Genomic DNA, 54421 nt, shown 5'->3' with positions numbered 1-54421 from the left:
TTGTACAGAATTTTTCCATCCGCCTGTACTTTCAAGTAATACAAACTAGCAAGCAGAATCTTCCTCATTTGAGCGCAATATATCCGCAAGTCAGTGAGGCGGACCCGTAGCTCCTTTTGTGGCAGCACCGAGCCAGAATTGGTGAAAATAGCAGCTTCCAGTTGGGTTAATTTCTGCTCAATCAGCGATTCATGCAGAGGGTTGAATGAAGTTAGCGGCAATGCGCCAACAGGAATTAAGCCTAAAGCTGTGAAGTGGTATGTTTTACGTCCAGTCCCTAAATTAATAGTTTGACGTAACTCTAATAAATTCTCCTGAGTAAATGCAGGTATCACTTCTAAGCGATCGATCCCGCCATTATCAGATTTGCACCTGTGCCACAGTTTTTTTAGCTGCTCTAGCTGCTTGCCCGTCAGATAGATATTAAAGGCATCGTACAACGGTAGATGCGGTACTTCGCGTTGCTCTCTTTTCACAACTATATTGCAAGTTTCGCCGCTATGGGAGAAATGGTGCTGTTTGACTTTTCCCTTCTTTGCTACTAACTCGCCGCCGCAATATGGGCATCTTAAATTAGTTTTGCCACTGGCAACGTCTTCAACCTCAACCAGCTTATTTTCTATGTCAATGCCATAACGCAGCCACATACAATTCGCGCTTCTTACTCCACAGCAGCTTCCAAAACTATTGCTAGCTCATATTTAGTATCTTTCCTGCTACCGATTCTAGGACGCGATCGCGCTAATATTAACCCCAAGCACTGCGATCGCATCTTCTCCCTAATGGCTTACCAAATTTCCGCTACAAAGCTGCAAACCTATTATCGTTGTCCGCAATCCTACTATTTTCGTTACGAGTTGGGTTTGAAAACTCCTGGATTCTTTGGTAATGCTGCATTGGGTACAGCCCTACATCAAACGCTTGCTAAAGCCTACCGCGACTGGGACTACCTCGAACCTATACCACCTAACACATGGTTTAATTCTTGTTGGCAACAGTTCTCTAATAAATTGAGTCCGAGTCAAGCTGAAGAAGGGCAAGAAATTTTAGCTAACTATTATCATCAGTTCAGCGTTTGCGTCCATGCTCCGCAAACGCTTTGCGACCATCGCATCTTTCGCAAAGACATCAACTAGCTTACTTGTCTAGGACTACCGATAAATTATGGCTAACCCAATTAGAACGGCAGTAATTCGCCTATTCCATCCGCCTCAGCCAACAGTTCCTCAACTTACTATCATTACTGAGATTGTAAATGCCGTTCGCGAACTATCACAGACACGCCTTGGCGCATTGTTAGTTATAGAAACGAATGCACCGCTCGACGAACAGAATTTTCCATTTCCTGGTGTAAAGCTTGATGCTTTAGTTTCTTGTGAGCTAATACAAACCATCTTTCAACCAAAAAGCTCTTTGGGTGACGGGGCTGTTTTGATTCGGGGTGAGCGTGTTGTCATCGCTAATGCAATCTTGCCTTATAGTCACAAAACAGCTTCACGGCGGTTGGGCGCACGTCACCGAGCCGCTCTGGGAATTACAGAGCAAACTGAGAATTGCTTATGTATTGCTGTATCTGGAGAAACAGGTTCTATTGCATTAGCCGAAAGGGGAATTTTGAATCGACCTTTGACTGGTAAGATATTGCGCGAGTTATTAATAGATCGATTACCCAAACCTTAGATCAAATTTAATTCAGATGAGAAAATCTACTTATCTCACGCCGCTAGAGGATAAGATTTTGCAGGTAATCGAGCAGGAATATCGGATTAAGGATGTTAAGCCAGAAGTGGAAAGTGAATTTATGGGCTAATCGCTCTAATCACAATTTATAAGGCATGGCATGGGAGAGGGCAGAAGTTGTTGAATATAGTGTCAGGAGGCGGTCGCACTATACGCTTCAAGCCTAAGCTTACAAATCCCCTCTTTTGATCCCACTATGAATCTCTAACGCTACAGGCGCGATCGCCTCCATAGCAAAGAAGTTGTAGCTTCGGAAAGACATCAACTATGTTAAAAAACACTAACTCTTAGGAGATAGTTTTTCAAGTGCATCAACAATTTTTTGATGTCTACTTTCTTGGCTATCTTTTACAGAAAGAACTGTAACATCATTACGCGAACTTGCTAGTTCTGCAACAATCTCTTTCATAGGTCTGCCTTTGGCACTCTCACCTCTGACCCAATCTCGAATCTGCTCAAACTCGATTTCTGTAACACTACTCATAGTAAGTTTCCTTCCCCATCAAAGATAAATATACATTTTTGCTGCTCGTTGTCGCAGCTTTTCGCTTCTAGATATAGATATTCTCCTTCTACATATATGTTATACAAACAGTATCTCAGTTGAGCAAGCGATCGCACAGCATCAGTCAGAGCAACAAACTGTAATTCAGTTATCATCTTAAAGAGGGGATTGAAAAATAATTATAGCAGCGCTTACTTTTTAGCCTTTAAATCGACTGTTCCATTTTAATAGTGCTTCATCCTCTGTTTTTGCAGCAGGACCTTGTGCGCCACAACTACAATAAACTGTCAGTCCGTAATCCAACTCAGTATCTTCAAACAGTGATTCAATAATTTCCAAGTCTGAGTCACCGCAAAACGGACAAGGCAAAAAATAATCTTTAACTTCTATTCTTTTTTCACTCATTTGTATGCAACAAAAACTGCCAATTAGATCCATTCAAACTATCTAATAATTCAGACGTTTTTGTTTAAAATCTTTAAAAAAATACAAATGCCGTTGCAGGTTTAGCTCAACTGCTGAATTTCTCAAAACCTTCTGCCCAAGGCGTGAATGCGATCGCTTCTAAAACATCATCGCGGATAAAACCAGCGATCGCTTCCATAGCTTTAGAGTTGCGGCTGGTAAATACATCGACTAAGTTAGAAAACACCTCATAAATGACAGCTTCGCTTATCTCAACATTTTGAGAATGCAGGCTATTGTAAGCAGTTATTCGTTCATTGATTGCTAGCCGATCTCTTTCACAAATAGCAGTCACGCAAACAAAATTATATAAACCCAAGGTAATTAAATTTTGCAGAATCGGTTGGTGTTTCTTCGCCACCAAACAATCCACAACTTCGTTATATATTGCAACGTGCATTTTTTTATCAATCGTCTGCCGCCATGTAGCTAGTAAGGATTGCAAGCTTCCTGTTGGCACAAATCGCTCGTCTTGAGTTTTTTCGAGCAACTTTTCTAAGTGACATTCAGATTCCTTGTGAATGCGCGGAACTTCACTAATAAAAATTGTTGTAAGTAGCTCGTTGAATGCTTGAGAAATAACTTGTCCTTGAGTATCGTTTTGGGCTACTAGATTGAAGCCCGATCTAAGAAAGCTAATGGATTCATCGAAGTCATTTAGTTTGTAACAGAGCCTCAATAAATTCCATAAATGGCGATTAAATAGCCTCAATCGTTGATTTCTGCTAGCATTTTCACTTTTGATAATGTCTGCTGTCGTAATCTGGGCTATTCGTAATTTGCAGCGCTCTACTTCTTTTTTGTCTTTATCAGGGCGGTGTGAAAAGTGGGGGACTACCTTAGTTTTTTTGTTGGAAGCATTGTAGTAGCGCTCATGTCCAGCCGTCAGAAAAACTGACTCATGGCATGATGGACAGACCAAGCCTAAATTCTGGTAAGCTGTGTGGTTGCAATCACAAGCATCTATAAGCAAGCCACCATATTTAATTGAAGATGCGTACTGCATTTTTCAATTCCCAGGAGCGAAACATAACTGTTATATACAAATTTCTAGGGAATGAGTAATTTTTCTAGAGTTATTGGTTGAAACAACTCTACAATACTTTTTTTGCAATTACTCAAGCAGTTGCCTACCTAACAATGGGCATTGCATGACAGCAAGTGGATAAAGCAGCTTTGCGGCGGAGGCGATCGCACTACCGCCTCAATTCTAAGTTGGCTTCGGTTCCAACTAGGGATTTTCAACGCTACAGGAGAGCGAAGCAGGAATAACAGTGATAAAATTAGGTTACGGAAACACTCATTATCGTAACCATACCACCAATGCTTGCTACCACCGCGATACACGAGCCAGGTTTTCAGCCCCTCGCCAAGGAGATAGATGTAGTCCAGGAACTCCTATGCGATAAGCGCAGCCTTAATACTCGCCTTGCCTACGAAAAAGATTTGCGAGATTTCTTTAGGTATGTAGCAGGTGTTGCGCCCAGCAGGGAGATCGTGCAGAGTTTTTTGCTGCTTTCTCGCTTTGAAGCGATCGCTTTGGTGCTGAGGTACAAAGCTAGTCTAGTGGAGCGGGGATTAAAGGAAGCTACGGTTAATAGAAGATTGGCAGCAATCAAGGCACTGGTCAATCATGCTCGAAAGCTGGGAATAATAGAGTGGAGTTTGGCAGATATCAAAAGTGAGAAAGTAAAACCATACCGCGATACGACTGGGATTACTCCAGCTTCTTTTAAAGGAATGTTAGCTACAAGTATGCAGAACACCCTCAAGGGCAAGAGAGATTACGCCTTGTTGCGCCTGCTTTGGGATAACGTTCTGCGGCGCGAGGAAGTTGCCTTGACTGACATTAAAGACTTGGATCTTGAAGGAAGAAAGCTCTGGATTTTAGGAAAAGGTAGAGGTAGCCAGAAGGAAGCAGTTGCGCTGTCAGTCTCCACAGTCAAAGCACTGCAAGAATGGTTGCTGGCAAGAAAGGAATTAAATATCAACCAGCCGTTATTTATTGCCCTAGACCGAGCTAGCTACGGGCATCGGCTTACGGGGACTGCAATCTATAAAATTGTGCAAGCAGCAGCGAAATCGGCTGGCATTAGCAAGAATATCAGCCCCCACCGGATTAGGCACTCTGGCATTACGGCAGCACTGGAAGCAACAGGTGGTGATGTCAGGCGGGTACAAAAACTCTCGCGCCACGCTAACTTGAATACATTGATGATTTATGACGATAACAGGCTAAATCATCAGGCAGAGATTACAGATTTGCTTGCAGATTTAGTTTGAGGTGTAAGTCAGTTGCTTATAGGTTTGGCGTTGTATAGTTTGCCTTAGATCGAGAGTTTTGCCATCAAAGGGAAAGGGGGATTGTACTTGCTACTCATCCGAATATGCACCTATCTCGGCTCAATGCCTAACGTCCAATTTTTAAACTTTTATTTCTGAATAGATAGCTATAGGATCTATAGTCACATCTACTTGCCCTACAAGCCCTTCCCATACTTCGCCCATATTTATCAATCCTGCTAGTCCTGGAAATTGAATACCTCTATTTGGTCGTTTAGGGGAAAATCCCACAATGGTAAGTTCCACATCTCCAGGCATAATGTAGCCTGCCCGTAATTGTTCTAGTGTCATACATAAGTATTCTGTATTTAGGGAAGTTGTAATTGTTGAACTCTCGGTTTGTATATGAATTGTTATATTACCAACAGAAAAAGTTCTTAATAGTTGAGAAAAGCTTTTGAGCTTCTTTTTGAACTCATTGGTTTCATTTTTATTAGCTCCAAAACCCTGAGATTTAACTTGGTCTTCAGCTATATTCCATATATCTTCAGGTCTTTCATATAATTTAGCTAGCATTTCCCAGTCGAAAAATCTTGCTACTCCTTTAGCTTTTATCAAAGTTGCATTTTTGATTTGTGAAAGCTCTTTGTTTAAATTTACTAACAAACCAGCGTTTATTAAGTCTTCTTCTAGTAATAAATATAGATTGTCATGTTCAACTTTGACTTCTGAAAGAGCTTGTAAAGCTTCGTACTTTGCTGTAGCACCAGCATCTTTTGTACTTCGTTTTTGAGTCTTCTTTTCCTCTTTTGTACCTGTCACAGAGCCAACAATTGATTTAGCCCCTACACTTCCTTCTACTTCGTTGGAAATTTCTCTAACTTCTTCGTTGTATTGCTCAAGTCCACTATTTATATCTTCCTTGTTCACGCTCTCAAGTAGATGTCGTAATTGTGGAAGTCCGTCTGAAAACTGTGCTGTATAGGAGAATAATCGACTGCGATCTAGATAAATGAAATGTTTGGGATTAATACCGTTTCCACCTTTTAATAAGTCTTTGTTTGTTTTGCTCATACTCATCTTCTAAAATTTCTCTACGTTCAGCTTGTAATTTCTCAGCTTTATCTAGTTCGTCATCTAGTTTTTCAGCATCCGGCTGGCAACCTTCTGTATCCATCGCTTTCAAGACCTCATTAGTGATTTTTGCAATGTGTTTAGCTAGGTTGTCAGTTCCTTTATCTGAATTTTCAGGATTTGGAGTATTAGAGTTGGTCATTATCAGCCTCCTCAGAATTACCCCTAGTTTATCGCCTTATCTTCATACAGGTTGTATTGCTATATTTGTATAAGTTTTTTGGATTAGCGTATTAACTATTTTTTTAGTAAAAGTGTACTACCTTAGAGTAGCAAATTTGTACTATGTGGGATCGAGCCGAGATAGCTGTAAAAAAGTAGTTAATCAGTGTATGGTTATACATTGCTGAACTATTGCTAATTCAAAAGATTAGGTGTTTAAGTACCCAAGTTTTTAAGTATTTGAAATTTTAAGTACGCGCTTTTAACCACTGCTCCAGCAACTCTTGAACTAACTCGCTAAATTCCCGCCCTTCGCTCTCAGATAGCAGTGCAATCTTAGCCGCTCGATGGGTATCTTTGCGAATGTATGCTGTTACCTGCTCGTAGTCAGGATGCGATCGCTTGCCTTTAGGTCTTCCTCGTTTGGGGGGCTGCTCCGGTTCTGCAACTAACTGGGGTTGGTTTACTTCTAGTTCATGTTTTTCCGGCTCTGGCTCTTTGCCCTTTGCTGCATCCAAAAGACTTTTAAACTTACTCACTTAATTATCTCCTGCCCGATGTGTTGGTAATCGCGCCATGCGATACGTGCGCGTGGATCTGAAACTGCATTGACTGGGACACCAGCAAGCGCGGCTTTTTGAAAAGCTACTCCTTCGCGGACACCCCCTTTAAATAGCGGTAATCCAGCATCGCTCAACATCTCTCTTGCTTCTGCTCCATCCCGTCGGGGCTTGGGAGGAATGCGAGTAATTAGAATGCGGTATTTTTCCGTTCCCAATGACTTAAGGGCATCAACAGTTTGCATCAGGGCATCAAGCGATAGGGCATCGGGAGTAGTGGGCAATACTAGCAAATCGCACCCCTCAGCTAGTGCTTCTAAATCTTCCTGCTCTGGTCGTGCTTGAGTGTCAATGACAATGTGTTGATATTTCGGAGCGTGTTTAGCAGCCTGTCTCTCATCAATTACTTTGAACGGTAGATTCCCGCGTTTCGCCCAACCCGTTGCCGAGCGGTTTGGATCGCCATCAATCAGGAGCGTTTCGCCTTTGGGTTGTAAGTAGGCGGCTAAGTGAACTGCGGTTGTAGTTTTGCCAACGCCACCTTTGAACGATGCAACAGTAATAATCATATTGGTGGTCTGAACTCTTAAGTTTTTACAATGCCAAAAACTTGAATCATCAGGTATTTGAAATTTTGAGTACGCAAATCTCTAAAAATATAAAAGGGTCAAGATTAGTATAATTGAGTTTGCAAAACCTTGAATCTTTAAACTGATAAGTTTTTAATTACGCAAGTTTTTAAAAGTATGGAATTTTAACTTTTTGAATTTTTGAGTACGCGGAAAGTTAAAATTGCAATGGATCTGCAAACAGTCCACAGATACTATGAGCAAATAGCTACTTGTAGGGCTAAAAGTCTAAAACGCCAAAATGTTGAAAAGACAACTACTTGAATACGCAAAAACTTAAATACTTGAATTGCTGAACAACTAAAATATGGCAAATGACCAGCATTCAATAGCTGAGGGTTACGATGACTTCCTCCGCGATTTAAAAGAACGCATCCGCAGCGCTCAAGTACGGGCGGTACTTGCTGTTAACCGCGAGTTGGTATTGCTTTACTGGCAGATTGGGCGGGATATCCTGACAAGACAACAACAGCAAGGCTGGGGAGCCAAGGTAATTGAGCGCTTATCTGCGGACTTGCGCTCCTCGTTTCCAGAGATGAAAGGCTTTTCACCACGTAATCTCAAGTACATGAGGGCATTTGCCGAAGCATATGAGGAATCATTTGTGCAACAGGTTGTTGCACAAATTCCTTGGGGTCATAACGTCCGCATTTTAGACCTCATAAAAGACCCAACAGAACGCTCATGGTACGCACAGCAAACCATCCAATACGGTTGGAGCCGCAACGTTTTAGTTCATCAGATTGAAAGCGGACTGTACCGCCGCCAGGGAAAAGCAACTACTAACTTTGATCGCACTCTGCCTAAGCCCCAATCAGAACTAGCGCAGCAGTTGTTGAAAGATCCTTATAACTTTAGTTTTCTCAGTTTAGGAAAGGAGGTACTAGAGCGAGACTTAGAACGGTCTTTGATAGACCACATCCGCGATTTCTTGCTGGAGCTAGGAGTAGGCTTTGCCTTTGTCGGTAGTCAGTACCATCTTGAGGTTGGAGGACAAGACTTTTACATCGATTTGTTGTTCTATCATCTACGCTTGCGCTGCTACGTGGTTGTTGACCTGAAAATGTCTGATTTTCAGCCAGAGTTTTCGGGCAAAATGAACTTCTATCTTTCAGCCGCCGACGACTTACTACGTCACCCAGACGACCAGCCCAGCATTGGGATCATATTGTGTAAAAGCAAAAATCAGGCGATCGCCGAGTATGCTTTGCGCGACCTCAATAAACCGATTGGCGTTTCTGCTTACCAGCTTCAAAATGCATTGCCAGAACAACTAAAGAGCAGTTTGCCAACAATCGAAGAATTAGAAGATGTATTAGGGACGGTTTCTATAAAAACCACTGATGCAGAATGAAACGTACAAGAAAATCATAATAGAAAAGCTGTTACTCTTACAGCAACATAGATCGCGGCTCAATTCCGTTTGGTTTTCCTATAATCCCAAGGCTTGGTGTAGTTCCCGCTCCAAACCCCTACTCTGCTAGCTTGGGCGGAGTTTTGCGCCTGCTTCACTGCCGCCGCATCTGGGCAGTTATTCAAATAGCGGTCATACACATACGCCATCCCACCTTTAACCTGTTCAGCCTGCAAAAACTTACTACCAGCAAACACTTCAGCAACCTTTCTGCCGTAGCGGTCGGTGTCCACAATCTTGAGAGCAACGAGATCGCCATTTTGAGCTATCAGACTCTTAAGATAATCGCGTGATTCTTTACCCAATGGCTGCGCCAACTCTGGTGCATCGATGCAAGCAAAACGAACCCGCTCTATCTTCTGCCCCTGCCGCACCTTAAGAGTATCGCCATCATGTACGTTCAGCACTTCCCATGTAGGCGCAAAGCCCTTCCCAGGACTATTACTGGCAGCGGTAGAGTTCTGAACTACTTTGTTCTGCGGCTTTATAGTCGCTTTTTGTGGAGATGGTTTAGTTCTAGGGGATAACTTTGTAGAGTTTTGATCTACTTGCGCGATCGCTCCTACAGGTTCAGTTCTAGGGGATGACGCTATAGGGGTTGGGACAACTTTCGCCGTCGCTGGGGCAATCGCAGTTCTAGGGGATGGTCCCGTAGTTCTAGGGGATGGTTCTGCAACTGGAGTTTCGGGAGTGTTGTCACTGACAGCGATCGTTAACTCTGCAACCAGTTCAGCATCAGTTTGACCAACCCACTTGATTTTCTTAATACTTCCCGTGTAAGGGGATTTCACGACCCCGAAACGCTCTAGTTCGCTCTCGATTGAATTTAACTGTGCTAGTAATTGCGCTTGCTCTAATGAAGTATCTTCCTGCTGCTGCGCCTCTTTACTGACTTCTTTATTAACTTCTTCCCGATGCCTCTCCTTAGCTGATTGCAACCCCGCGATCGCCAAATTCAAACTCGCTTTTTTCTGCGCGAGGATGTTGTTAAGCCCCACTAGCTTCTCTTTTTCCGAAGGTTGATACCCCTGTTCGCGGGCATACTCAGTCCAGGGCGAGTTTGCAAGAAACTGGAAAATCGCTTTTTGTGCCTGATCTACTTCAAGCTTCGCCTGGGCAATCTTAGCCCGTTCCTCTGCGTAGCTTGATTCAGGATTAGGGGACTTGGCACTTAGAGAAGATTGCGGCTTTTTTAATTGCTCCAGTTTTAGCAGCAACACCTGGCGTTGAGCCATGAGGCGTTCCCGCGCCAAAGTGCGATCGCTCAATATCTGCTCTTTGACAACTTGCTGCCCTTGCACCACCTTTAGATCCGCCGGAGTGTCTAATGTCAGTTTTAACTTCAACGTCCGAGGTAAGGTGTTAGTTCTAGGGGAAATCGAAGTAGTCGGTGTTGGCAATGGGACTTGAGCGATCGCCCCAGTTGCAATGCGATCGCTCTGAATATTCGCTGCGCCAGTAGAACAGCCACCTAATAGTAATAGCGTTACCGCAATCCACGCTCTAGTTTCCATTTACTTATCAACTTCCTTGAACAACCTTTGCCTGTAGCTTCGCGGACGCAATTAATTAAGGTGGGATAAGATACCATCCCGTCTTTAGTAGCTTCGTCAAGAATTTGAAACACCTGAGTAATGCGCCGCCAGTGCGGTCTTCCCCGCAGCGAAGAATCTGCAACAGGTGGTAGTAGCTTCGGTTCAGGAGAGAACAGGGCAGTAAAGTTTTTTAATAAATCTCTATTGATTTCTACATTCAAATACGCTGGCGAACAGCGCTTAAGGAAGCTCCTCGCGGATCTAATAGCTATCCTAAAATTACTCATGAATTTGAACTCGCTGGTAGTAAGGCAAAATTGAAACTTGTTCGGCATGAGCGCCAAATCGACACAGTGCATTGAGTGGAGCAAGCCCAGCGACTTTGCCCTCAGCAAAGCGAAACTTGTTGGACACTCGTTTAACCTCGGTTTGATCCACAGGCAAAACAATCTTGCTGGCAGAGTTACCAATCACATCCAAACTAAGGTGGCGTTCGGACTGAGAAGCCAAAGCTAGAGCTAGCCCATATTTGCGCCCATCCGCGATGATGCGATCGCAAGCACTACCCGAAACCTTGGGCATCTCCTTCGCCTCATCTATAAATAGATAAGTACGCGGCAACTTACCCTCGATTTCACCCATTAAGCGGTGACTGTCCATCAACTGCCGTGCCAAAGACTCCGCCGCGATCGCTCCCAATGCTGGGGGAAGTTTGCATAAATCTATTCTGATTAGCTTTTGTTCTAGCGGAAAAGTCGGACGAGAGAAGATGCCGTATTGAAACGTCGCGGCTAACTTGAGCTTAAGCTTTTGGCTATCCTTACATCCGTAAGTAATCCGGCTTTCTATAGCCTGCTGCACGTCGTCGAAGTTGGGCGGATCGTTCCTCCAAGTTTCAGGAGCCTCTTGAAAAACACTGCGCCGCTTGTAGCACTCTGCCAGAATATCTAGCATCAACCCTTCTTGAATAGGACCAAGTTGCAAGGCTTTTTTGAGTACGGCGGCTACAGCGATCGCTTGCAAGTTCGGTCCACCGCCCTCTGGATCGAGGTTGACTAGAAGCGGGTTGATGCCATAAGGTGAAGCCATGTGCAGGGGATAGATAGTTTCCCCTAGAACTTTTTGGTCGCCGTGAAAGTCAATCAGAATCACCTGCATATCTGGGTAAGTCCGGCTGAGTCCATAGGCGATCGCTTTAAGAGTCTGAGTTTTGCCACTACCACTAGCCCCGATGGCAACGATATGACCATTGGGCAAAGCTTCGGGGTTCCAGTAACAGCCATTACCCAAATGAATACCGTCTCCGCTCTCAATCTGCTTTGAGAGTGTAGTTGTGTCAACGGGCTTGAGGACTGCTTGTGGCAACGGCTTTTCTTTACGGCTAAACATAAATGCTCCTTACAATTAGAGTTCCAGTAGCAAAGTAGTCGCCAAGCTTTGAGATAATTTCTTGTGGGCTGGCAGATTCTAAGTGGATGATCGCTACTCCCGCCCCTGGCTGTAACGTCAGCGCATTAAATCGGTCTGGGCGGGTAGCGATCGCTAAATCCTCCGCATCCTCCAGAGTAATTACGCCGCTGATATAAGTCCTGGGTGATAAAGGCAATACAGCAAACGCCGTCGATATATCGTCACTTTCTAGCTGAATTTCCTGTGCAACTGCCCTAACTCTAGCGCCGCGATAAATCCTGACTTGGTTAGTTGCTATTTGGCACTCCTGACTACTGCCTGCTCTGTAAAGCCTGCCCTGATTATCTTTCACTAATAGATCGGTCTGGGTCAACGACTTCACTACCTCATAATCGCCTTCAATACTTTCTTGAGTCAGCGCATTTCTGCCTTTGATATGAGCAACAATTAAGTAGTTGTTGATTTCCTCGTTGGTTACTTCCACCGCGCCACTAGGCATTGCTAAGACTTGATTGAACGCCTTGAGAATACCGCCAGAACTGCTGATATTAATTGAAGTAATTGCGATCGCTACAAGGATTATTAAAATAAAATACTCCGCGCCGCTGCCAGTTGATAGCCTCAGCCGAGGATTGCCAGGAATCACTAGCCGCGCCTTAGAGGGATAAAAAGCAGTAACGCCTGATTTGGTAAAGCAGTCTGATATAAACCCAAATAGATACCCTAAACTAATTGCCAACCAATATTGATGGCTTACAAAGCTAATAGGTATTGTCACAGCACTAATCACAGCCCATGCTAAGAAGCTATGGCTAATACTGCGGTGAGGATAACGCTTCTCAAGATAATGACTAAGTGGGAATAGTATTCGCCCTGGGACACTCTTGCTCGTATCTGCGTCTGGTAACTGAGACGAGATCGCAGAGATGCCCAGAATTATTGGGTCGGCAGTGCCAAGTGTCAAGCTGGTCATGGCAACGGCGGCTACTGCATGGGTAATGGACATCATCTGCAATCACCTCTTAAAACAAGGGTATCTGGTTATAACTAACCTCTGACTTTCCTAAAGCAGTCAAGATTTTCTTCCAGCGACGGCTTGAATAGAATGGTTGCCGCTCATACCATTCTTTAGGATCGGCAGCAGATTTAGACGAGTTACATAAGCCGCAAGCAGGAATTAAATTACCAAAACAGTCCGCTCCGCCCCTTGATAATGGGAGAAAGTGATCGAGACTTAAGTTTTTCTTGCTGCCACAGTAGGCACAGCAATTGTTGAAGTCAAGGAAAAGTTGCTTTACTTGCTCTGCTGTGTAGTTGACGTGATGGTTAGTCTTCTTAATAGCTCTGCGCTTACAATTACTGACACGCACAACCATTCGACCCTGTGGAGTTTGAAGACGCTGACGCTTCCGTTCGAGATAGTAATCACGGTTAGCATAGTAGTATTCTCGCTTCTGTTTTAATAGGCGATCGCGGTTTCTAAAAGCCCATTGCTGTTTGTAATCCCGACGATTAAGGTTGCTCTTAGTAGACCACTCTTTACGCTTTTCAGGATGTTGCTTTTGATATGCTCTTGCCTTTGCTTTGTACTCTTGAGGGTTCTTCCTGTACCGATTAAGGCAATGCTGTCTGCTGCACTCCTTACAAATGCCCGTCTTTTTGAACCTTAAACTCTTCCCTGTGTCTTGATAATCATGACCATACTTACAGAGAGAGCCAAGATAAACTTTCTCTGGGTCAAATGTTAAATTGTCCATTGTCAGCTTAGAAACGATAAGTTGACCACGCTCCAGGGTGTTCCCGCACCGCTGGGGCATTTGACTTATTATCCCATTAAATGGCTGAACCTTTTGATAAGTAAGCGTTTCAGTCTTTATCATTGCCCTAACCTCCCCGACTTGCGCGGCAGACTGAACACAATCAACCGAAATACCCCAACAGCAACAGTGAGAATCCCACCTATTAAATAGAGACTGGTAGAATTTACCCCTAATCCAATTAACCGGACTACTGTAAAAACCATTAGTCCAGCGATTAAGAAAGGCGTACCATCGATCCACTGAGTATGATCGGGTGCAGTATCTTCCAAGCCTAAATATTCTTCCCTTACCACCCGCCTTGCTAGCATTGGATTCCCGCCTACTCGCTGCTGTAAATTCGCTAATTGTCCTGGCTTCAAACTTAATCCCAACTCGGCGGCTGACTCCTGCATAATTTCCCGAATAGCGCGATCGCCCAAGGGCTGCAATTCAATTCGGGGCAGTTTCAAGAAAATGTCCCGCGCTGGGGGAAAGGTCGCAATCAACAGCAATGGTTGCCCTTGCGAGTGCAATTCCTCAAGCCAGCAGCGCAGAGAAACTTGAAGGCGATGGGCATTATCAAAGATTAGAAACGCGGTATTATCCCCTAGAAATTCTGCGATCGCTTCTTGAAGCCCCTGCACAGTTAACGCTTTACCTTCTAAAGACTCACTCTCCACGCCAATTTGTTCGGCAATCGAAAGCAAAGTTTGCTTAACCGTCATCGGATAAGCGATTGCCACAGTGTAACCAAGCTGCTCTAATTCTTCTGCAACAGATTCCCCTAAAACTGACTTTCCCGAACCAGCTTCCCCAACTACAAGCAAGCTAGAGTTTGCAGTAAGTGCTGCCACAACTCTGCGTTTTTCTTTGCTTCTATAGAGCTTTAGCGAAACGGAACTATCAGCGATGCCAAGACTTCGCCGTTCTTCGCCGTCTTCTGAGACGGCATAGATGTAAGTGCGTTCCTCACCGTTCACCAATCGGCGGCGGTGGCGCTTGATCTGCATCGGTGTCTGTAACGATCTCCTTTGGATCTGCTGAAGGGTTTGAATCAGCTTTTAATATCTGAAGCTTGATATTGCTGAAGTTGATGGCGGCAATTATGGCAGCTATAGCGATCGCAATTGAAACGATCGCTAATTGCTTTTGCCGTTTTCGCTCTTGACAGACTCGCTGGACGGACTGCTGCTGCCAGGAAGCGATCGCATCGAACCATTCTCCCCAGGTGCGATCTGCGCTAGGGGGGTTTGAGCTAAAAAAGCTTCAGGATCGTATGTTAAGGCAACTCCAGCCAACATCTGCTTTAGCCGCGATTGAGATTCGTCTACGGCATTTTGTAAGTTGGGGTCGGTGAATTGTCGAGTAGCACAGTGCAACATCGTTAACGAGTCCAACGCTACCAAAAGTCCCGCTGCTCTATTTTCTGCTGCTTGCTTGATGCTTTTTAAATCTTCCTCTGCACCAGCGGCGGTCTGTTGCTCTGCGGATTCTTGTGCTTTCGCGCTCACTGAACGCTTCTTATTAGTAGTGGTGGAGCGCTTCTTTACCTCTTCCAAAACTTCATCAGGATATTCAACTGCCTTTGGATAGCCCATTTCAGCCGCAATCCCTTCTACCTTGCGCCTTGTGCCATACTCCATTAATTCTTCAATTTTTACCATCTTGAATTTTCCTTATTTTTTTAAGTAATTCTTGCCGACTTCCCCCATTGGCATAGTGCCTGTTAACCGCTCTCAACTGCTGAAATTGCTGTTCGCTAAAGTACCGCAGCCGCAAACCAAATCCAAGATCGGCGCACCACCTGCTAATCAAGCTAGGATCGAGGGGGTGTTCTGGCGATCGCCCCCGCTCCTCAGATAAAAGCAGTACCGCCATTCTTCGGGGAACTTCCCTTTGATGAATAGATGAATGATTCATGCTAATTGTGTTTCCGTGAATCAATCACGAATGGACTCAATCAAGAATGGCTAATTTTAATGCAGGTTAATAATGGTGAAATTACTGATTATTCAATTTTTTAGATGAAGATTTATTATGATTAAGTATTTTTAAGTAAATAACTTCTAAAACTTTTGTTTTCTACACAATCTACTAGCTAAAAAGGTTTTGCATAAATAGTCATATCCCCTAGAAACACTCTTTAGTTCTAGGGGATAGCAGTCAATTGGTAGGCGATCGCTCTCTAACTTAGATAGGTGAAATCTACCTCTATGAGCATTGCCAGTTAGTTGAACGAGAGAATTAGCAATAATCAAAAAATGCTGCTTACTCTTAACTAGGGTTGGTGGCAGTTTTAGAGAAAGTTGCTGTCTAATAGTACAAAAGCGTTATATTTATAACGTTCTTGTTATTTATTTTGTACTATGAGACTGTCCGATGCTTTTGCAGAGACATTATTCCGTTACCGAGACGTTTTTAAGGCTATAGATATTGCTGAATTATCGGGATTAACCCCTAATCAAATCAGTTCCTTTCAAAGAGGAGGCAATTTGAGAAGTGACAGCATCGACAAAATTTTAGATGCGCTTGAATCGTTCGATCCTACAGCAAAGACCTATATGCTTTCTTTGGTAGCTAAAAAGGTAGATGTTGAAGAGGGAAAAAAGCCTACACTACAACCTGAATAGTTAAAGCGTCTCAAGGGCTAGTCATTAACAGGCTTTGCTGTTTATATTGTTCCAGTCGAATTAGCCATAGATACCAAGCAGCGGCGATCTCGTCCTGGTCGATTATAAATAGTTGACTTTGCTTCGGGGAAATTACAACCACCAATGCCTGCTCGATAGGAAGCTCTTGCATTGATTCGTATGCACCCTTATAAGCAACCACTTGTAGGATAGCTTCGCTCATCCAAGCTAGTTTTTTGATGCGGCTGCTAGTTTTCCAATCAATAATCGTCCTTTTCCCCTGCCAATCAGCGATTAAATCTAGTGTGCCTGCGTACTTGAGAGTATGGTGATAAATGATGTGTTCTACGGCACAAGGGTTTTTAATTGCCTTAACGATCGGTTTAACTGAGTTCCAGTAGGCTTTTGATTCTGGTGTGATTAGTGTCTGTGCATCGGACAAATCCTTTAAAGTTGCCGCGATTACTTCATGAATAGTATTACCTCGGTTTCTAGCGTTGCTACTTTCCCGATCTGCTGTGTCTGCACCATGAACTTTATCAATTTTATGCTGCCACTTACGGAGGCGATTGCAGTCCTCTGGGGTTCTAGTAGCTTTGATAATGGTAGTCACTGAGGGTAATAAGTCGCCGTTGACTTTGTAAAATCGTCCGTTTCGTGTGTTTATTTGGGTAATCATGAGGGGATTTATTAGGGAGAATTATTAGCTCTCCCTTAGTGATGGTTAATTAGATACAGCTAAAAATGTAAACGCTAGTGTTAGAAGCATTTACTGAGTAGTAAGAATTGATAAACAGGTCACGGGCGATCGCTTCCCAGTCGATCCAGTGGTCGCTAATTCCGAGCTTTTCTAGTTCCTTTAGTTGCCCGCTCTCTTCCCACTGGTCGCGGATAAAAGCCTCCTCGCTCTCGCTCTCACACTGGTAGGAAATTTCAAAAGTTTCCTCGGTGGCTTCAGTACCATAATGGTTATAATGTGCCGCGAAAGCTTTGCCATGCTTGATTATTAGCGCTGCAAGAAAAGCAACCTTATCTATATATTCGTATTCATTAATCTGGATTCCTTGCCAGTCATCGAAATCGTGGATCGCAAATTCTTCCGCGTCTTCTTCCTCTGATTGAGAGAGCATCGCCTTTATTTCTTTGTTAATGTCCTCCGCGTCCTGGTCGCAGTCGATCCAAGTGCCGTGTAGGTTGCCGTTATTGTAGGAAGCTAGACAAGCTACATAGATGCGGGGTGTCGCTGTTTTTGTCATGATAGATTTAGCCTCTCTTTGGGGTGAAAACCGCCGCTTGCTCTTGGTCGGGTTCGGCGGCGGTAAACATATTTACTTTGAACTGATAACTGGTAGTTCTGGACTGAACGCTTTTGTGGGATTTGTCTGTTGCTTTTGCTCCAATTTCAATCCGCACAAACTCACTATTGAATCAATTAAGTCCTCTATTTCCGCTACAGAGTCGAGGTTATCTGGATCGATTTTGAGATAGTGCAAGAAGATATCCACAACATATTTTTTATTTGCTTCTATCTCACGCTCTAACATTGCTTTTTGCTTTGTCTGCTCTGTTATTTTCATTGGTTTATCTACTCTCAACGCCGTTAGCTATAGCCTTTGCAAGCTCCTTAATCTGTTCGCAACATTCAATAACTTCATCGCCGTCGAAGTCTTCATCATTGAGCATTTCACTTAGCTTTGTAATCTCATCGTTGAGTAAGTTAAAATCACTTTCAACTGTGTCATTGAGTTGTTTGTAAAGCTGTACCGTTTTGAGTTTCATCTGTTTGTTTTACCCGTTAGTTTGAATTTGGTGATTGAGCGATCGCATTTATTCAGATGCGATCGCACAGTTGGTTAGTATTCCGATGGAAGCATCAAGACTTTTTCTACTAGATAGAGTTTGATTTCGCTCAGGGGGAAATCAGTAAAGGGGATTTCTTGAGTTAGTGCCGTGTCGCCCTCATCGCGATCGCATCGGAGCAACGCGCTGTTATCGGGGTTAACGGTCAGCGTCCAGAATTGAATTGCTTTTAACATTGGGTCAGATAGCAATTTTTTGGTTTGATGCGATGCGATCGCATCGACCAGCCAAGCCGCGCCATTCTCTTGTAAATAAAATGCGCCGTCGGTGAGCTTAATTCCTAGCCAATGGCTGTAGTACCTCTCTGTGCCGTGAAACCGATCGAGATTGGCAAAAGTTGATGTAGTCATGGTGATTTTTCTCTGGTTGAATTATTACTTATCAGCGTTAAAGTTTTCAGAGATCGCACATTGCAGGCTTGGCGCAGTTGGGAGGTAAATCAACCCCCAATCTGAACGCGCTTAAACTACTTACGAGCTAACTTGCCACCATTAGTTTTAGGTTTGATTTCCTCCTCTGCTTCAGCACGAGCAGAGTTAACCAACATCTGAATCTCCTCTGATGTCATGCCGTCAGTACAGAGAAGGGCGCTGTTACTGATGTCAATTAAGCTAGGCTTTGCTTGCAAAAACTGGGCAATTTTTTCTAACTGTGCTTTCTCAGCGTCGGTGTTGCGTTCTCTCCAATTCCAGTCAACGCTGTAATATGTGCCGAGTTCTCCTGAATGTTTTTCAAAATAAGCGGTAAATACTCCAAGTGCTGGTTCGCCGCCGCTCATAAGCTCGGTGATTTTCTGAGCAAATGAATTAATAGAGCGCGTCTTGATGTAAGTCACACATATAGTATCGGCGGGTAACTTCTCCTCACCAGGGGCAGGAATAAACCAGATTTGCAACCACTGGGCATTGATTGTTTTACCCAACGTGCCAAACATTCGGGAAACTCTAACTATCGATACGTCAATCGAATTACCCCTAAAATCGTCGTCGCCTACTTTCCACTGCCCGATCTGGCAATCGTTACGCACTTGGTAAGGTGATTGAGGCAGGAAAATTGCGTCTGTAGGTTTCACGCCAAATACTGTTAAGTTCATGATGTTTGTCTCTTTTTAAGTCTTGTTCTGTAAGCCTTTTACAGTCATGCTTAGGACTACCAAATTTAGAAGGGGATGCAATCGTAATCAACATCGCAAGGTACGGGAACTGAAAATTCTTCCCGTTCAGGCTCGACTGCATACAAAATCTCGCCTGAACTATCACAAGGAAGACTCCGCACACCTTCGAGGTATCCGGCTAGATATGCCTCGTTTTTTAATTTAGGTAGATAGCCAAAAGCTGCATCAGTCTTTCCTTCTAATCGCCATTCTTCAGCGATCGCGTCTTGCTGTTCTTTATGTTCCTGGTCAACGTGGCAGGCGATTTCGGGTGTCATGCTAGGATCTCTGTTGATGTTTATTTACGTTGGGGCGACTGCTGTAGTCACCCCACTTTCGTTAAGCTGCTGCTACCTGCTGGGCGGCTAGATAATCAGCAAAGGAGCGGTAGCCGATAAAGTCCAGCGCGGCGAAAGAGTGCTTGCACATTGCTTTGCCCCAAAATCCGATCTGGTTCTTGTAGTCCTCACACTCACAATGAAGCGCATCTTTGCAAGCAACTACCCTATACATAGAGTCTTTCTTGGGATTAACTACATTGAATGAGCTATGTAGTAAGTGGTGGCGTTGGACTACTAGCGCTTTGGCTTGCTCCTTGCGCCAGTCAACAAAGTGCTGATGGAAAACCTTTTTGCTAATGAAGCGGGGGCGGCGACCGTCAGAGATGACTAATACAACCTTTGCCCATACTTGAATAGAAACTTTAATTTCTGGGTAGTAAATACCGAGAATGCGTCGGGCTGCTGCTACTGAATAAAGAATGTTTGTTGCTGTAACCATGATGTTTACCTGAAATGTGATGTCCGTTCCCTTTTGGGGATATCCTAATTATAGCAAGAAAATAATATAAATAGTATTTTAATACTATAAATACATAAAACATAATATAATAGAGAGGTAGGGAAGAAGAGAGAAAAACATCATGACCAAGGCGATCGCAGTGACAGGGACCAGAAGACTAGAGCGCGGACAGTATGCGCGGGTGATAGCTGAATTGCGACTCATTGATGCTGACTTATGGCATATAGGGGACGCGGACGGGGTAGATCGGCTGGCGCTGCTGACGGCACGAGCAAAAGCGGCAACCTATACACGGCACGAGAAAAACCCCGAACTACCGTATAGAGCGCAGGGGGCAGAACGAAGCACGAGAATGATTAAAGCTTTGGCGGCTACTGGTGGGACGCTACACGCTTGGGTAAACAAGCCTGCACCTACGGGGCTAAAACCTGGAAAATCGTGGGGCAAAGCGCAAGGATCGGGGACGTGGGGGACTGTGGCACTGGCGGTCGGGCATGGGCTTGAAGTGGTGCTGCACCCACTAACGGATGATGCGATCGCACCAGACTGGATAAAAAACGCCCAACGAAGTTTGCTGTAGTGGCGGTGGCGGCTGCGCCGCCACTCTTACTAATCTCGTGGTGGCGCAAAAGTTGGAAAAAACACGAATTTAGCTGCACCACACCAAAAAATCAGCTTGACAAAAGAGTGAGATACCTTTACCTCTCCTCTCTCTTTTCTTCTTCTTCTCTCTCCCAACTGAGCTTTTTTGCGCCCAAGAGTGCAGCGAAGCACAAGCGAAGCGTCCCGAAGGGTGTGCTATAGTCGCACGAAGCGCAAAAAAGCGAACCGAGCGATCAGCGAGACAATATGACCCTCACCTGGATCTAGCCGGACGCAGTGCAACGGAGTCGGGCGGCTGCTATCTCTTTAGGACCTAGCCGGACGGAGCGGAGCGCAGTCGGGCGGACAACGTAGACCAATGCCATCATTAGGAGCTATCTGGAGGCAATGCAATTGAGTAGTGCGATCGCAGGTCAACTCTTACGGTTAAGTCTTGTATCATTTAATTTCAGGAGATGCGACCCTTTTTGATATGTAGTAAATTCTGAAAATAATTTAAGCTAACAGTGGACAAGATTCAAACTTATAGCTGGTGGGGCAGTGGAAATAACGAGCCACCTGCCCTTTTAAAAACGAAGCGCCAAATACAAGAAATGGGCTTGCGTCCGGTGAAAGCTGTTGGAGTAATTCACTGCCGAGAATATGATTGCTTACTTTACGATCCTGAGTTACCTGAAAGTGCAGTTCCTAAACGTAAAGCAAGCCCGAAACAGTTAGAAGTTTTAGCTAAAAACCGTGAGAAGCAAAAACGTAAGTATGCTTATGAACATTGGTACAAGGAGGTTGGTTTTATCGAGCGCGATCGCGTTCGTGCTGTTAAATGGGCAAAAGAAATATTAGGTCGAGATAACTGGACAATATTAGACACAGAAACTACTGGACTAGGTGATGCAGAAATAATTGAAATAGCTATTATCGATCATCAAGCAAGAACTTTGCTGAACACATTGATTAAGCCTACTATCCCTATTCCTGTTGAAGCTACAGCAATTCATGGAATCAGCGATGAAATGGTGAAAGATGCCCTATCTTTTCCCGAAGTCTTCTCGCAAATACACAGCATATTAGAGGGCAAACAAGTATTAATTTACAATGTCAGCTTTGATATTTGTGTTTTGAGCTATTGCCGCAAGCTGCACGGGCTAGAGCCACCATTGGGCTTAAATGTGCGCTCAGAGTGCATCATGGAGTGGTATTCGCAGTGGTGCGGAGACTGGAGCCAGTATTGGAAAAACTATCGATGGCAGCCATTAGGTGGGGGTCATCGCGCGTTGGAAGATTGCAAAGCAGCTTTGGAACGCATTCAAGAGATGGCAGAAGACTCACCAGAAATTTTATATCCTCAAGGTATTTATCCTCCACCAAACTACGAATTGGAGAATTAAGAGCGGCTAACAAGATTAATTCCGAAAATAATTCAAATAGGAATAATAATTAAAAGCAGCGATAGTAAATTAGATATTTTGATTAAGCTTGCAATTACACAGGGTTTAGTGGAAACACCCCAATACACGGTTTAGCGAGTAAAACAATCGGGTGCGATAATTGGCTTAAAAGTGTCCATCAGTTCTGGGGGAACAAAGCCTAATGCGATCGCTTATAGCAGTGCGTTCCACACAGCCGCGCCTCGCATAAAATAGTCACTAACAAATTTTCCGTTTCTTTTGAATGCTTAATGCACATTATCAGCCGCCGAAGACTACTAGAATTTGCTGAAATTCATCCTGATGCATCTTTACCTTTAGATACTTGGTACAGAGTGGCAAAATCAGCACAATGGAGCAATATTAATGAAGTGCGCCAAGTCTATCCAAGCGCTGATGCTGCGGGAAATTTTACTATATTTAATATCAAAGGAAATAATTATCGCTTGATTGTAGACATTATCTACTCCACTCAAAGAATTTATATCAAGTACATTCTTACTCACGCTGATTACGATAAGGAGGCTTGGAAAAATGACCCGTACTATTAATTCTGATTCTTATGCTATTTTGCTTTCAAAATACCAACCTAAAGTAATCGAAACAGAGGCAGAGAATGAAGCTGCGATCGCTCTAGCTGAAGAGTTGGAACATAAGAGCGATCGCACTCCAGAAGAAGATACCTTATTAACACTACTGGTAACGCTGATTGAGAAATTTGAAGAGGAGCATTACCCGCTGCCCCAAGCAGATCCCTATTCAATACTGCTGCATTTGATGGAAGCTCAGAATACCAAGGATGAAGATTTGGTTGGAGTAATCAGTGCTGATCAAGATGTAGTCCGTGAAGTAGTCAACGGGAAAAGAGGTATCGATAAGAATTGGGCAAAGGCTCTAGGAGAGTTTTTTCATGTATCTCCAGCGTTGTTTAGTTAGTGCAGAGATATGATTACTAAATTCATGATTGATGAAACTCGCCTTGCAACTCGTGAGATGTATATGATGATGCACCCTGCGCGGGAGCCAGACTGTGAACTCAGAGAAGGTGATGTAATTGAGCTAGAGGAAGGCTTTTTCATATTGAATGATGACCTCAACCCTATGCAAATAGCAACCATAGAGCAGATCCAAAAAGCTAGACAGTCCCCTTAACTAATTAGCAAGAGGTTTCTAAGGATTAGGCGAGAATTTCCATCTACAGCAAGCGATCGCCTGCGAAAAACTCCGTGCAGGACGAGGCTTAAAAAAATATGCCTAATAAGCTCAAATGTGTTGAGCAGGTCTTGTTGCGGTTTTCTGCTTTGATGATTGTTATTACCCTACTTGTGGCACTGGTAGAAACGCACCTCTTCTAACTCTTTAGAATCCCGATTGACTATAAGATGTTTGCTTAATCCTAGATAAAACTACGGAGACACTGCGGCGAACGCTCAAGAATGGGTAAAAACACTGATGAAGGATTTACTTTAACGAGAGTATCCTTTACGCAACCTTTACATTTTTAAATACCGAATTTTTACTATTTATAATCTAACCCAATCTTCTAACCTAACTTTACTTGGAGAAGGGTATAGATAGGAACATTTCTCTTATTAACATACGAACTAAAGACTTTTGAATTGTCCGATTAATTAAATTAATTGATAGAAATTATATGGTAGGCAAAATATTTAGCAAAAAAATTACATCAAAATCTCGTGGCTCTGAACGTCAAGAGTTAAGTGTTCAAATACCTATTGCCCTAGCTATTGCTTTTGGACTGACAGCAATTGTTTATGGAGTTTTACTGCCTATACGAACTTCTTACCTTGGTGTTTTACTATACGACCGAGGATTTACTCAGCATCTTGTCATCTTCTTATCTTGGACTGTATTAGCGTTTGCTGCTCTGAAATTTATCAAGCTACAAAAAGAATTTCTAGCTATTAACCAAGACTGCATTCCTCAAAATGCTTCCTTAGAAAATCCTAATTCACAACAAGTTAATAAACTCCAGCAAAGTCTGTTGAGTACCAAAAATTTGCTAGCAGTTCGCTGTAGTAGAGTTTTGGCGGCATATATACACTCAGGTAATCGCAAAACAGCTACAGAATTAGCTCTTGATGATTCATCATTCTATGCATCTGTTTCTGAATCATCGTACTCCATACCGCGAATTTTTGTTTGGGCTATTCCCCTATTAGGATTTATAGGGACAGTGCTTGGAATTAGTAATGCTGTTAATGGTTTTTCCAGCTTTTTGTCAGAAGCAGCAGAAATTGAACAAATTAAACAAGGTATTAGTACAGTAACTACTGGTCTAGCAATTGGATTTGACACGACTCTTCTGGCTTTGTGTCTGAGCGTTTTGGTAATGATTCCTCTTGTTGTAATTGAACGCTTTGAGTCTCGTTTACTCCTGGCAATTGATATTTATATCAACGAAAAACTACTGCCACGACTAAGAGATAAGTCTAATAGTTTGGATGAAAAGGCTATTACCAAAGCTGTTACCCAAGCTCTCAACGAAAGTTTACCCGAACCTGAAGATTTAATTGAACCTGCCCACACTTACGCTAAACAAGCAGCAGCAGCTTTAGCTAAAGGCTTCCTTGCTGAAATAGGCAAAGTGCAAAATATCAACGCACAGCTAATTGAGCAACTAGGCGAAGTCAGTCAAACTGCCCTGAAAGATCGTCAAGATTTTGTAACTTTCTTTGAACAGCAGCAGCAAGCAAGTCAGACAGCGTTTACTAACTTAGTAAGTGAAATCAGAGCTAGCAATAGGCAATTATTGGATGAATTCAAAGCTGGTAATTCATCTGTAGCAATGGGCTTAACAGAACAAGCAGAGAAACTGTGCTATCAACTAGAGCAGGCAGCTAAAGCACTTGATAGTCGTGTTGTTGCCCTAGAAAAATCTGCTGTTCAGGTATTAGAGATAGTCAAACTACAGCAAAGCTTAGAGCAGACCGTTAATTCTTTGGAGCAGACAGCACAACTAGAACACGTCCTAGTCGGAGTAAGAGAAAATTTAGCTCAGATTAGTCCTGTTCTAGAGCAATTGAGCCGTCCGCGCCGGATCACCTTAGTAGAGCGAGATGAGCGGAGCCTTAATGGCTATGCATAGAAAATCTATCCGCCGACAAGCAATCGAATTAGAGTTGTTTCCGTTTCTATCAATTCTTGTTTGTACTATCGGTACATTAATTTTGTTAATTATTGTCGTCACCTCACAAATTTTGAGTAGCCAAAGACAAGTAACAATCATAGCTAGGAGCGAACACGGTCAAAATCAAACTAAGACTCCCCGCTACATAGAATGTCAGGGAAATGGCATCATTATTCACCCTAACCAGGAGTTGGTACTTAAAGAAGATATCGATTCGCCTAGTTCAGCATTAAGAAGATTGCTCGACGAGGTAAGTAGCCGCCGAAACCAAGAGTATTTGATTGTTGCTATCCGCCCTGATGGAATAGATGTTTTTGATAAAGTCAGAAGCCTAATTGAACGAGAAAATATTGATATTGGCTTTGAACCAATTGATGAAGGCTGGCAGTTGAAAATACAGAATTCATCACTTAGGAGTGCAAAATGAGAAGACGGCAAAATAGACAACATATTGCACCTACCCAAAATCTAGACTCTTTTTTGGATATCCTGACAAACACTGTAGGAGTGTTAATGTTTGTTAGCCTATTCGTTAGTCTTGTTGCTGTCCAATCCGCAACGATTGTGCGTACTCCTTTAGTTTCTACAACTCAAAAGACTCCCCAGTTTTTTGAAGTTCGAGGCAATAAAGTAGTGTATATCGATCGAGAAGCAGCTACAACTCAAGTAAACAAATTTACTGAATCCTTAGCAACTTGTGAAAAACCAATAGCACCGGATGAATTAAACAGTATAAGTTTGCAAGACTATACTTATCAACTACAGCGATATAAAGAATGTATAGAATATAAAGCAGAGCAAGTAAAAAGTTTTCGAGCGAAGACATCCCACTACGAAGTACAGATTGAACTAGAGCCTTTAGGATTAGTCTACAAACCTTTAGAAGAAACTGCTGGCGAATCTACCAAGGAGTTAATACTAGCAGATTCAGAATTTCAGCGTGTGATTAAAAAACTTGATCCCGAAAAAGATTATTTAGCTTTTATTGTTAGACCAGATAGCTTTGAAGCTTTCAGACGGACGAGAGAGTTAGCTTTAAAAGACGGGTTTAATGTTGGGTGGGAGCCTATGAATGCAACTACCCAAATTTCATTTAGTTCAGAGGGTAGAAAAGTTGGCGTACAGTAATTTATTCAAATAGATTCAGTACATTTCATCAAATAATTAATTGAAAGGTAGACAACTTTAGCGAGTCTATTGTATTGCCTTAAATAAAAGAAATACAGAATAACGAATTGACAATGTTAAGTTACTGAAGGAAAAATTTCGTGCAAAATGCGATCGCTCATAATTTTTTGGGAATAATAAGCTCGCACTTTTAATGATTTTATTAGTCAAATTTGTAAAGTCTTCGTATGAAAAAATTAATACCATTAATCGGTATCATGCTTCTTCTTACATCTTGCAATAGTACAAAAGTCCCTAATGTTGTAGGCGAAGAAGCTGGTTATGCTAGAGGAATTTTAAAGGGACAAGGCTTCGAGGTAGAGACTATAGAAAAAGTAGAAGAGGATGTTCAACCAGGACAAGTTTTAAGTCAACAACCAAGCGCTGAAGCTTCTACAAACAAAGGTAGTAAAATTAAACTAACTGTTGCTAAATCTCCTATTCACCAAATCAAAGGTAGTTTAACATTAGTGGACTCAGATATATCTGGCTCAGAGGATAATTGTTATGGAACTGGTGGTTATGATGATATTCAAGGAGGAATGTCAGTAACAATCCAAGATGGTAAAGGCAATATTCTAGCACTCGGACAGACTGGAAACGGTACGCAACCTTCAAGTGAATACTCAAGTGTTTTATGTGTCTTTGAATTTCAAGTAGACAATATACCCAAGTCTGACTTCTACAGTATTCAGGTAGGTCGTCGTGGACAGTTAAACTACTCCTATGAAGAAATGAAAAATAAAAATTGGGAGGTAAGCTTATCTTTAGGAAAGTGACTGCGTAACTCAAATATTACATAATTTCACGAATAAAAACCTAAAAAATCTAAGAGTATTGAAGCGGTCCATTAGGTTATTTAATGGAGATGAGTGTAAGTGCAATCGTGCTTGTAAAGGTTGCACTTACTTAAGCGCAACTAGCTCGATCTATTCAAGAGCAGTAGGAGTATCGCAAATCGAAGAAGATTCCGCTTCTAGACTATTTTCTAAGGACATCTCCATCCGCAGCAATGCGATTGGCGATCGCCCTCAATAGATCGCTTATTTCATCGCGCCCCATCGTACTAACTAGACCAACCATCGAACCCTGTAGATAATTGACATCTAATGCTGATGGCTTGCTAAGTAACCTCTGAATTAGCTCAGTTTTTTCCTCTGTAGGCAAGTTTTCAACTAGAAGCAGAATTTCATCCAAAGTAAATATTAAATTGTTATTTAAAATCACGATGTAGCTCTTATCTAAAATCTGAATAAAACAATCGTAATGTTACTGACAACTTGTTGTTAACCGAAATTTTACGGGTTTATTCTTGGTTAAAATAGCTTTTTCACTAAGATTTCTTAAGAAGTTTGAATAAATATTTCTGAATTGCATTTAATAAATTTTATTGCTGCTCTCGATTAAATTCTGTACTTAATTAATTATAAATATTTAAGGATTGATGCAAGGAAGCGGCATACTGAAAGCGCTTGCCGATACGCTACCAAAGCAACAAATGTTTAAGCAACTTCATCTGCTGCTTTTCCTTTAACTGAATTAGTTATAGCTACAAAGCTCTAGCAGACAATTATTTACTAGACCGCAATCTGCTCTGTTGACCGAAATCCATTTGCATTCAACTGGCTAGTTTGGGGGGACACGCGCCTAGCGATCGCAGTAAGCAAACTTCCTAACTGCACATCGTCCATTGACTGGACAAAAGTATCGATATCTGCTTCTTCAACACTCTTCCCTGCCAGCAAAAGGTAGAAACAAGATTTTGAACCTGGAGCTAACTCATCCATCCTACTGATAATGTCTTCAAGGGTAGTATGCGATACAGCCCCTCCCTTGCCATTTCTAAATTGTGAGATGTGAGCCGCACTGACATTAGCAAGACGCGATAAATCTTTGGCACTAATACCGTATCTCCTCAAGGTTTTGTCAAATGCTTCGTGGATTAACATTAAGGTTTCTTGCGCTAGTAATTAACTAATGGTAAACTTGCTTTATTATAGGTGAATCATTAGCGCGATTCACGAAATTATCATAACTCCACACTTGACGAGGAAACATCAATCTAACAGACCATTAAGCAGGCTAGCTCTCTAAGACAAAGAACGTATCAAGCTACGAGTTATCTACCTATACTCTAGCAAAATTACCCGATTTTACATCGAGAAAATTACGTATAAAGGAGAATTTCTTAATTCTTATCAAGACAGAGGACGCTTGGGACTTTCTCAAGTCAATGGTCGGAATAAGGCAATTACAACTAAGCACCGCGTACCAGTCTTAAACCGCTCAATAAAAATTTGCCCCAACCTGCTGACAACAAGTACGGGGCATTCACAGAAATATCAATTCTTAACCAATTATGACACATTTAAAGGCAAAGAATCAGCGAAAGTTTTACGCATCGCTCTATGGTTCGGTATCCAAGCTGAAGAAATTACCAAGTATCGGAACAGCTTGCCTAAGCCTTAATTTAAGTTACTGCGAGGAGTTAATGTAATGACTCTCCTCAAACGTAAGACACACAAACCTCAAGCCGTTGAAACTATAACTGAGCCAGAACAAGGCTTTGCTCAGGTTGCTTTTGCCGACATTGATATCGCCATAGATAGCAAGTTGACCGCAGCAGAGTGGCGGCTGTGGCTTTATTTAGAAAAAGTCAAACCTTCCAAACATACATCAAAGGAGTTAGCTAAACGGCTTGGGACAAGTCCATGCACTATTGAAAAAGCGATAGATCGCCTTGCAGAGCTTGGGTTGTGCGAACCGCCTAATAGAATACAGCACACATACATAGAAAAAGCTGTACGCGATCGCCTCCACGCACAACTAGGGGGGCTGGTAGAGGTTGCCACGCCAGCCGGAAGAATCGATCTGCTAACAAACAGCGAAATCACCGAAGTAAAAGCTATCAAAGATTGGAAAGCTGCATTAGGTCAAATCCTAGTTTACTCAAGCTTCTATCCACAACACCAAAAACGATTGCACTTGTTTGGAACTGCTAGAGAGCTAGAGGCATTGGTGAACATTGAGGCAGCAATTATTAGTTTCGGAATTAGGGTTACGGGTGAGGAGGTGGTGTGATGCAGAAGACACGCAACATTGGGCGACCAGTAGGTTTTGGGGAGAAAGAAATGGAAGGCTACTTCATGATTTCTAATCAGGATGCAGCTATAGCAATCGTCAATAAGTTGTCTGGAACTCAACTTAGGCTTTGGCTTTATCTAATGATGGTAGACAGTTTCGCTGACACAACTGCGGACGGAGAGAAGGTTTACCACGAAATTCCTAGCCCTGCTGAAATAGCACTCAAAATTGGAGCTAATGCAGAAACAGTCGAGAAAGATATGCGCGTGTTAAGAAAACACGGTCTTTATGATTACCGCGTTACTGCTTGGGGAGGTCACAACCATTCTGCTGCCAACGCTCGTAGAGAATCAGACAGATTAAGACAGCAAAAGAAAAGCCATCAAACTCAGCCCTCGGCAGGCGGGGGACTAAATAATCCCTCTAAAAGACTAAATAATCCCCAGCAAGGGTTAAATAATCCCTCAGAAAGATTATTTAATCCGTCTGAGGGATTAAATAATCCCTCAAAAAACTTAGAACCATTGCCAGATAAAGCTTCCAGCGCTCCTCAGACTATTAAGACTTATTCAGACTTTATACAGACTCTCTCAGAAGGCGAGAGAGAGAAATTTTTGAATTTTGCTTTACAGAAATGCAAAGCACTTCCCAAACTGCCAGAACTGCCTTTGAAATGGATCGAGGCACACTGGCAAGAATTGTACGCACAGTTCAAGTCCACACCGGAAGCTGCGGCGGCAGAAGTTGCCAGCACAGATTGGACGCAGCACCCTGACTGGTATGACTGGCTAGCAGAAATGCGCGAAGGTGTGCCTCGGTTTGTAGCGCTGGGAAAATGCTTCAACAACAAAACGCGCCGAGCGATCGCAGACTGGGCTGACGAACGTGGGTTGATTTGGGGGACTGAATCATGAATATCAAAAAGCTGCCCCGCAACCCGCTACGACCTGAGAAAGAGCCAGGTATAGAAACAGCAATTTGGCAGCCTACCTGGACGTGCTTCTGCTGCCACGATACCGGAATCATTCACCAACATTTAGCAACTTTAGCAATTGATGGGTATGAGCATAACCGCGATAAATTACCCAGATGTATCAATCCTGGCTGCAAAGCAGGTAGCGACTGGGATACTGAAGCCTTAGCTGATTCCATCGACTACCGAATAAGTGCAGTGATTTGTCAACAGCTAGATGCGATCGCACGAGAAGACTGGAGACAGACAGCACGTACCCAGCAGATTAATATTCAGGCTTTGGCTCAAGAAAAGAGTTTGAGAAAGCGCGATCGCACAGCTTCAGAACAATTGGAAGCGCAACAAAGACATTGGGAGGCTAGCAACGCCGATCCTGTCAAGTTAAAAGCGTTGGCACAGAAATATTTAGGGGCGGACTACACAAAGGATGGTCCATTATGACTACAAAGAAAAAGCGGTGCGTTCCTCTTAGTGCGATTAAACCACTAGATATAGAGTCAAGTTCTCAACACCACGCTAAAAGTTCTAGGGGATTCATAGAAAGTTCTAGGGGATTTGCTGTAGGCGATCGCGTAGGGAATAAATGGCACTTCGGCACAATTGAGAGTTTTGATGCAAATAACGTAACTATTGCCTGGGACACAGGTAATTGCGATCGCATAAGACATCCAACATCAACCTTTTTTGCCGCATGGCAAGTTTATCAGGACCTTGAAAAATGCTCGTACAACTTGACCTCTGTAGCGGGGTCGGCGCAGGTTTTCCCCTTGCCTCACTTATTACAGGAGGCTTTGAACTCGTCGGACTGTGTGAATGGGATGAATACTGCCGCGACATCCTCGCCAAACGGTTTAAGGTCGAAGTCCTCAATGACATTAAGAACTGTGACTGGGGAAGTTGGCAACAAGAGCAAAATGTCGGTATCGACATTATTACCGCTTCGCCTCCCTGTCAGCCCTTTAGTCTTCAAGGAAAACGCAAAGGAGCAGGCGACGAGCGGAACTGTTTCGGCGCAGTCCTTAAAGCGCTCTCAATTCTTCAGCCCAAATTCTTCGCCATTGAAAATGTCCCAGGACTCCTCACCTGTCCCTACTTCCCTGGCGACCCTATTGGGTCATATTTCAGCAATCTTCTCTGGTCATTACAGTCGTGCGGGTATGATGCACAATGGCTTTGTGTCGGTAGCGGACACTTTGGAGCGCCCTTTATTAGAGAACGGTTACTGCTGGTTGGAGTCTCCCAACGCCTTAAGCTCGACTGGGAAAGCGCGACCCCCTGGACAGAGCAGGTTAGAAGCACAGTTGAAGAAACTAGGGGTTTTAGAGAAGCGAGAGGTATTAAATCCCCAATTTATAGAGAAAACCTACAATCTGCCGTTGGATTGGACGAATCCCCAGGAATTAAGAGCGGCAATGGAATTATTAGAGCAAGACGCGCTGCCCTCGGCAATTGTCTTGACCCCAGAGTTGCAAGCATCGCCCTCCGCCGCGTCCTATACCTCAATTCCCTCTGTAAATAATTACAGTCCGTTAGTTCTAGGGGAAGCCAACTCATACGCACCCTTAATTCCCCTAGAACCAAACTCTGACGAAAAGGAGTGTAACAAAAAAGTTCTAGGGGATTCTAATTACTTAGAGTCCGTAATTCCCCTAGAACTGAAACAAGAGCCAAATCTAGTTCTAGGGGATAACCAAAATAATCCATTTCCCCTAGAACCAGAACAAAAGCGATCGCTAGTTTTGGAGGAAGGTAATTCATACGCATCCGTAATTCCCCTAGAACCAGAAGAGGGGCGATCGCTAGTTCTAGGGGATAAACAAAGTAATCCGTTTCCCCTAGAACCAAAACCACCGACCAAGAGAAAAGCTAGCGGTTGGCTAGAGCGTTATACCAAAAGCAAGAAGCTCAAAAGTGGAGCGATCGCAACCTACCCCCGCGTCGAAGGCGATCGCAATCCAGAAAATAATGAGCATTGGTATTTCGCTTATCGCTGGGAAGAAAAGCGAGATACTGCAAAATCTGACAATGGCTATGTCACTTGCGCCGTGAGTTTACCCAAAAACAAGGTGGAAGCTGTGCAACTTGCGATCGCTCGTCGGTGGTCGCAAGAGCAAATTTTGAGTTTTATCCAAGGGGCGCAAAGCAACGATAAGACGGTTTCTTAAATCTCTACAAGTTTACCTGGGACATAAAAACCTTCAGCATACGGTTTGTTTCACAGGCATCTGGATAAACTAAAGTGCGTCTCAGTATATTTACTTTTAAAAAATACAACCATTTTTGGTTTGCATGTATCTTGACTCTACTCCTATCACCCGATTTAACGTCCCATCGACTTGAAATATGAATATTCGGTAAAGCAAAAGTTTAGTTGTATCTAGGTTGAGTTCATTATTTCTACATTTTAATATTTGGTATTTACACCGAGGTAATTTGTATTAGCGAAAGTCATTCTATAAGCATAAGACCTTATTAATTAGGTCTAAGAAAGTTGCAAAAAGAAATAAATCCTTATGCTTACAAAAGTAGCATTAGCTCTGCTTAGTTGCCTTGTGTCTATGGGCTGTGCCGTTCATAGCGAATCGAAACAATCATTAAAAATAGTCGATGTAGAGCAAAATAAAAATTTACAGGTAACTGGGATTTCTTCGACAAAAAATCAGCAACAATTGATAAATTCTGAGCCACTGCCAGCTACCCAATCTGAGGCAGAAAGTAGTCAATTCTTATCTATAAAACCGCTTTCTTCTAAACAGTGGCAACCTAGCGAGGAGGTATTAGAAAAAGTAAAGCAGAAAAACTATAACTCTGAGGCACAACTAACTGCAACAGTTAACACAGATAACTACTTAACTCTTAAGCCAACAGGAAGAACAAACGCGCTTGGTAATCCGCTTTATCAACTTCGTCTCTACGCTAACGGGCAACTAATTGGTACTTATACTACCGTTAGCGGACGGGCATATACTCAAAATCGAAATCGCAATAGAGCAGGGACAGAAGCGCCTTTGCCAGATGGGAACTACAAAATTTCTAAAACAACTATTCCTGGCACTATTGCAGAAGCTGGAGAACGTTTCTTACCTATACAACCTCTATTTCGGACTGGTCGTTCAGCACTAGGCATTCACTATGACCCTTCCTTTGAAAAAGACAATGGCGAGGACGGGACATCGGGGTGCGTTGCACTGACCAACAAACAGGATCTTAATCAGGTGTTGAACTACGTTCGCACTTATCAACCCAAATATCTCAAAGTCAATATTCAGTAATTAATGTATCTACTTACTTAACTTACATACAAGGATAAAACCATGCTTAAAACTTCAAGGCTTAAAACTTTAATGGCTTGCACACTAATTCTAGGTGCAGCGTCACCTGTTACAGCACAGGTAGGACCAGGGTTAGGAAGAACGGACACAGTATCGAGTTATAGAACAGAAAACTACGCTAATGTCTGTACTCGTAATTCAAATGGTCGTCTATCTCTAAGAACTGGTCCAGGACAGCAATATAAAAAGGTTAAAGAGATTGCTAACGGGAATGTGGTGGGTTTGGTTGGTGGACAGTATAGCTCTGATGGTTTCTACTGGTGGAAAGTTTTACATAATGGAAATCAAGGTTGGGTGAGAGCCGATTTTGTCTGTGGAGATCCTCAATAAAATACCAAATAGCAACTTGCTCTTGCCAACAACTTTTAACCCAAATTAAGGTTCTTGTCACCTGTTTTCACCAAAAGCTGACAAGAACCTTTAATTATGTAGAAGCTGGATGAGACAACGATTGTAAGCAGATATAAATTGTTGTTAAATCCATACAATAAACTATCAAAAATACTGAAGTGAAAGTTAGCTTTGGAAATAAACTTAGTGGTTGACGCTAAAGCACGGTTAAAATGCCTAAAGCTGGTTTTGAATTATTTTCAACTTTGAGACAAAATATCGTTTCCCCTAGAACTTTTAATAAAGCGATCGCACCATTCCTAATATTATTAGTCGGACAAGTAAGCGCATTTACACCTGTAGCTTATTCGCAACCCGTAAATCCAATTAGCCAAAATGATGCTAAGTGCGCCGCTCAAATGAGGCTTTTACTCAAAGCTAGTGAGGGATTGCTTTACCCAAGTGAATCTGATTACCCGTTTACCTACTTCTCCTTCTCCAATACCTCAAAGTTGCCTAAGCCTCAACGATTTCTGCAACTGATACGCCAAACCGGACAACCTATCGAACAAGTGAGCTTTGACGATCTGTTCAACAGATTAACAAGAATTGAACCAGGCATGGATGAGCAGCAGATAAAAGCCGCGAAGCGTTATCGGGTTCTAGAGAAAGTCTTTAGAGCTACATTTAGGGATTTGACTGTTTATCGTGTTGGCACGATTCAAGTTCAGCTTTACATCACAGGTGTCAACGCTTGCGGTGTTAGCGGTCTGCAAACCATATCAATTGAAACTTGATTATTAGGTAAATATGGCAGTAACAATTTCTGAAAGTCAGTTCAAACAAATCAAAACTGCTCTTGCTAATGTTTATGGTTATTTGGATGAACTAGCTGACTCCAAGCAGGAGGCAGCAGAGCATTTAGCTCAAGTAGAAGAAGCACTTTTTACCTTGCAAGCAGTAGAAATTGATGCTGGATATTCTGAAGCAGTTACCGAAGGAGTAATCAAAACTCCAGGAGGTAGTTGGATTGTTTGAACAAGCCGTTAATGCTTGACATAAATACGATTCAGGAATCCAAAAGTGGCAGTAAGTTTATTTGATATCCGAAAGACCAGCAGATGAATGAGGAAGTAGATAGGTAAAGATTGCTTGCCGCCGCCAAACTTTACCATTCGGTTTTGGCTTGTGCTACAAAATTAGAGCCTTTAACCACAAATTATTTTAGTCTTGCAATTATATGAATAAGACCTCCACAGGGCTTCGCTCAATTGTTGTTAAATACCTGCTATTAGTCGTAGTAACTTTTATCGTTGTGCAAATCGCTACCAATGTACCTGCTTTGTCTGCAAGCAAGCGTTTAGAAACCCGTTGCGGCTGGTATGTCAACCCGACTCCTGCCAATGCTTGGTTATTTGATCGGCATGGTAGGTGGACTATCGGTTTACAAGGTGGATATCAAGCTGAAGGTAGCCGACCTGATTTCACTCCGCAGCAATGGGTAGAAACAAATCAGCACTATGGTTACGGGTGCGCCTGTATGAGAGTTAGGGTCAATCATCAAACTCGCAAAATACTAGAGATCAAAAGTGCCTATGCAAAGCCATTGAAGGCTTGTCGTCAGGATCGTTCGCTGAAAGAACCAATATAGCAGGCATACTCATTTTTATCTTGTGCGATCACCTCTAGCCCAAAAACTTTACCCTGTATAACTCAAACAATTCTCCTGAATGCCGCGAAACTATCTTGGCATTAGACACTTTAAGCGCTTTGCTACTTGCGCGATTATCTCTTGGGCGCTGTCTACGGCATCTGGACGGCTGAGTGAAGCAAAATCACTATCTTGAAACATCGAATCCTGCTTTCTAGTTATAAAACTGCTCCTTAAAATGTTTTCGTCAATTTTCAGCGTACACCTTATACTCCGTTCAATATTTTGTACTTGGGTAGGATTACTTTGCTACCTGAAGTGGGTGCTGAATGCCTGAGTGTTACTACGAGTGTTTTTTTTAAAGGGGTTTAAAGTTCCGTGATATTTCCCTGAGAGATACACAGAACATTGATTAAGCTTCATCTAGCTGATGGAGTTTAGGGAATCTTCTTTAATGATTGTGGTGTTTATTGTATGGCAGTATTAGAACGATTATTTCAGACGGTTTTATATCAAATCGTGGTTAAGAGTGGTGAAGAACAGCCTCTATTACAAATGGCGAATTCGGCATTCTAGAGTGGTTTCCGTTGATCGAGCAACTAAGTGTAGCAACTATCAAGACAACTTGCAGTAAAAGGGACAGGTGTAACCTTTCCTAAAAGAAAAAGAACATAATAATTGAAAAAGATGAAACATCTAATTGAATCTCTGCTCAGAAAACCCCTATTATCGATCTTTGTAGTTGGTCTAAACTTTACTCTTTCTACTACGATAACTCCTGAAAACACTAAAGCTGCTGAAACATTTTTGATAACCCAAGGAGTGTCTTGTAATGTAACTAACATTCAAACAGGTCAATTAGCTCTCCGGTTCTCTCCCAATGGTAAATCAAAATCTGGTCTTAATAATGGGAACACTGTGGAAGTGCTTAGATATGGCTCTGGAGTTTGGAGTTACGTGCGCGTAATAAATGGTCCAAACAATTGAGTAAATGGTTTAGAAGGTTGGGTTAATTCAAACTACTTAGCTTGTAGTGAAATTTATGGCTCTGGTAATTTTGAAAATGTTATTGTATTCGCCCCACCTTCAAAAGTTCGGGCATCTCCTAATGGCAGAGTCAAATGTACAATTACTAATCGTCAATTAATAAAAGTTTATCCAGAACCTCAAGATAGTTGGTATTCTACAACCGCTTGCGGCGGGGGCTGGATTCATGAAAGTCAAATCCGCTTTTAGTCAGTCCTCAAAACATAGGGGGTGATCGCGCTCTCGGCTTAAGATTTAATCAATCCAAAAGCGATCGACAACCCCGTAGCATAACTGCTTTATAAAAGTAAATCTTCAGTAAATTCTCTAGAAAAAATATTTGTAACCTTTTCCCTATTTTTAACTAATAAACAAGATAAAAATCATGAGGCATTTTCTCTTAGGCACTACATTCTTTACTCTTTTATTTACCCAGTCAATAGCTTCTACGGGCGCTCAATCTATTGCTGATATTTCAGGTGAGGATGTCGTGGCTACTGCTGGTCTAGGCAATAATGAAGCAAAAATTGTAACCTTAACTCCTCGATGGTGGAATTGCCGTCAATCTCCTTCACCTGACAAATGTACTCGCGAAAATCAAGGAACCATCAAGACCACTTATACAGTTAACTGCGCTGCAAAATCTGTACACTTCAGCAATGAGGTTGGATCTGGCATTCATGACGTTGTTCCTGGTGAGATTGCTAATTACAACTTTCACTCCATTGGTATATATGACTATGCCTGTGGAACTAACTACTCTGAAGGATGGACAACCATAACTATTAAGAAAAGGTAATAAAAATAATTTATATCAAGTTATTATGGGCAAAAACAATGAGAAGTGTTGAAGACTACTTATTTCATTTAACAAGTGTAGAAACTCTTTCAAATCAGGTCTTAAATCACTACACAGTAAGTCACGAAGGACGAGAAATATGTATTGTTGTTGAACATTCAAGAAATGCTAAAATTATTTCAGCATTGGCATCAGGAAAAGATATCGAATCTGTCGGTAGAAACAAAGAAGAAGCGCTTAAAAAGTTTTTGTCGGGAATACAAGCAAATGTTATAGAACAGGAAATAGCCCCTGGTATAACTGAGAGAACGATCCTTAACAATGACCAAGCTAACTCAACCAAAAACGCAATCTACTGTTTTATTTCTGTTGTAGGGTTGATGTTGCTATTTACTGGACAAGTAAGTTTATTAGTAATTCTAGTTTTTATCACTTGGCTATTCGTTGTTAGCAACCCATAAACTTGCATCATACAGTTTTTCTAACTCATTGAGAGTTAAGAGTGATGGATGGGCATTATAAAAGTGACCAATAAATTATTTACTATGCATAAACTAATAACTACTGGCTTAATTGCTTTGGATACAATAATGCTTTTAGTTTTGCCATTACAGACTCAAGAAGTAAAAGCAAACTCTAGTTGCACTGCGACTGTCTCGGCTGCTCAAAACCGTATTGAGACACGTCGCAATGTTAGAGTTATAACCCGTATTTCTGATGTTTCAGAACTTTATCCTGATCATCCTACCGCTCGTCCGCATGAATATGAGCTTTTACTAGAGGGAGCAGCATCAGAGTCAATAATGAACTCACCTAAATTCATAAAATCAATTGCAGCGAAGATCATCACTAACTGTAATTCTGTAGGTTCAGTTACATTTGGCGTAAACCAAACAGGTTGGAGTTACTCAGTGGGCTTAATCCAAGGGAAAGTTCAGTTCTTTGAATGTTTGGATTACGATGGAAGTGACAGAAAACTAAATTGGGGAGAGCAATACTGTAGTTTGTAAAATCATTGACTCTTACCTCGAAATAAACACAATTTGCAAAAATAGATTACTGCACTTTCCCTGAAATGCACACTGGTATTTTCTGTAGGCAATTGCCCTTCTGTTAACACAGAGGGGATACGGCTGTATAGGTGATCGCGTCCTCAAATTGAGATGCAATCAATTCAAAAATTATTAATAACCCCACACTCTAACTGCTTTATAAAAGTAAGTCTTCAGTAAATTCTCTAGGAAAAATATTCGTCTTTTTACCTAGCTGCTGGTTTTCTCGGTTATCATTCAAGGGTTAGAAGAAATATTATATAGCTTGTGGTGTATAAACTTTAAAAGTCTGCAAATTTTAAATACATTAAGTTGAAACATTTTGTAGATTAATTTTAAATAAATTCGATGATGTTCAGATGCAAAAAAAGAATTTAAAACCTGTTTTTATAGTATCCGGTGCTTTTCTCTCTCTCGGTATTTTTAGTTCTGTTTTTAGTAATCTTTCTCAGGAGTCACCAGAACAAGTTGTTCAAAAAAAATGTGCAGAAGTTGCCCAGGTTACTGATGTAGTTCCAGTGAATTCTCCTGTTACTGTTTTTGTGGACGGCAAAGGTTATACCTGTCAATAATCATAAAAATTTATTAGTGAATTAACCGCAAGCTAACAAACTTGTTCATGAAATTGTTCTAAAACTGAGCTAAATCAAGAAAAGTTTGTAGTTACTTTAGACTTATCTATTCGACGATAACAGTTGGGCAATCGCGGTGATTGATCGCGGAGTAAATACTTAACGCAGTTTAAAAAATAGACTAATAACCCCAAATATTATTTTAGGGAAAGCAAATGGTTTCAGTCAAACGTCAAGCTAGCACCATAGGTCTATTAATTCCTACTCTTTTACAAGGGGATGTAGAAGGATGGCGGAATACTGGATGGGCTGGTGTTACTCCAACCACAGAAGAACTTTTAAGGTACTGGTTTGAGGAAGAAAGAGAAGGACCACAATTTCATTCCTGTCAACAACAGGCAATTGAAACGATCATTTACTGTCACGAGATTTTAGGTGTTCAAAACCCTTATCAGCTTTACCAAGAATTTGCACCAGGAGAGCCTCGAATTGCTGAATTAGCGAGGTCAAAGGTGTTACAGGACGAGCTAAATCCTATTACCTTTCCTAAGTATTGTTTGAAAATGGCGACGGGTAGCGGTAAGACTTGGGTGCTAAATGCTCTACTGGTGTGGCATTATTTTAATGCGCTTAATAATGAAATTCTTAGGGATGGAAATGGCAACCCCTCACCCCTCTCTTTCACGCAACGTTTTTTAATCGTTACTCCTGGCGCGATAGTACAGAAGCGAATCTTAGATTCTGTCAAGTTAGGTGGCAATGCAGATATAAACAAACCTTTATTTATGCCTCCTGGTGCAAGGTGGCGCGACCGCTTTTACTATGAGCTATACGAACCCAGCGATTTTAGAGAAAATCTTACTCTCACCGATGAACCATTCCTAGTAGTAACTAATTGGCAGCAGTTCCGGTTTGATAAAAGTGAGCCAAGTCTATGGGAAGAATGGGTAGGTGAATGTGAGGAAGTCCCTAAAGCGGAAATCATTGCAGACTTACTGACTGAATATCCCGATATCTGCGTCTTGAACGATGAAGCTCATCACGTCCATGCAGATAAGCGCCCTAATCCCAAAACTGGACAAAATGAGGAATTGATTTGGCGCAGGTTTATGACGTTTTTGCACCAGCAACAGCTAGAGCTTCATGGGTCAGCCGATCATCGAGTATTTAAGCAAATTGATTTTAGTGCAACTCCTTTCTACGGTAGCGGCGATAAGAAAGACTACTTTCCTCACATTGTCTACGATTACGACCTAAGCAAAGCTTCATCCGATATGCTAGTTAAGCAGCTATTCCTAGAGCAGCGCCAGGGAGTCAATTTAGAAGATTTAGACTTTAGAGCAGTGCGAGAGCCAGCCCAAGGAAGAAGGCGAGGTAACATAACAGGTTTATCTCCTGGTCAGAAGGTCATGCTGGAGATTGGCAAGTCCAAGCTAGAGCAATTGACAGAGGAATTTAAAGCTCAAGGTATCAACCGCAAGCCTGTAATGCTAGTGCTAGCAGAAGAAACTGAGGTTGCTGATTTAGTAGGAGAACACTTTAACTCTTTAGCTGACATTCAGGGAAATTATTATGACAGCGATCGCGTTGCCGTTTATCATTCCCAGCTTAAAGAGCCTGGTAAAACATCAGCCTCCCAAAAGTTGGTTGATGCGACATCAGCAAAGTTGGAGAAGATTGACGATGATAATGACCCTCTTCAAGTGGTTGTCTCTGTTCTATCAGTACGAGAAGGGTTTGACCGTACTAATATCTGCGTGATTGTCATGCTTAGGGCAAGTGAAGCCGATCTGCTACTGGAGCAAATCGTAGGGCGTGGGCTGCGGTTAATGTTTCCTGCATATAAACCAGAGTACGAGCAGATTCAAGACTTAAAGTGGGAAGCACGACAACAGTTGCTTAACCGAGAAGCTCCTGGTAATGCCTTTGACTGCTTGTTTTTAGTCGAACATCCCAAGTTTAAAGACTTCTACGAAAATTACCTTAGAGAACAAGGCTATGCGATCGCTTCAGGCGATAGCTCAGGCAAAAAAGCCACTGGTGACTTAGTTCATGTCGATGCCGATGTTAACCGAACTGCCAAATACAATATCAGTTGGGCAGTACAAATCTATGACCAAGCACCTATTCCTAACCTCAATGAGATTGACATAGATTCTCTAGATAGTTATCCAGTACAAAGTTTTAACTTCCTCAAGCAAATATCAGGGAAAACAACTATTACTGATGTCCACGTTGAGACTGAGACTAAGGCTAAAACTTGGGAACTGGAGAACGAATACTTTGACTACTTTTACCTATTGCAAAGGGTAGCTCGTACAGTTACTCAGTCCAAGAAGACTACTCACCTCAGTAGTTTGATTTCTGAAATAGCTGCACTGACTGATGAATATATTAGCCGCCGCTTATTGCGAGAGGAAATTGATTTTACTGACCCAGATAATTACAAAGTTTTTCAAGGGCTTGGCGGTCAACGGGTGATTGATTTTGTGTGCGATCGGATTCGGGCTGCGATCGCTAAAGCAAGTGATGACTTGCAATACCAACCAGGGGCAGTGTGGCGTAGTTTGGCTGATGTTCCACGTCTGTTGATGCGCCAGAAGAATATGGTGACAGTGCAGAGGTGCATTTACCCATACCAAGCAGTGCAGTCAGAAAAGGGAGGATTTGAACGTCAGGTAATCTCCAAGCTGTTGAATCCTTCTCCTGAAGTGTTGGCATTTGCCAAGTTGGATCGCAAACATGACCTTGCGATCGCATGGCGGGATGACAGAGGTATTCAACGCAAGTATGAACCAGATTTCGTAGTCAAGACTGCCCAGAAGATGTTTCTGTTTGAAACTAAGGGCGATCATTTAATCACTGATTCCAGTACGGCACTGAAGGCTAAAGCTGCTATGGCATGGTGCAAGTCAGCTTCTAAAGTGTCACCACCACAAGGAATTAGTCAGCCTCAAGAGTGGGAATACATCATCTTGAAACAGAGCGTATTTGATGCTAATGAAGGAGCTTCATTCAATGCTTTGTTACCCATTATGCGACAAGAAACAGCAATGTTAACTGCTGATTTATACGGTGAATTAGGTTTACAGGTGTAAAAGTTATGAGTGAAAGAAGACGGAAGAAAGATTCAGTAAAGCTTGTTTGGGATACTAAGCCTAAACGCGCCCCCAATCCCAAAGACATTGAGTTTCAAACTGCTGAAATTGTAATGCCTAATCTTCAAGATTATCAAAGAAACTTAACTTTATTTGTTGTTCCTAATTTTGAAGATGAAATGACAGCATAAATTTATAAATTGATGGCTAAATTATGACAGTTAGTATTTTGGACAAACTCAAGTGGAATCGTTTGATATGGGGTGATAACTTGCTAGCAATGCAAGCATTACTAGCCAATGGTTATGCTGGTAAAGTTGATTTAATCTATATAGATCCGCCTTTTGTTAGCAGTGCTGATTACTCAATTCAAGTGATAATTGAAGGAAAACAAGTAGAAAAAGAAGCAAGTATTATTGAAAGACTTGCATATACGGACACATGGGAAGGAGGAATAGATTCCTACCTTGACATGATTTATCCTCGTTTGCAATTAATGAAACGCCTACTTAATGATAATGGTAGTATCTACATTCATCTAGATTGGCATATTTCGCACTATATGAAGCCGATTCTAGATGAGGTATTTGGTGCAGATAGGTTTGGTAATGAAATTGTTTGGAAACGCGCCAACGCTCATAGTGATGGAAAACAAGGTCGCAAAGCTTATGGCAACATTTCAGATACAATTTTTTACTATACAAAAAATCCCGAAAATTATACTTTTAATACTCAATATACTAGCTATAGTCAAGATTACATTGATGATTTTTATAAGCACATTGATGAAAACGGTCGCCGTTATCAATTAACTGACATTACGGGACCAGGAGGTGCTGCTAAAGGCAACCCCTACTATGAGGTTATGGGAGTTTGGAGACATTGGCGTTACAGTCAAGAAAAAATGAACCAGCTTATTGATGAGGGTAGAATTATTCAAACTAAGTTTGGAACTGTACCGCGTTATAAGCGCTACCTTGATGAAATGCCTGGAGTTCCAATACAAAATATTTGGGATGATATTTCTGCATTAAGTTCACAAGCTAAAGAACGTCTAGGATACCCTACACAAAAACCTGAAACCCTCCTTGAACGTATTATCCAAACCTCTTCTAATGAAGGAGATTTAGTCGCAGATTTCTATGTAGGGTCAGGAACTACTCTAGCTGTAGCCGAACGTCTAAATCGCCGATGGATTGGTTGCAACTTAGACAAAGTAGGCATTCAAGTCTCTCGTAACCGCCTAGTAAACCAAGATGCTAAACCCTTCCTACTAGAGAACATTGGTAACTACCAGCGCCATATGATTTACCTGTCTGGTAGCAAAATTAATGAGATGCAAAAGATTATCCTCAAGCTGTATGGTGCAGAACCAAAAAGCGATCGCCCCGACCTTGGCATTCTCACTAACGATGATAACGATCCTGAGCTAGCTTATGTAGGCTACCCCGACCGACCTATCACTGCTAAAAAAGTCATTGAATTAGCTCAGGATGCTCAGGTACTTGATGGTACGGGTTACAAAACATTGGTAGTCCTGGCTTGGGATTATGATTACAACTTCAGCACTGAACTAGAAAGCCGCAAGAAAGCATTGAGTGACAGGCTAAAGGTAGAGATTAAGACCCTGACCATTCCTCCAGAAATTTATAACTACTTGAAGAAAGCCAAAAATGAGAATGAATTAGATAATCTGCGGGACAAAATTGTATTTCATGAAAAGCCTTATCTACGGGTGAGTAAACCGGAGGTGAGAGACGCTGGGAATGGAAATGTGACAATTTCTATTAGCATTGACCGTTATGTATTAATGGACTTTCCCATCTCTGACGACAAACAAAAAGCAGAACTGAGAAAAGCTATCAAAGATAACTTTGCTGCCCTCATTGACTATTGGGCAATTGATTGGGACTACGACGGTAAAACCTTTCGCTCAATGTGGCAAGCCATTAGGGGCAATGGTAAGCAAACCAAAACAGTGATAACAAAAGCTGAGAGTTTGGAACTTCCAGCAGGAAAACGGACAATTGCAGTGCGTCTAGTCGATGTATTTGGTAACGATGCTAGTGCAACGGTGGAAGTGAAGTAGCAATATGTCTCAGATTGGAAAATACACTAAAGGGTAAATCTCATGAAGAATCATCGCTTAACTAAAAATACAAGTTTTCTCAAACTCATCTCTTTATCAATACTTTTGGCTTGTAGCTTTTCATTAATTAAAACTGAAGCTGCTAGTGCAGAATGCGGAGGAATTTATCAGCAAGAAATTCAAAAGGGAAGTATTGATGGAAAGCCTGCTAATGTAAGGATAGCATCTTGGGCGCATGGAAGTTGCGAGGATTTTAAGACAAGAGAAGGAGTTTTCAAATTTAGGTCAATGTTGGAATGGAAAGATAATTGCCAAGGTACAAGTTATGCAGAATGTGGTGTATTGCAGCACTATTTAAATGAAAGAAGGATCAAAATACTAGGCAATTTTGATGGTTCAAGATCATATGGCTGGAAGTTTAAAGACTCCAAGGGAAGAATACGTCGAGCAATCATTTATAAGTAAGTATGTATAGAAGAAATTAGGCAACCATAGTCGTTTAGTTTCCTGCCTTCTCTGCATACTTCACTGAGATATTCTAAGTTTAATTTAGTATTAATGCAAATGCCGCGTTCAACAGCCAAGATGAAAGAAAAGTTTTTTAATAAAACTACAAATAATAGTTGAAATGGAATTTAGTCAATCAGAAAATATATCAAACTGTATATTGTTACAACAGTATCTAAATCTATAGCGACCGATGCCTTCCTGCTTTATACTTCTGTATAGTGGTGCTAATCCATCTAGAGCTTCATTTAAATAAGTTTATTATAAACAAATTGGTCTTTTGATATTGTGTTTTATATGATTAATTTGGCTTTAATAGCCTAAGCAATAAAGAGTTAGTTTTTGCAAATGTGACGAGACATCAAATTTACTAGGGAAAAGAATGTCGGAACGCAACTAACTACTCTCATCTGTAGGTGTAGACTACACTCTTCTATACAGCTTACTAGCATCTAGTCAGTGGCAAAAAGCCGATGAGGAAACTGGAGCCGTAATGTTGAAAATAGCTCGTCGTGTCACCGCAGGTTGGCTCAGGGAAGAGGATATTGAGGGTTTTCCCTGTCAAGACTTGCTTTCTATCGACCGTCTATGGATGCAGTACAGCCAGGGACGCTTTGGCTTCACCCCTCAAAGCCAAATTTGGGAAAGCGTAGGAGAGAATTACAGTCAGTTCAGCGATGCTGTTGGTTGGCGCTCACATGGTAGTTGGCTGCAATACTCCGCTCTCACCTTCACCCTAAATGCTACTGCTGGACACCTGCCAGCCGCACCGTTTTTTAAGTCAAATCTGCCTATAGGCTGGGCTGCTTCTTTGAAGTCAAAACTTGCTGACTGCTGCGATGAAGATTTTTGAAAGAAGCGATCGCACCCTGCCAGTTCTAGGGGAAATTCAAACTACCTTATAAATATGTCTTTCATAAATATTGTCTAGGGATGATGAACCGAAATATCTCTGATACTCTTGAACTGCGAACGAATCCATCATGCCAGCAATATAGTCAACAACCACTCGCTTTCGTGTTTTCTCATCATTTGGTTTCTCATTAGCAAGCGCTCTGAACTCTGGTGGTAATAATAATAAGCTTCTATTAAAGTTTGAATCTGTGTAAACCTCAAAAAGACCTTTTATAATTCGTTCGCCTTGCTTTTCATAAAGCTGAACATCTTTCTTCCTTAAGAGTGCTTTGAAAACTAATTTTTTGAGTCCTTCAGCTAATTTGCTTAAACTTTTGTACCCAAGTTTTATCGAACCCTCATGCTCCGTTATCCCAATATCACACATCAGTGTATAAACAATGTTTGATGTTAATTCTTTTCTAATAAGGAATGAATATTCTTCTGATGTATCAAGTCGTGTTGCCCTCATTGCTACTTCTCTTGACTTTTGAGCGATTTGATTAAAGCTTTCACTAGCAGACTGATACTCACTACTAATACTAAACTCGTGCATTATCTCAGCTAAACTCACAAGTCCAAAGCTAATAGCATCTTCTAGATCGTGAGCAGCATAAGCAATTTCGTCAGCTAAGTCCATAATTTGAACGTCAATACTTTTTTGGATATAAGTATTTTTCTCGTCCATCTGGTTTTGTAAAAAATCATAATCTTCGTTGTACAAAAATTTCTTAGGATTATGATTCTTCCTATAAAAGTATTTTGTAACCCCTAATAGAGTCCTTAAGGTAAGATTTAATCCAGAAAAAGCATAACTTTTCTTCTCCAAATGTCGAAGAATTCTGAACGTTTGAGCGTTGCCCTCATAACACCCGACATCTTGGGATAATTCATTTAAGACTCTTTCACCTGCATGACCAAAAGGTGGGTTGCCTAAATCATGCGCTAATGAACAAGTCTCAGTAACAATAGGAGCTTTTAATCCTAAATCTCTAGCTATGCTACCAGCGATTTGTGCAACTTCTAAGCTATGAGTTAATCTATTTCTATAAAAGTTAGTAGGATCTATTCCTAATAACTGCATTTTGCCTTGTAATCTGCGGAAGGAAGAACAGTATAAAACTCTAGCATAATCACGTCTATATTCGTCTCTATCTACGCTACGTTCATTATCAGGCTCTTTGTGTTCTCTCTCTTGAAATTTTTTAACTTGTTGCTCTAACTCTTGGGCAAAATGGCATAACTCTTGGTCGTACATAGCAATCACTTTCCTCAAATAATCTTTATTTCCTCATTGCTCAACCTAGACAAATGAGCTATTCTATCCTCAATCTGTGCTTCCTATTCCTCTACACCTTTAAGGCATTGTTAGGAATGCGAATAATCAACAAGCCTTTCAACACGGGATCTTGTTTTAAGTATTCCCATAGAATTAGGTTTTCAAGCAGCTAGTGATAAAGTAGCTCCGTTCTTAAGGTAAGCGTATTGATGACAGGGCGATCGCTTTACTTGGCAGCTAAATATTGCCATGTGCTATTGCTAAAGACCAATTTTCCTTATTAAGCAGCGATCGCCACCTTTCAATCAGCCCTAACTGCACACTTGTTACTTTAAAGATTGGCAAAGCCTTCAATCTGCACTCCTGAATGCAGGTTTTGACGCTTGTTTGGCGTATTCTTCTGTCAGTCCTGCATAGTCTTCGTAAGCAGGCAGCGTCTCAAAGCTATGAACCGCTGGGGTTGTCGCCCAGGGTAGCTTTTCCCGCGTCCAAGTTTCGATGAAAGGAACGAACCCTGCTGTCTCATCTAGCATGGTTGCACGTAGATTAACAAATTCGTCTATTCCTTCGGGTCGGGTAAATATCCAACTCATGCAATGTGGGCAGAAGTAATGTCGTGTCGCCCCATGTAAGCCACCAGTCGTTGGCTCACCTGTCAGTATCGAGAATCCTGCGCTGGGGATCGCAATGCTTAAAGAAAAAGCGCTGGCGGTCATTCTCTGGCAACCTGTGCAGTGGCAAGCCATCGTCAGCAAAGGTGGGACACTTACCTTAAACCGAACCTGTCCGCAACGGCATCCACCTTCCCAGGGTAAATTCCAATCGTCCATCATACCCGTCTTTGTTCTTTATTTATAATACTGCGTGGTTGTTCAGAAGTATTGAATATTTAATCGCATTCGATGACAATGATAAGAATATTGCCTTCTTATCTACTTTTAGCGATCTCCTTACTAATAAATACCCCATCTGCGATCGCGTAGTGTGGGCTTTGCCTAATCGCTTCCCCTCTATTGAGTTTTAATACAATGCTATTGATCTACTATCATATTCTAGATTAATTAATAACTGATTCATTAGCAATATTTCTGTATTCATAAGCTTATTAATATAAAAGATTTACATAATTAAAAAACATTAAGCGTCATTTGATAGAAAGTAGCAAACTCACCAATGTTGAACTGCGTTATACTTTCAACAAAATTAACTTCACTAGGTTTTAAATAGCGATAGCTTTGCGGTGGTTGAAAATTATTCCACTCTTGCCTCAACCTTTCTAACTCAATCGGTTGCGAGAAATGATGAGTTTTGTTTAAATAAATTCCACATCCTACTGATAACCCTTTATAGTAAGAACGAAATTCTTTATAAGATATGCCTGCAATTTCTTTTACCTCTTTCCAAAGTTCTAAAAGAGGTTTTTGCACAACTTTTTCGACTTCAAAAGCACCAATTAAAGCTTTTTTGGGTGATGATGCGTAGACAATGACCAAATCACCTTCTTCAAGCTTAGGACGAATGCGACGTAGTTCGACCACCTTCATTCCATCAAAAATTTTATTAGCATATTCTGGTTTTATTGATAATAATATTATTGTATTCGCCACTATGGTTTACTTCCACAATGATTTTTATATTCCTTGATTATACAACTTTTTAAAGCATCCCATAGAAATTTTTTGTGGAGATTGCAATTGAATATTTTTACCTAATATTTCCGGCAACTACTTAAATGGAACTGGATTACTAAATAGCTCAGTATCACTAAACCGGACTGCCATTATTTGATTGTTTAAATCTTTGTTAGCAGTTTCAAATACATTTTTAAACTCGTAAACTCCTAGTCTTTTAAACTGTCTAAAGAGATTTTTAGGAGTGTCAATAATAATTTCATCTAATCTTGAACAAGCACGTATCGATTGTACTTGATAGTAGCCCTTAACTTTTTTGTTTTGACTAACGTACCATAAAATTCGACCAGGAGCTTTTAATTCGCCAGAGTTTAATTTAGAGCGATAGTAAACAACTTCGCGCCTGAGAGCAATTTCCTTATTAGCACCAAAAATATTTTGCCTAGCAAGATGCTCATCAAACAGATTTTCCGCCCATTGTGGTTGAATTGGAATAATAAAACAAGGAATTTCTGCATCAATAATTTTGGCTGGATACAAACAGCGCTCAATCTCTGTTGTTAATCGAGCATCCTTAATGGTCGTTAGCTCGCTCAAAGCTGTGGCAAATTGTTGACAAAAACTATAGTCTTGCTTCTTGAAAGTATTAGAGAAGTGACTTTCTTCCTTCATAAACTTTGTTTCTAACTCAGAGGGTAGTTGAGTTAAGTAATTAGATAGTTCTAACGCTGTTTTAACCACTGCCAAGTTAGCTCTCAACCATTCATTTTCAACTCGAATAAAACAATCTTTTATCAGTGTTTGAACCGTACTCTCGTCTAAATATTCATCTGTAATTCGTGTAAACTGGCGATTTTCTTTAGCCGCAATTTTGATAGATAATAGAATCAGATGACTTATTACAGTCTGTGAAAACTTATAGTTACGCCGAATACGGAACATCGGGATTTTGAGTTCATAGGGTAACTGACGACTATAGATGATAAATGCTAGCGGATCTTCTTGCTCGTCACGAACAACATAGCATTCAAAGCAATTTGGGTCAGCAATCGCTCTCTGTAGTTGATGTTGAAACTCACTTAGGGTTTCTCCATTTTTATAAGATAGAAAAGAGTCAGCTAGTTTTTTTTGTTGTCCTGCTTGAACCAGCCGTTTTTCAATTGAAGTACCTGCTAAACGAATAGGCTGATAATCAACTTCTCTACAAAGCTCATCTAATCGAATAATTAAATCGCTAGGTCGAAGAATTAATACGTTAAACTTTGTGTATATTAAATCTTCTTTATCTAGAATTCCCCTATCACGAGTGATAAAAAATTGAACTTTTGCTGCAATTGCTCTCGCTAAATGCCTCATATCTGAAGCTTCATTTTCTGCCATTCTTCCACAACATTCAAAGAAATACTGCTCAAGAGCTTGACAGGTTATTTGAAACTCTTCATGGCTACAACTAAGACGTGTAAAATTTGAAGCAAATGCTCGTAGCTTCTTTCGTTGAATCTCATCCGCACAACGATTTATTTCAATATCTATCTCATCGGTAAGGCAAAGCTCTACCTCTGACTGTAACCAGTCAGCAGCTAGCGATTTAGAATCTTCTACTTGCCGATTAGTATTATCCTCATCTAAGTCAAAGAATACATTGGTGTCTATAGCAGCACACAATTTAGTACCAATTGCTTGCTCCGCAAGCAGCGTTAGTAACTTTGGACGCTTATGCTCTAAGAACCAAATTGTTAAGAGTTTTCCAGCTTTATTTCTACCAGGTTTCTCAGATCGGGGTGTAAATCCGAAAGATGACCACATTTTATCTAATCCATAATCACGGCGACAGGACAACTTGATTCCATCTAACTCTTTTGTTTCTTCAATCAAGTGGTTAATCAGTTGCTTGGCGACGTGTTTACCTCTCCAGTCCTTATCAACGCAAAGATGAGCAATGCAAGCTATATGCTTAGAAATTCGATACATCAAGTAACCAACACACTGTTCCTCTGGAGACAAAGCAACAACGACACATTTATTTGCTGCATAATCTAGGAAAGCACCCTGTGGCATCTGACCCAGCGTTTTTGCATTTGTTCTTCCAAGTGTGATGACTGCTTCCAAGTGAGGTGAGTTGCTATCAATTACCTCAATCCGAATATTTCTTTCCACAAGTATTAATTACTTTTTAAAAGATTGCTATAAAGTTTAGTTTACTTAATGAAATCGATATAAATGTTGTAAAAAAATGGACTTAGATGCAAGTTAATTGACAAACATCCTTTATTCTGGTCGCCTTTCATTTTGATTGGGGATGCGAGGTGGATTATTTGTTTAGTACAAACGTACTGATACTAAGATTGTTACACTGTAGCACGATAGCATGATAACCGTGATAGGGTGTTAGTATGATATTGTCGTTCAAGGACGTAGGTACTGAAGATATTTTTAATGGCGAAAATACTAAGTCTGCGCGTAAAACCTGCCCTCAAACCTTATTTAACGTGGCTTTCCGAAAGTTAGACCAAATCGATTCTGCCGTTGAACTAAACGATCTGCGCGTTCCACCAGGCAATAGATTGGAAGCTTTAGAAGGCGATCGCATAGGTCAGCACAGTATTCGGATCAATGACCAGTACCGCATTTGCTTTATTTGGACAAAAAACGGTGCTGTAGAGGTTGAAATTGTTGATTACCACTAAGAAACACTTATTCGCAGGCAACTAAGATGATTCGCATTCCTACTCATAGAGTTCCGACACATCCTGGAGAAATGTTGAAGGAGGAGTTTTTAGAGCCTCTAAACATAACGCAGGTCACTCTAGCTCAAGGAATTGGAGTTTCTTATCAACGAATCAATGAGATTATCAACGGAAAAAGGGGCATCACGGCGGCAACTGCGCTACGTTTAGCTAAATTCTTTGGAATGTCACCTGACTTTTGGCTAAATCTGCAATTGCGATGGGATTTGTATCACGCACAGAAGAAGGAAGCTGCTGAGATAGAAAAAATTGAACCGCTAAAACTATAGAAAGTTACAGAGCTAATGATAGAAACCCCTTACTATCTAAAAGGTTGACTCCATCTCTGCCAGTTTTCTTTGTTAAAAGGCGGTTGCCACTTCTGGATTAGGCTTAACTCTAACTGCTGCCTTGGTTTAGTTTGCACAGGCGCATCCCACCAAAACGCCATGTTGATTGCCGATGAAAGCCCATGCTGGTAATGCAGACTTTGGTAGTTATCTAGATACCTTTTACAGTCATGAGTTCCCTGCCATCGTTTGTTACTCCTACACGTCTCACCGATGTACAAAATTAACTCGACAGCACTATCTAGCACAAAATAAATACAAGCCGCGCCTGGACTGTCCACTGGTAAGCGATAGAACGACATTGGATGTATGCAGAGGTTGAAAGGGTCTATCTTGTCGGGGTCAATGTGCGCCTTAGCTACATCAAACAAAGTCCCCTGCACAAGCTGATTTTCTTTCGTGCGTTGCTGGTGCGCCGCAATTTTCGTTTTCCACCGTACTAGCGCTTCCGCATCCATACATAGGCTTTCTGGCTTGCAGGCACTCTTAGGGAGCGCAATGTCTGCAAATAGATCGAGTTGATTGGCTTCCAAAAGATAAACTCTAGTTCCAACCAAATCATCATAAATCCCCTAGAACTAATGCGATCGCCCTCCAATTTTTGGGAAAACTAGAGCCGTAGGAAAAACTACGTCCAGAGCCACAAACCGCGATCGCACCCTATGAGCGACTTCCCTATCATCCTAATTCCATCATCAATTCAACGAGCGAAGTTAGCGCTTCCACCGATACCCACCTTCACTGAGCCAACACCCAAACAGCCAGGAGCAAAACCGCAAAAAATTAACTATCTGCTCGTCGCCATAGAAGCAGCACTAGCTATAGTATTCAGCGCTGCCATGTCTTCAGGTAGTGCAGGTCTGGGATTCTTATCGTTCCTTTCTGCCGCAGGAGCGATCGCATTTCAGACATGGCAGCAAATCAAAACCTATCCTCAACGCAAGCGCGATTATCAGCGCGAAGTTAGTGATTACCCCAAAAAGCTTGAAGACTATGATCGTAAAAAGCGCCAGCACGAAGAGGAAAACACAGCCTCTCAAACCCCTGAGCGGATTGATGAATTTCGCTATAACCTGCTGCGGGATGTTCTCAGTCGGACAAGCCCCCATGATGGCGATCGCAGTATTGCCACACGAGGTTGGTCAGAAGCTAGGTTTGGCGATCATCTAAGGCGGTACTTTCCAAGCAAGATTTACTCTGGGCTAGTAGTTAGAATTCCAAATTTTGACCATCCCTACACCCCAGACTTCACTTATATTGACTCCTCACTGAACCTATATATTGATATTGAGGTAGATGAGCCATACGCCTACAACACCAAGGAGCCTACGCATTTTCTAGAAGCTTGGAAAGACGACAATCGAAACAAATTTTTTCTAGGTAGAGGCTGGCTTGTAATCCGCTTTAGCGAGGAACAAGTTGTTCGCCATCCTCAAAGCTGCTGCAAGACTATTGCCCAAGCGATCGCATCAGTTCTAGGGGATACCTCCGTGTTGAATCAGTTCGCTAATACTCCTGACTTGCAACCTATGAGGCAATGGACTCAAAGCGAGGCAGAGGATATGGCTACTAACGACTACCGCGATACATATTTGCAACAACCTAGCAACCTTGCCGATGGTCAAATTGAAGTCAGACCGCAGCTACCTGTAATATCGTTGCCAAAAACTCGCGCTCGGAGTCGTGGGGCTGCTCGTGCAGCAAGAAGGGCAGTTTCGTCCACATCATCATCAAATACTACAGACCCCCGCCCGTTACCCTCACTAACAAACTGCCCTTACTGTGGTGTAAAAGTTCAGCCTACAAATTTGGAATCTCATAAGACAGCAAAATGCCCTAGAAGACCTGCTTGAAATTTGCCCTCTCACTTGCATAGTACGCTCCGCAACTGCCTCTGTTGATATCGCCCTAAGCGCAAGCTCCGCTAACGCACTCCATCAGTTCTAGGTAGAAACTTAAGCTGCCAAGCGTTCAAGCGCTAGACCTTGAGCGCCGTTTGCATTCTCACGACAGAATCGAAATCACGACTACTTTTTAAGGTTAAGTGTCAAGCTAGATTATTGATGAAATACTTGTCACGTATAACTAAGCTAAATACTTGACAGTTTTACGCTTGAAAACTGCTATTAATACTCCTACTTAATCGCTAAATGTTACTAAGTGCTACTGATTTGGGCTAAATATCTATGCCTTAATAGAAAGCTAGTTTTGCATAAATAACTTCTACGTAAGGTACTTCTTTAAACTACTCGGTTTGCAATCAATAAGGCAGTTCAATTTGAGCGATTAAAATAACTCGCTTACTAGACAGAGGGTTAACTTCTTGTGAAACTTTTAATAAGTTTTACTTCATGCTAATATGTATGCACCAATTATAGAGGCTCTGCTAACTATGAAGTGTTTGTAAATAGTTACTGCTCAAGTGTCATACCTGCTGTTTTAGGGCTAAATGTTTTAGGAAACTTTGTTGGACAAGGGTGGTCTACCAAATTATATTTTTTACAAGTAGCTGGCTTAGTATTCCCATCTGTATACTTCGCTTTGTCTAATTTTGCTCCTTGAAGATTTGCTTCTTGCAAGTCTGTTCCTTGAAGATTTGCTCT

Annotated in this window: 69 protein-coding genes and 2 pseudogenes (1 of these 71 cut by a window edge); 37 read left to right on the top strand and 34 right to left on the bottom strand. The window is 41.7% G+C overall.

Going from position 1 to position 54421, the window contains the following annotated elements:
• On the bottom strand, nt 1–647 hold the 5' portion of the coding sequence (locus UH38_RS19215) for a GIY-YIG nuclease family protein (RefSeq protein WP_045056292.1). 508 nt of this gene lie to the left of the window's left edge; only the first 647 of its 1155 coding nucleotides appear in the window; it begins with the start codon at nt 645–647; its stop codon lies beyond the left edge, outside the window.
• 135 nt (nt 648–782) lie between these two features.
• Between UH38_RS19215 and UH38_RS19210 the strand changes: the two genes are divergently transcribed.
• Nucleotides 783–1136 (top strand): PD-(D/E)XK nuclease family protein, encoded by a 354-nt coding sequence (locus UH38_RS19210; RefSeq protein WP_082065439.1) that lies wholly within the window; start codon nt 783–785, stop codon nt 1134–1136.
• A 58-nt stretch (nt 1137–1194) separates the two neighbouring features.
• Nucleotides 1195–1656: pseudogene (locus UH38_RS19205) on the top strand (diadenylate cyclase); the annotation flags it as partial.
• Nucleotides 1657–2020: 364 nt separating this feature from the next.
• Here the strand turns inward: UH38_RS19205 and UH38_RS19200 are convergent.
• The 4 genes from UH38_RS19200 to UH38_RS19185 all read right to left on the bottom strand — a co-directional run bounded on the left by UH38_RS19200 (nt 2021) and on the right by UH38_RS19185 (nt 3716).
• A complete protein-coding gene (locus tag UH38_RS19200) occupies nt 2021–2224 on the bottom strand; it encodes a hypothetical protein (RefSeq protein ID WP_045056291.1) in 204 nt (67 codons plus the stop codon).
• Nucleotides 2221–2400 carry a hypothetical protein gene (locus UH38_RS19195; protein WP_045056290.1) on the bottom strand — a complete coding sequence of 60 codons (180 nt, stop codon included), beginning with the start codon at nt 2398–2400 and terminating at the stop codon, nt 2221–2223. Before UH38_RS19195 ends, UH38_RS19200 begins: the two co-directional genes overlap by 4 nt.
• Nucleotides 2401–2443: 43 nt before the next feature.
• Nucleotides 2444–2650 carry a Lar family restriction alleviation protein gene (locus UH38_RS19190; protein ID WP_160295998.1) on the bottom strand — a complete coding sequence of 69 codons (207 nt, stop codon included), beginning with the start codon at nt 2648–2650 and terminating at the stop codon, nt 2444–2446.
• Nucleotides 2651–2756: 106 nt separating this feature from the next.
• Nucleotides 2757–3716 carry a hypothetical protein gene (locus UH38_RS19185; RefSeq protein ID WP_045056288.1) on the bottom strand — a complete coding sequence of 320 codons (960 nt, stop codon included), beginning with the start codon at nt 3714–3716 and terminating at the stop codon, nt 2757–2759.
• A 317-nt stretch (nt 3717–4033) separates the two neighbouring features.
• Here UH38_RS19185 and UH38_RS19180 point away from each other — a divergent pair, with 317 nt between their 5' ends.
• Nucleotides 4034–4993 carry a tyrosine-type recombinase/integrase gene (locus UH38_RS19180; protein WP_045056287.1) on the top strand — a complete coding sequence of 320 codons (960 nt, stop codon included), beginning with the start codon at nt 4034–4036 and terminating at the stop codon, nt 4991–4993.
• 141 nt (nt 4994–5134) lie between these two features.
• On the opposite strand, the gene UH38_RS19175 is transcribed toward UH38_RS19180, so the two are convergent.
• The 4 genes from UH38_RS19175 to UH38_RS19160 all read right to left on the bottom strand — a co-directional run bounded on the left by UH38_RS19175 (nt 5135) and on the right by UH38_RS19160 (nt 7418).
• On the bottom strand, nt 5135–6067 hold the full coding sequence (locus UH38_RS19175; protein WP_045056286.1) for a hypothetical protein: 933 nt from the start codon (nt 6065–6067) through the stop codon (nt 5135–5137).
• Nucleotides 6021–6269, bottom strand: a complete 249-nt coding sequence (locus tag UH38_RS19170) for a hypothetical protein (RefSeq protein WP_045056285.1) — start codon at nt 6267–6269, stop codon at nt 6021–6023. Before UH38_RS19170 ends, UH38_RS19175 begins: the two co-directional genes overlap by 47 nt.
• A gap of 268 nt (nt 6270–6537) precedes the next feature.
• Nucleotides 6538–6828 (bottom strand): hypothetical protein, encoded by a 291-nt coding sequence (locus UH38_RS19165; protein WP_045056284.1) that lies wholly within the window; start codon nt 6826–6828, stop codon nt 6538–6540.
• On the bottom strand, nt 6825–7418 hold the full coding sequence (locus UH38_RS19160) for a ParA family protein (RefSeq protein ID WP_045056283.1): 594 nt from the start codon (nt 7416–7418) through the stop codon (nt 6825–6827). The genes UH38_RS19165 and UH38_RS19160 overlap by 4 nt, the downstream gene beginning before the upstream one ends.
• 367 nt (nt 7419–7785) lie before the next feature.
• Between UH38_RS19160 and UH38_RS19155 the strand changes: the two genes are divergently transcribed.
• On the top strand, nt 7786–8832 hold the full coding sequence (locus tag UH38_RS19155) for a PDDEXK nuclease domain-containing protein (RefSeq protein ID WP_045056282.1): 1047 nt from the start codon (nt 7786–7788) through the stop codon (nt 8830–8832).
• A gap of 59 nt (nt 8833–8891) precedes the next feature.
• Here the strand turns inward: UH38_RS19155 and UH38_RS27395 are convergent, their stop codons facing one another.
• From UH38_RS27395 to UH38_RS19110, 8 genes are all read right to left on the bottom strand, one after another.
• Nucleotides 8892–10406: a thermonuclease family protein gene (locus tag UH38_RS27395; RefSeq protein ID WP_052672463.1), complete on the bottom strand. Its 1515-nt coding sequence runs from the start codon at nt 10404–10406 to the stop codon at nt 8892–8894.
• Nucleotides 10379–10648, bottom strand: coding sequence for a hypothetical protein (locus UH38_RS19140; RefSeq protein ID WP_052672461.1), 270 nt, complete (start codon nt 10646–10648; stop codon nt 10379–10381). Before UH38_RS19140 ends, UH38_RS27395 begins: the two co-directional genes overlap by 28 nt.
• 58 nt (nt 10649–10706) lie before the next feature.
• Nucleotides 10707–11816 carry an ATP-binding protein gene (locus tag UH38_RS19135; RefSeq protein ID WP_045056280.1) on the bottom strand — a complete coding sequence of 370 codons (1110 nt, stop codon included), beginning with the start codon at nt 11814–11816 and terminating at the stop codon, nt 10707–10709.
• Nucleotides 11809–12846, bottom strand: a complete 1038-nt coding sequence (locus UH38_RS19130) for a metal-dependent hydrolase (protein WP_045056279.1) — start codon at nt 12844–12846, stop codon at nt 11809–11811. The genes UH38_RS19135 and UH38_RS19130 overlap by 8 nt, the downstream gene beginning before the upstream one ends.
• A gap of 13 nt (nt 12847–12859) precedes the next feature.
• Nucleotides 12860–13594: an HNH endonuclease gene (locus UH38_RS25955; protein ID WP_160295997.1), complete on the bottom strand. Its 735-nt coding sequence runs from the start codon at nt 13592–13594 to the stop codon at nt 12860–12862.
• Between the two features lie 119 nt (nt 13595–13713).
• Nucleotides 13714–14646: an ATP-binding protein gene (locus UH38_RS19120; RefSeq protein WP_045056278.1), complete on the bottom strand. Its 933-nt coding sequence runs from the start codon at nt 14644–14646 to the stop codon at nt 13714–13716.
• A gap of 129 nt (nt 14647–14775) precedes the next feature.
• Nucleotides 14776–15300, bottom strand: coding sequence for a hypothetical protein (locus UH38_RS19115; protein WP_045056277.1), 525 nt, complete (start codon nt 15298–15300; stop codon nt 14776–14778).
• Nucleotides 15287–15556 carry a hypothetical protein gene (locus tag UH38_RS19110; RefSeq protein ID WP_045056276.1) on the bottom strand — a complete coding sequence of 90 codons (270 nt, stop codon included), beginning with the start codon at nt 15554–15556 and terminating at the stop codon, nt 15287–15289. The genes UH38_RS19115 and UH38_RS19110 overlap by 14 nt, the downstream gene beginning before the upstream one ends.
• Before the next feature lie 446 nt (nt 15557–16002).
• On the opposite strand from UH38_RS19110, the gene UH38_RS19105 reads away from it, so the two are divergent.
• Complete coding sequence (locus UH38_RS19105) at nt 16003–16266, top strand: hypothetical protein (RefSeq protein ID WP_045056275.1); 264 nt, start codon at nt 16003–16005, stop codon at nt 16264–16266.
• A gap of 10 nt (nt 16267–16276) precedes the next feature.
• Here the strand turns inward: UH38_RS19105 and UH38_RS19100 are convergent, their stop codons facing one another.
• The 8 genes from UH38_RS19100 to UH38_RS19065 form a co-directional block, all read right to left on the bottom strand.
• Nucleotides 16277–16945, bottom strand: coding sequence for a PD-(D/E)XK nuclease family protein (locus UH38_RS19100; RefSeq protein ID WP_045056274.1), 669 nt, complete (start codon nt 16943–16945; stop codon nt 16277–16279).
• Between the two features lie 49 nt (nt 16946–16994).
• Nucleotides 16995–17522 (bottom strand): antirestriction protein ArdA, encoded by a 528-nt coding sequence (locus tag UH38_RS19095; protein WP_045056273.1) that lies wholly within the window; start codon nt 17520–17522, stop codon nt 16995–16997.
• A gap of 72 nt (nt 17523–17594) precedes the next feature.
• Nucleotides 17595–17843, bottom strand: a complete 249-nt coding sequence (locus tag UH38_RS19090) for a hypothetical protein (RefSeq protein WP_045056272.1) — start codon at nt 17841–17843, stop codon at nt 17595–17597.
• A gap of 4 nt (nt 17844–17847) precedes the next feature.
• A complete protein-coding gene (locus UH38_RS19085) occupies nt 17848–18045 on the bottom strand; it encodes a hypothetical protein (RefSeq protein ID WP_045056271.1) in 198 nt (65 codons plus the stop codon).
• Nucleotides 18046–18119: 74 nt separating this feature from the next.
• Nucleotides 18120–18476, bottom strand: a complete 357-nt coding sequence (locus tag UH38_RS19080; protein ID WP_045056270.1) for a DUF6876 family protein — start codon at nt 18474–18476, stop codon at nt 18120–18122.
• Between the two features lie 116 nt (nt 18477–18592).
• Entirely contained in the window at nt 18593–19219 is a 627-nt protein-coding gene (locus UH38_RS19075) for a hypothetical protein (RefSeq protein ID WP_045056269.1), read from the bottom strand.
• Nucleotides 19220–19284: 65 nt separating this feature from the next.
• Nucleotides 19285–19557, bottom strand: a complete 273-nt coding sequence (locus UH38_RS19070) for a hypothetical protein (RefSeq protein WP_045056268.1) — start codon at nt 19555–19557, stop codon at nt 19285–19287.
• Nucleotides 19558–19618: 61 nt separating this feature from the next.
• The gene (locus UH38_RS19065) at nt 19619–20059 is read right to left on the bottom strand and encodes a hypothetical protein (protein WP_045056267.1); all 441 of its coding nucleotides are present in this window, start codon (nt 20057–20059) and stop codon (nt 19619–19621) included.
• Nucleotides 20060–20201: 142 nt separating this feature from the next.
• On the opposite strand from UH38_RS19065, the gene UH38_RS19060 reads away from it, so the two are divergent.
• The 9 genes from UH38_RS19060 (at nt 20202) to UH38_RS24960 (ending at nt 27204) form a co-directional block, all read left to right on the top strand.
• Nucleotides 20202–20660 carry a hypothetical protein gene (locus UH38_RS19060; protein ID WP_045056266.1) on the top strand — a complete coding sequence of 153 codons (459 nt, stop codon included), beginning with the start codon at nt 20202–20204 and terminating at the stop codon, nt 20658–20660.
• A gap of 529 nt (nt 20661–21189) precedes the next feature.
• Nucleotides 21190–22068 (top strand): 3'-5' exonuclease, encoded by an 879-nt coding sequence (locus tag UH38_RS24965; protein ID WP_052672458.1) that lies wholly within the window; start codon nt 21190–21192, stop codon nt 22066–22068.
• Nucleotides 22069–22358: 290 nt separating this feature from the next.
• Nucleotides 22359–22658: a type II toxin-antitoxin system HigB family toxin gene (locus UH38_RS19050; protein WP_045056265.1), complete on the top strand. Its 300-nt coding sequence runs from the start codon at nt 22359–22361 to the stop codon at nt 22656–22658.
• On the top strand, nt 22642–23043 hold the full coding sequence (locus UH38_RS19045) for a helix-turn-helix domain-containing protein (protein ID WP_045056264.1): 402 nt from the start codon (nt 22642–22644) through the stop codon (nt 23041–23043). The genes UH38_RS19050 and UH38_RS19045 overlap by 17 nt, the downstream gene beginning before the upstream one ends.
• Before the next feature lie 9 nt (nt 23044–23052).
• Entirely contained in the window at nt 23053–23259 is a 207-nt protein-coding gene (locus UH38_RS19040; protein ID WP_045056263.1) for a hypothetical protein, read from the top strand.
• 502 nt (nt 23260–23761) lie between these two features.
• A complete protein-coding gene (locus UH38_RS19035) occupies nt 23762–25216 on the top strand; it encodes a MotA/TolQ/ExbB proton channel family protein (RefSeq protein ID WP_045056262.1) in 1455 nt (484 codons plus the stop codon).
• A complete protein-coding gene (locus UH38_RS19030; protein WP_045056327.1) occupies nt 25209–25685 on the top strand; it encodes a hypothetical protein in 477 nt (158 codons plus the stop codon). Before UH38_RS19035 ends, UH38_RS19030 begins: the two co-directional genes overlap by 8 nt.
• Complete coding sequence (locus UH38_RS19025; protein WP_045056261.1) at nt 25682–26386, top strand: hypothetical protein; 705 nt, start codon at nt 25682–25684, stop codon at nt 26384–26386. Before UH38_RS19030 ends, UH38_RS19025 begins: the two co-directional genes overlap by 4 nt.
• Nucleotides 26387–26613: 227 nt before the next feature.
• Nucleotides 26614–27204 (top strand): PASTA domain-containing protein, encoded by a 591-nt coding sequence (locus UH38_RS24960; protein WP_052672457.1) that lies wholly within the window; start codon nt 26614–26616, stop codon nt 27202–27204.
• Between the two features lie 202 nt (nt 27205–27406).
• Here the strand turns inward: UH38_RS24960 and UH38_RS19015 are convergent, their stop codons facing one another.
• The gene (locus UH38_RS19015; protein ID WP_045056260.1) at nt 27407–27652 is read right to left on the bottom strand and encodes a hypothetical protein; all 246 of its coding nucleotides are present in this window, start codon (nt 27650–27652) and stop codon (nt 27407–27409) included.
• 350 nt (nt 27653–28002) lie between these two features.
• Nucleotides 28003–28374 (bottom strand): helix-turn-helix domain-containing protein, encoded by a 372-nt coding sequence (locus UH38_RS24955; RefSeq protein WP_052672456.1) that lies wholly within the window; start codon nt 28372–28374, stop codon nt 28003–28005.
• 265 nt (nt 28375–28639) lie between these two features.
• Here UH38_RS24955 and UH38_RS26370 point away from each other — a divergent pair, with 265 nt between their 5' ends.
• The 4 genes from UH38_RS26370 to UH38_RS18995 are packed head-to-tail and all read left to right on the top strand — an operon-like array spanning nt 28640 to nt 30923.
• Nucleotides 28640–28894: a hypothetical protein gene (locus UH38_RS26370; RefSeq protein WP_144405716.1), complete on the top strand. Its 255-nt coding sequence runs from the start codon at nt 28640–28642 to the stop codon at nt 28892–28894.
• A 27-nt stretch (nt 28895–28921) separates the two neighbouring features.
• Nucleotides 28922–29506 (top strand): MarR family transcriptional regulator, encoded by a 585-nt coding sequence (locus UH38_RS24950; protein WP_052672455.1) that lies wholly within the window; start codon nt 28922–28924, stop codon nt 29504–29506.
• The gene (locus UH38_RS19000) at nt 29506–30423 is read left to right on the top strand and encodes a hypothetical protein (RefSeq protein ID WP_045056259.1); all 918 of its coding nucleotides are present in this window, start codon (nt 29506–29508) and stop codon (nt 30421–30423) included. The genes UH38_RS24950 and UH38_RS19000 overlap by 1 nt, the downstream gene beginning before the upstream one ends.
• Nucleotides 30420–30923, top strand: a complete 504-nt coding sequence (locus UH38_RS18995; RefSeq protein ID WP_052672454.1) for a hypothetical protein — start codon at nt 30420–30422, stop codon at nt 30921–30923. The genes UH38_RS19000 and UH38_RS18995 overlap by 4 nt, the downstream gene beginning before the upstream one ends.
• Nucleotides 30924–30979: 56 nt before the next feature.
• Here the strand turns inward: UH38_RS18995 and UH38_RS28310 are convergent, their stop codons facing one another.
• Nucleotides 30980–31150 carry a hypothetical protein gene (locus UH38_RS28310; protein ID WP_160295995.1) on the bottom strand — a complete coding sequence of 57 codons (171 nt, stop codon included), beginning with the start codon at nt 31148–31150 and terminating at the stop codon, nt 30980–30982.
• Nucleotides 31151–31200: 50 nt separating this feature from the next.
• Between UH38_RS28310 and UH38_RS28305 the strand changes: the two genes are divergently transcribed.
• The 16 genes and pseudogenes from UH38_RS28305 to UH38_RS18915 all read left to right on the top strand — a co-directional run.
• Nucleotides 31201–32001, top strand: coding sequence for a DNA cytosine methyltransferase (locus UH38_RS28305; protein ID WP_072044952.1), 801 nt, complete (start codon nt 31201–31203; stop codon nt 31999–32001).
• Complete coding sequence (locus UH38_RS28300; RefSeq protein WP_200892518.1) at nt 31895–32647, top strand: hypothetical protein; 753 nt, start codon at nt 31895–31897, stop codon at nt 32645–32647. The genes UH38_RS28305 and UH38_RS28300 overlap by 107 nt, the downstream gene beginning before the upstream one ends.
• A 348-nt stretch (nt 32648–32995) precedes the next feature.
• Complete coding sequence (locus tag UH38_RS18985; RefSeq protein WP_045056258.1) at nt 32996–33754, top strand: L,D-transpeptidase; 759 nt, start codon at nt 32996–32998, stop codon at nt 33752–33754.
• Between the two features lie 42 nt (nt 33755–33796).
• A complete protein-coding gene (locus tag UH38_RS25555) occupies nt 33797–34144 on the top strand; it encodes an SH3 domain-containing protein (protein ID WP_045056257.1) in 348 nt (115 codons plus the stop codon).
• A gap of 233 nt (nt 34145–34377) precedes the next feature.
• Nucleotides 34378–34941, top strand: a complete 564-nt coding sequence (locus tag UH38_RS18975; RefSeq protein WP_045056256.1) for a nuclease A inhibitor family protein — start codon at nt 34378–34380, stop codon at nt 34939–34941.
• Nucleotides 34942–34954: 13 nt separating this feature from the next.
• Complete coding sequence (locus UH38_RS18970; RefSeq protein WP_045056255.1) at nt 34955–35182, top strand: hypothetical protein; 228 nt, start codon at nt 34955–34957, stop codon at nt 35180–35182.
• A 202-nt stretch (nt 35183–35384) separates the two neighbouring features.
• On the top strand, nt 35385–35795 hold the full coding sequence (locus UH38_RS18965) for a DUF4087 domain-containing protein (RefSeq protein WP_063124294.1): 411 nt from the start codon (nt 35385–35387) through the stop codon (nt 35793–35795).
• Between the two features lie 1411 nt (nt 35796–37206).
• On the top strand, nt 37207–37620 hold the full coding sequence (locus tag UH38_RS18955; protein WP_045056254.1) for a hypothetical protein: 414 nt from the start codon (nt 37207–37209) through the stop codon (nt 37618–37620).
• Nucleotides 37621–37658: 38 nt separating this feature from the next.
• Nucleotides 37659–38081: a hypothetical protein gene (locus tag UH38_RS18950; RefSeq protein WP_045056253.1), complete on the top strand. Its 423-nt coding sequence runs from the start codon at nt 37659–37661 to the stop codon at nt 38079–38081.
• Between the two features lie 48 nt (nt 38082–38129).
• A complete protein-coding gene (locus UH38_RS18945) occupies nt 38130–38630 on the top strand; it encodes a hypothetical protein (RefSeq protein WP_045056252.1) in 501 nt (166 codons plus the stop codon).
• A 401-nt stretch (nt 38631–39031) separates the two neighbouring features.
• Entirely contained in the window at nt 39032–39244 is a 213-nt protein-coding gene (locus UH38_RS18940; RefSeq protein WP_045056251.1) for a hypothetical protein, read from the top strand.
• A gap of 215 nt (nt 39245–39459) precedes the next feature.
• Nucleotides 39460–42342, top strand: coding sequence for a DEAD/DEAH box helicase family protein (locus UH38_RS27385; RefSeq protein ID WP_200892517.1), 2883 nt, complete (start codon nt 39460–39462; stop codon nt 42340–42342).
• Nucleotides 42343–42347: 5 nt separating this feature from the next.
• On the top strand, nt 42348–42533 hold the full coding sequence (locus UH38_RS18930; protein ID WP_045056250.1) for a hypothetical protein: 186 nt from the start codon (nt 42348–42350) through the stop codon (nt 42531–42533).
• Between the two features lie 23 nt (nt 42534–42556).
• Nucleotides 42557–44431, top strand: a complete 1875-nt coding sequence (locus tag UH38_RS18925; RefSeq protein ID WP_045056249.1) for a site-specific DNA-methyltransferase — start codon at nt 42557–42559, stop codon at nt 44429–44431.
• A gap of 42 nt (nt 44432–44473) precedes the next feature.
• A complete protein-coding gene (locus UH38_RS18920; RefSeq protein WP_045056248.1) occupies nt 44474–44896 on the top strand; it encodes a hypothetical protein in 423 nt (140 codons plus the stop codon).
• Nucleotides 44897–45356: 460 nt separating this feature from the next.
• Nucleotides 45357–45791: pseudogene (locus tag UH38_RS18915) on the top strand (GUN4 domain-containing protein); the annotation flags it as partial.
• A gap of 36 nt (nt 45792–45827) precedes the next feature.
• On the opposite strand, the gene dgt reads toward UH38_RS18915, so the two are convergent.
• From dgt to UH38_RS18895, 4 genes are all read right to left on the bottom strand, one after another.
• Nucleotides 45828–47090, bottom strand: coding sequence for a dGTP triphosphohydrolase (gene dgt, locus UH38_RS18910; RefSeq protein WP_045056247.1), 1263 nt, complete (start codon nt 47088–47090; stop codon nt 45828–45830).
• A gap of 371 nt (nt 47091–47461) precedes the next feature.
• A complete protein-coding gene (locus tag UH38_RS18905) occupies nt 47462–47941 on the bottom strand; it encodes a GFA family protein (RefSeq protein WP_045056318.1) in 480 nt (159 codons plus the stop codon).
• Between the two features lie 297 nt (nt 47942–48238).
• Nucleotides 48239–48718: an ASCH domain-containing protein gene (locus tag UH38_RS18900; RefSeq protein ID WP_045056246.1), complete on the bottom strand. Its 480-nt coding sequence runs from the start codon at nt 48716–48718 to the stop codon at nt 48239–48241.
• Nucleotides 48719–48835: 117 nt separating this feature from the next.
• Nucleotides 48836–50899, bottom strand: a complete 2064-nt coding sequence (locus UH38_RS18895; protein ID WP_052672451.1) for a GNAT family N-acetyltransferase — start codon at nt 50897–50899, stop codon at nt 48836–48838.
• A gap of 236 nt (nt 50900–51135) precedes the next feature.
• Between UH38_RS18895 and UH38_RS18890 the strand changes: the two genes are divergently transcribed.
• Nucleotides 51136–51429 carry a type II toxin-antitoxin system RelE/ParE family toxin gene (locus tag UH38_RS18890; protein WP_045056245.1) on the top strand — a complete coding sequence of 98 codons (294 nt, stop codon included), beginning with the start codon at nt 51136–51138 and terminating at the stop codon, nt 51427–51429.
• A 26-nt stretch (nt 51430–51455) separates the two neighbouring features.
• Complete coding sequence (locus tag UH38_RS18885) at nt 51456–51758, top strand: HigA family addiction module antitoxin (RefSeq protein WP_045056244.1); 303 nt, start codon at nt 51456–51458, stop codon at nt 51756–51758.
• 32 nt (nt 51759–51790) lie between these two features.
• On the opposite strand, the gene UH38_RS18880 is transcribed toward UH38_RS18885, so the two are convergent.
• Entirely contained in the window at nt 51791–52375 is a 585-nt protein-coding gene (locus tag UH38_RS18880) for a hypothetical protein (protein ID WP_235355351.1), read from the bottom strand.
• A gap of 105 nt (nt 52376–52480) precedes the next feature.
• On the opposite strand from UH38_RS18880, the gene UH38_RS24940 reads away from it, so the two are divergent.
• A complete protein-coding gene (locus UH38_RS24940) occupies nt 52481–53671 on the top strand; it encodes a PDDEXK family nuclease (RefSeq protein WP_052672450.1) in 1191 nt (396 codons plus the stop codon).
• Nucleotides 53672–54229: 558 nt separating this feature from the next.
• Here UH38_RS24940 and UH38_RS18870 read toward each other — a convergent pair.
• Nucleotides 54230–54421 (bottom strand): pentapeptide repeat-containing protein (locus UH38_RS18870; RefSeq protein ID WP_045056243.1); only part of this gene is annotated, 192 nt, incomplete at its 5' end.

Origin of the sequence: Aliterella atlantica CENA595 (genome assembly GCF_000952155.1) — a bacterium.
Taxonomy (GTDB): Bacteria; Cyanobacteriota; Cyanobacteriia; order Cyanobacteriales; family Chroococcidiopsidaceae; genus Aliterella; species Aliterella atlantica.
The sequence above is the reverse complement of the archived record's forward strand: the minus strand, read 5'-3'. Positions and strand labels throughout refer to the sequence as shown.

Excerpts from the sequence above, each read along its gene's own strand:
- UH38_RS19210 (WP_082065439.1), top strand. The coding sequence starts at position 783 with ATGGCTTACCAAATTTCCGCTACAAAGCTGCAAACCTATTATCGTTGT.
- UH38_RS19200 (WP_045056291.1), bottom strand. The coding sequence starts at position 2,224 with ATGAGTAGTGTTACAGAAATCGAGTTTGAGCAGATTCGAGATTGGGTC.
- UH38_RS19195 (WP_045056290.1), bottom strand. The coding sequence starts at position 2,400 with ATGATAACTGAATTACAGTTTGTTGCTCTGACTGATGCTGTGCGATCG.
- UH38_RS19190 (WP_160295998.1), bottom strand. The coding sequence starts at position 2,650 with ATGAGTGAAAAAAGAATAGAAGTTAAAGATTATTTTTTGCCTTGTCCG.
- UH38_RS19185 (WP_045056288.1), bottom strand. The coding sequence starts at position 3,716 with ATGCAGTACGCATCTTCAATTAAATATGGTGGCTTGCTTATAGATGCT.
- UH38_RS19180 (WP_045056287.1), top strand. The coding sequence starts at position 4,034 with ATGCTTGCTACCACCGCGATACACGAGCCAGGTTTTCAGCCCCTCGCC.
- UH38_RS19175 (WP_045056286.1), bottom strand. The coding sequence starts at position 6,067 with ATGAGCAAAACAAACAAAGACTTATTAAAAGGTGGAAACGGTATTAAT.
- UH38_RS19170 (WP_045056285.1), bottom strand. The coding sequence starts at position 6,269 with ATGACCAACTCTAATACTCCAAATCCTGAAAATTCAGATAAAGGAACT.
- UH38_RS19160 (WP_045056283.1), bottom strand. The coding sequence starts at position 7,418 with ATGATTATTACTGTTGCATCGTTCAAAGGTGGCGTTGGCAAAACTACA.
- UH38_RS19155 (WP_045056282.1), top strand. The coding sequence starts at position 7,786 with ATGGCAAATGACCAGCATTCAATAGCTGAGGGTTACGATGACTTCCTC.
- UH38_RS27395 (WP_052672463.1), bottom strand. The coding sequence starts at position 10,406 with ATGGAAACTAGAGCGTGGATTGCGGTAACGCTATTACTATTAGGTGGC.
- UH38_RS19135 (WP_045056280.1), bottom strand. The coding sequence starts at position 11,816 with ATGTTTAGCCGTAAAGAAAAGCCGTTGCCACAAGCAGTCCTCAAGCCC.
- UH38_RS19130 (WP_045056279.1), bottom strand. The coding sequence starts at position 12,846 with ATGATGTCCATTACCCATGCAGTAGCCGCCGTTGCCATGACCAGCTTG.
- UH38_RS25955 (WP_160295997.1), bottom strand. The coding sequence starts at position 13,594 with ATGGACAATTTAACATTTGACCCAGAGAAAGTTTATCTTGGCTCTCTC.
- UH38_RS19120 (WP_045056278.1), bottom strand. The coding sequence starts at position 14,646 with ATGCAGATCAAGCGCCACCGCCGCCGATTGGTGAACGGTGAGGAACGC.
- UH38_RS19115 (WP_045056277.1), bottom strand. The coding sequence starts at position 15,300 with ATGGTAAAAATTGAAGAATTAATGGAGTATGGCACAAGGCGCAAGGTA.
- UH38_RS19110 (WP_045056276.1), bottom strand. The coding sequence starts at position 15,556 with ATGAATCATTCATCTATTCATCAAAGGGAAGTTCCCCGAAGAATGGCG.
- UH38_RS19105 (WP_045056275.1), top strand. The coding sequence starts at position 16,003 with ATGAGACTGTCCGATGCTTTTGCAGAGACATTATTCCGTTACCGAGAC.
- UH38_RS19100 (WP_045056274.1), bottom strand. The coding sequence starts at position 16,945 with ATGATTACCCAAATAAACACACGAAACGGACGATTTTACAAAGTCAAC.
- UH38_RS19095 (WP_045056273.1), bottom strand. The coding sequence starts at position 17,522 with ATGACAAAAACAGCGACACCCCGCATCTATGTAGCTTGTCTAGCTTCC.
- UH38_RS19090 (WP_045056272.1), bottom strand. The coding sequence starts at position 17,843 with ATGAAAATAACAGAGCAGACAAAGCAAAAAGCAATGTTAGAGCGTGAG.
- UH38_RS19085 (WP_045056271.1), bottom strand. The coding sequence starts at position 18,045 with ATGAAACTCAAAACGGTACAGCTTTACAAACAACTCAATGACACAGTT.
- UH38_RS19080 (WP_045056270.1), bottom strand. The coding sequence starts at position 18,476 with ATGACTACATCAACTTTTGCCAATCTCGATCGGTTTCACGGCACAGAG.
- UH38_RS19075 (WP_045056269.1), bottom strand. The coding sequence starts at position 19,219 with ATGAACTTAACAGTATTTGGCGTGAAACCTACAGACGCAATTTTCCTG.
- UH38_RS19070 (WP_045056268.1), bottom strand. The coding sequence starts at position 19,557 with ATGACACCCGAAATCGCCTGCCACGTTGACCAGGAACATAAAGAACAG.
- UH38_RS19065 (WP_045056267.1), bottom strand. The coding sequence starts at position 20,059 with ATGGTTACAGCAACAAACATTCTTTATTCAGTAGCAGCAGCCCGACGC.
- UH38_RS19060 (WP_045056266.1), top strand. The coding sequence starts at position 20,202 with ATGACCAAGGCGATCGCAGTGACAGGGACCAGAAGACTAGAGCGCGGA.
- UH38_RS19050 (WP_045056265.1), top strand. The coding sequence starts at position 22,359 with ATGCACATTATCAGCCGCCGAAGACTACTAGAATTTGCTGAAATTCAT.
- UH38_RS19045 (WP_045056264.1), top strand. The coding sequence starts at position 22,642 with ATGACCCGTACTATTAATTCTGATTCTTATGCTATTTTGCTTTCAAAA.
- UH38_RS19040 (WP_045056263.1), top strand. The coding sequence starts at position 23,053 with ATGATTACTAAATTCATGATTGATGAAACTCGCCTTGCAACTCGTGAG.
- UH38_RS19035 (WP_045056262.1), top strand. The coding sequence starts at position 23,762 with ATGGTAGGCAAAATATTTAGCAAAAAAATTACATCAAAATCTCGTGGC.
- UH38_RS19030 (WP_045056327.1), top strand. The coding sequence starts at position 25,209 with ATGCATAGAAAATCTATCCGCCGACAAGCAATCGAATTAGAGTTGTTT.
- UH38_RS19025 (WP_045056261.1), top strand. The coding sequence starts at position 25,682 with ATGAGAAGACGGCAAAATAGACAACATATTGCACCTACCCAAAATCTA.
- UH38_RS24960 (WP_052672457.1), top strand. The coding sequence starts at position 26,614 with ATGAAAAAATTAATACCATTAATCGGTATCATGCTTCTTCTTACATCT.
- UH38_RS24955 (WP_052672456.1), bottom strand. The coding sequence starts at position 28,374 with ATGTTAATCCACGAAGCATTTGACAAAACCTTGAGGAGATACGGTATT.
- UH38_RS24950 (WP_052672455.1), top strand. The coding sequence starts at position 28,922 with ATGACTCTCCTCAAACGTAAGACACACAAACCTCAAGCCGTTGAAACT.
- UH38_RS19000 (WP_045056259.1), top strand. The coding sequence starts at position 29,506 with ATGCAGAAGACACGCAACATTGGGCGACCAGTAGGTTTTGGGGAGAAA.
- UH38_RS18995 (WP_052672454.1), top strand. The coding sequence starts at position 30,420 with ATGAATATCAAAAAGCTGCCCCGCAACCCGCTACGACCTGAGAAAGAG.
- UH38_RS28310 (WP_160295995.1), bottom strand. The coding sequence starts at position 31,150 with ATGTCTTATGCGATCGCAATTACCTGTGTCCCAGGCAATAGTTACGTT.
- UH38_RS28305 (WP_072044952.1), top strand. The coding sequence starts at position 31,201 with ATGCTCGTACAACTTGACCTCTGTAGCGGGGTCGGCGCAGGTTTTCCC.
- UH38_RS28300 (WP_200892518.1), top strand. The coding sequence starts at position 31,895 with ATGGAATTATTAGAGCAAGACGCGCTGCCCTCGGCAATTGTCTTGACC.
- UH38_RS18985 (WP_045056258.1), top strand. The coding sequence starts at position 32,996 with ATGCTTACAAAAGTAGCATTAGCTCTGCTTAGTTGCCTTGTGTCTATG.
- UH38_RS25555 (WP_045056257.1), top strand. The coding sequence starts at position 33,797 with ATGCTTAAAACTTCAAGGCTTAAAACTTTAATGGCTTGCACACTAATT.
- UH38_RS18975 (WP_045056256.1), top strand. The coding sequence starts at position 34,378 with ATGCCTAAAGCTGGTTTTGAATTATTTTCAACTTTGAGACAAAATATC.
- UH38_RS18970 (WP_045056255.1), top strand. The coding sequence starts at position 34,955 with ATGGCAGTAACAATTTCTGAAAGTCAGTTCAAACAAATCAAAACTGCT.
- UH38_RS18965 (WP_063124294.1), top strand. The coding sequence starts at position 35,385 with ATGAATAAGACCTCCACAGGGCTTCGCTCAATTGTTGTTAAATACCTG.
- UH38_RS18955 (WP_045056254.1), top strand. The coding sequence starts at position 37,207 with ATGAGGCATTTTCTCTTAGGCACTACATTCTTTACTCTTTTATTTACC.
- UH38_RS18950 (WP_045056253.1), top strand. The coding sequence starts at position 37,659 with ATGAGAAGTGTTGAAGACTACTTATTTCATTTAACAAGTGTAGAAACT.
- UH38_RS18945 (WP_045056252.1), top strand. The coding sequence starts at position 38,130 with ATGGGCATTATAAAAGTGACCAATAAATTATTTACTATGCATAAACTA.
- UH38_RS18940 (WP_045056251.1), top strand. The coding sequence starts at position 39,032 with ATGCAAAAAAAGAATTTAAAACCTGTTTTTATAGTATCCGGTGCTTTT.
- UH38_RS27385 (WP_200892517.1), top strand. The coding sequence starts at position 39,460 with ATGGTTTCAGTCAAACGTCAAGCTAGCACCATAGGTCTATTAATTCCT.
- UH38_RS18930 (WP_045056250.1), top strand. The coding sequence starts at position 42,348 with ATGAGTGAAAGAAGACGGAAGAAAGATTCAGTAAAGCTTGTTTGGGAT.
- UH38_RS18925 (WP_045056249.1), top strand. The coding sequence starts at position 42,557 with ATGACAGTTAGTATTTTGGACAAACTCAAGTGGAATCGTTTGATATGG.
- UH38_RS18920 (WP_045056248.1), top strand. The coding sequence starts at position 44,474 with ATGAAGAATCATCGCTTAACTAAAAATACAAGTTTTCTCAAACTCATC.
- dgt (WP_045056247.1), bottom strand. The coding sequence starts at position 47,090 with ATGTACGACCAAGAGTTATGCCATTTTGCCCAAGAGTTAGAGCAACAA.
- UH38_RS18905 (WP_045056318.1), bottom strand. The coding sequence starts at position 47,941 with ATGGACGATTGGAATTTACCCTGGGAAGGTGGATGCCGTTGCGGACAG.
- UH38_RS18890 (WP_045056245.1), top strand. The coding sequence starts at position 51,136 with ATGATATTGTCGTTCAAGGACGTAGGTACTGAAGATATTTTTAATGGC.
- UH38_RS18885 (WP_045056244.1), top strand. The coding sequence starts at position 51,456 with ATGATTCGCATTCCTACTCATAGAGTTCCGACACATCCTGGAGAAATG.
- UH38_RS24940 (WP_052672450.1), top strand. The coding sequence starts at position 52,481 with ATGAGCGACTTCCCTATCATCCTAATTCCATCATCAATTCAACGAGCG.